The organism is Mesorhizobium sp. YM1C-6-2, assembly GCF_003666685.1.
Classification (GTDB): Bacteria; Pseudomonadota; Alphaproteobacteria; order Rhizobiales; family Rhizobiaceae; genus Mesorhizobium_K.
Map to the genome: position 1 here is coordinate 1 of NZ_RCIZ01000002.1, position 56,663 is coordinate 56,663.

Below are 56,663 nucleotides of genomic sequence, written 5' to 3' on the forward strand. Positions count from 1 at the left end.
CCCGCCGCCGCACGCGCCGGCCCGCCCGGCCGCGCATGCCCCGGCACATGCTCCGGCCTCGCGGTCGACGGGCAAGCGCGGCGTGCCGGGCATCGCATCGATCATCGCGGTCGCCTCCGGCAAGGGCGGCGTCGGCAAGTCGACCACCGCCGTCAACATCGCGCTCGGCCTGAAGGCGAATGGCCTGAAGGTCGGCGTGCTCGACGCCGACATATACGGCCCGTCCATGCCGAGGCTGCTCAAGATCCGCGGCAAGCCGCAGACGGTCGACGGCAAGGTGCTGCGGCCGATGGAGAATTACGGGCTGAAGGTGATGTCGATGGGTTTCCTCGTCGACGAGGAGACGCCGATGATCTGGCGCGGCCCGATGGTGATGTCGGCGCTGTCGCAGATGCTGCGCGAGGTCGAATGGGGCGAACTCGACGTCCTGGTGGTCGACATGCCGCCCGGCACCGGCGACGCGCAGCTGACCATGGCCCAGCAGGTGCCGCTCGCCGGCGCCATCATCGTCTCGACGCCGCAGGACCTGGCCCTGATCGATGCGCGCAAGGGGCTGAACATGTTCAGGAAGGTCGACGTGCCGCTGCTCGGCATCGTCGAGAACATGAGCTATTTTGTCGCACCCGACACCGGCAAGCGCTACGACATCTTCGGCCATGGCGGCGCCAGGCGCGAGGCCGAGCGGCTCGGCGTCACCTTCCTCGGCGAGGTGCCGCTCCAGATGCAGATCCGCGAGACTTCCGATTCCGGTGAGCCGGTGGTGATGTCCGATCCCGATGGCGCGGAGGCGAAGATCTACCGCGACATCGCCACCAAGGTCTGGCAGCGGGTCGGCGAGGAGCGCGCCAAGGCCGAAGGCGCTACCCCGGCGATCGTCTTCGAGTAGACATCAGGACGCGCTTACCGTCTGGTTGAAGGTCGAGAAGAACTCGCCGGCGAGCTTCTTGGACGTCGACTCGATCAGCCGGCTGCCGAGTTGCGCGATCTTGCCGCCGACATCGGCCTTGGCCGTGTATTTGAGCACGGTGGTGTCCGGGCCGTCCTCGGCAAGCGCCACGTCCGCCCCGCCCTTGGCGAAGCCGGCGACGCCGCCCTTGCCCTCGCCGGTGATCGTATAGCCGCTCGGCGGCGTCAGGTTGGAGAGCGTCACGGCGCCGTTGAAGGTCGCCTTGATCGGCCCGATCTTCAACACGACGGTGGCGGCGAGCTCGTTGTCGGAGGTCTTCTCCAGCGACTGGCAGCCGGGGATGCACTGCTTCAGCACGTCCGGATCGTTGAGCGCTTCCCACACTTTCTGGATCGGGGCCGCGATACGCTCCTCACCTTCCATATTCAAAGCCATGGGGGATCTCCTGCCAGCGGGTTGCAAAACCCGTAGCGCAGCCTCCGTCCCGTGTCCATCGGGGGCGCAGGTGGGGCTATTTGTCTGACAAAAGCTCTTGCCGGTATTCCGGCGTTGTCATATCGATGCTCTACCGCATTTCGGAGAGTTCCATGTCAGGCCCGACGACCAAGAAGAAATTCCGCTCGCAGGAATGGTTCAACAACCCCGACAATCCGGGCATGACGGCGCTCTACCTGGAGCGCTACCTGAATTTCGGCCTGACCCGCGAGGAGCTGCAGTCCGGCAAGCCGCTGATCGGCATCGCCCAGACCGGCTCCGACCTGTCGCCCTGCAACCGCCATCACCTCGAACTGGCGAAGCGGGTGCGCGCCGGCATCGAGGCGGCGGGCGGCGTGCCCTTCGAGTTCCCCTGCCATCCGATCCAGGAGACCGGCAAGCGCCCGACCGCGGCGCTGGACCGCAACCTCGCCTATCTCAGCCTGGTCGAGGTGCTCTACGGCTACCCGCTCGACGGCGTCGTGCTGACCATCGGCTGCGACAAGACCACGCCGGCGCTGCTGATGGCCGCCGCCACCGTCAACATCCCGGCGATCGCGCTGTCGGTCGGGCCGATGCTGAACGGCTGGCACCAGGGCCAGCGCACCGGCTCGGGCACCGTGGTGTGGGATTCGCGCCAGCGGCTGTCGGCCGGCGAGATCGGCTATGACGAGTTCATGGACATCGTGGCGTCGTCGGCGCCGTCGGTCGGCTACTGCAACACGATGGGCACCGCGACCACGATGAACAGCCTCGCCGAGGCGCTCGGCATGCAGCTTCCGGGCTCGGCGGCGATCCCCGCGCCTTACCGCGAGCGCGGCCAGATCTCCTACGAGACGGGCAAGCGCATCGTCGAGATGGTGCATGAGGACCTGAAGCCGTCCGACATCATGACGCGCCAGGCATTCGAGAACGCCATCGTCGTCAATTCGGCGATCGGCGGCTCGACCAACGCCCCCATTCATCTCAACGCCGTCGCGCGCCACCTCGGCGTCAAGCTCGACAATGACGACTGGCAGGAGCTCGGCCACCACATTCCGCTGCTCGTCAACCTGCAGCCGGCCGGCGAATATCTCGGCGAGGACTACCATCACGCCGGCGGCGTGCCGGCCGTCGTCGCCGAGTTGATGAAGGCTAAGCTGCTGCCGAACCCGGACGCCATGACCGTGAACGGCAAGACGATGGGCGAGAACTGCGCCAAGGCCGAAAATCTCGACCAGAAGGTGATCCGCACAGTCGCCGATCCGCTGAAGAAGGAAGCCGGCTTCATCAACCTGAAGGGCAACCTCTTCGACTCGGCGATCATGAAGACGAGCGTGATCTCCAAGGAGTTCCGCGATCGCTATCTGTCCAACCCGAACGACCCCGAAGCCTTCGAGGGCAAGGCGGCGGTGTTCGACGGGCCGGAGGACTATCACGCCCGCATCGACGATCCTGCCGAGGGGATCGACGAATTCACCATCCTGTTCATGCGCGGCGCGGGGCCGGTCGGCTATCCCGGCGGCGCCGAGGTCGTGAACATGCAGCCGCCGGCCTATCTCATCAAGAAGGGCGTGCACTCGCTGCCCTGCGTCGGTGATGGCCGCCAGTCGGGCACGTCGGGCACGCCGTCGATCCTCAACGCCTCGCCGGAAGCGGCGGCCGGCGGCGGGCTGGCGCTGGTGAGGACCGGCGACCGGGTGCGCATAGACCTCAAGAAAGGCACCGCCGACATCCTCATCTCCGACGAGGAACTGGCGGCCCGCAAGGCGGCGATGAACGGCAATGGCGGCTATCACTACCCCAAGCACCAGACGCCGTGGCAGGAGATCCAGCGCGGCATGGTCGACCAGTTCGACCAGGGCATGGTGCTGAAGCCGGCGATCAAGTACCAGCACATCGCGCAGACCAAGGGCGTCCCGCGCGACAACCACTGATCCGACGCCAGGACAAGCAGGGGCACGGAAGTCCGTGCCCTCAGTCCGCCAGGTGCGCTACAGGTAACTGGTGATATCAGGCGGATCGAGCTGGCGGTCGTGCTTGCCGTCCTCATAGACGATGGGCGCGGCGCCGAGTTCTTCTTCCGTCGCGTCGTCCAGGCAGGCGACGTTCACCGCCCAGAAATTGCCGCCCATGAAGTCGAGATAGCCGCGCGAGAAAGTGTGCGCGCCGCAATGCGGGCACATGTAGTGGTTGATGTCGCCCTCCGGCCAGTTAGACGGCACCGGCTTGTAGTCGCGCATCGCGTCCTTGCCGCCGCTGACGCGTAGGGCTTCGTAGCCGGCGAAGGATTTCTTGTAGCCGAGCTTCAGGCAGAAGCTGCAATTGCACTTGCGGATGCCTTCGGCGAGGTCGAGCTCGGCCTCGAACCGGATCGCTCCGCAATGGCATGAGCCGCGATAGGTCTTCTTCATGCCCGTTCTCCCTGCCGTGCGATCTCGGCGACCAGCTTGTCGAGGCATTCGCCCCAGCCGCTCTCGTGCGAATCGCGCGACGCAGCGTCGGCGAAGGGCTCCTGCCGGAATGTCAGCCTTGTGCCGTCGCCTTCGGGCCTGATCGTCACCGTGACCAGGGTCTCGGGTTCGTCGTCCCAGGCGAAGGTGAACACGAGGCGCTCGGGCTCGACGATCTCGCGATAGACTCCGGACATGCCGTAGCTGTTGCCGTCAGGCCCGTGGATCGCGTGGCGATAGCTGCCGCCTTCGCGAAATTCGAGCCTTTGCGAGGTGGCGGTGAAATCCTTCGGGCCCCACCAGCGCAGCAGATGTTCCTTGCTGGTCCAGGCCTTGAAGACCAAAGCCGGCGGCGCGTCGAAGCTCCGCGATATCTCCAGCGCGTATCCGGCCTTGGCGGGATCAGTGCGTGCCATCGGAATCTCCCTTGCTCTGCAGTTCGGTCAGATAGTCGTCCAGCCTGTCGAAGCTGCCCTCCCAGAAGACGCGGTATCGTTCGACCCAGTCGGCGACATCCTTCATCGGGCCGGCCGCCAGCCGGCAAGGCCGCCACTGGGCATCCTGTCCGCGACTGATGAGGCCGGCGCGCTCCAGCACCTTGAGATGCTTCGAGACTGCCGGGAGGCTGATGTCGAAAGGGGCGGCCAGTTCCTTGACGGTGGTCTCGCCGAGCGCCAGCCGGGCGAGGATGGCGCGACGCGTGGGATCGGCGAGGGCGGAGAGGGTGGTGCTGAGCGGGTCCATGAAATTAACCGGTGAGTTAATTAACTTATCGGTTAATTAGCGCGCAGCCGACAGGCGGTCAAGCCCGGTTCCGGGCGAAAATGCGCGAGTCGGCGATCGCCCAAAGCAGGCAGGTCCGTGGCGCTTGGCCAGCGGACCGGAATCGGGGTGCCACGATTGCCGGATCAGTTGACGCCGGGCCGCGTCTCAAGTAGTCGGCAAGCCGTTCAGGTCCGCGAAGGGCCTTGGCCCCTGTGGCGGAATTGGTAGACGCGCTCGACTCAAAATCGAGTTCCGCAAGGAGTGCTGGTTCGATCCCGGCCAGGGGCACCAATGACCACCGCGAAAGCGCGGAAAGCCCGCCTTTCAACGGTTCTGGACCTTCCTCCGGTACACCGCTATGTACACCGGAGGCACACTTGAGCATCACATTGAAGCGCGTTCAGACCACCGCAACAGGAGCCATCCACTACCGCCGCAAGCTGCCGAAAGACGTTCGGGAGGCTATCGGGCAGCGGGAGTTCAAGCGGCTTATCGGGCATAACCAGAAAGAGGCGGTGCGGAACTATGCCGCCGCTGACGCAGAGTGCGAGCGCCTGATCGAGAAAGCGCGGCGCAAGGGCGGGGCAGGGGCGGCCGAAGCGACACCGCTGGACCACCTAAGGGAGGCTCGCGCCGAAATCGCTGCACTCCGCCGCGACCAGCCCGATGCGCTCTTTGATCGGCGGACGGCCGATACATGGGCCGACAGTATGTTGTCCAAGTTCCCGCAGGACGCGGCAGGAGATTACATCGGCGTTCCGGAAGTGACCCGCCTCATTGCCAATGCGTTGCGGCAGGGCGGCGAGGTGACGGAGAAGGCTACGCCCACACTGGAGGACGCAAAGCGCCTTTACCTTCAGGAAAAGGTCAAGGGGCACGCCGACGAGAAGCGGGGCCGGCAGCGGGTTGACCGCGCCGTGGGGCACGTCCTGAAGGCGCTGGACGTGAAGGCAGCTAAGGACTTGGCGCTGTTATCTGTAGACCGCAATCAGGCACGGGACGTTCGGGACTACCTTAGCCGCGATCTAGGCATGGCTCCGGCCACTGTGCGCCGCACCCTCAACGACATTCGAGCGGTCTTCCGCTTTGGCCTGATTGAGTTCGGGCTTGCGGACGGGAGCCCATTCGACCGCATCACGGGGATGGTGCCGGCTGCGTCGGGCACGGTATCTTCTGCCGCCGCCATCCGCGAGCGGGACCCCTTTCCGGAGAAGCTCCTTCCTGTGATGGCGGAGAGGCTGAAGGAACGGGGCCGCACTCCGGAGCTAGCCAACATATGGGCGCTCTTGGCGGGCACCGGGTGCCGCTTGGCGGAGGTCACGGGCCTGCCTGTCAGCGACGTTCATCTGGACGCGCCTATCCCGTATATCGACGTTGCTCCGCGCCCCAATAGGCGACTGAAGAACGCCGGTTCGGCACGGTGGGTGCCACTGGTAGGGGAGGCCCTTGTGGCGGCTAAAGCGGCCATAGAGGCGGCCGAGGGGCAAGAGTTCCTTTTCCCTACCTATGCCACGGGCCGAGGCAACACGTCCGCGTCGGCCGCGCTCATGAAGCATGTGAAGGCGCTGAAGGCCGGCCCCAAGGTGGTCGTCCACTCGCTGCGACACACGATGGAGGATCGGCTGATAAAGGCACAGGTTCCTAAGGACGTTCGGGACATGGTGCTCGGCCACTCGTCGGGCAGCATGGGTGAGCGGTATGGCGGCCAAGAGGCAAGGCTCAAGGCGGCGTATGGGGCAGTGAAGGCGGCCGTGCGGGGGCAGCGGCTACAGTAAGATACTGTCCATAGGCAAAAGAGCGCTGGTAGGTTGGTCCGATGTATAACGACAAGCTGTTTTGGGCGGGCGTCTGTAGCATTGCATTCAACGTGATTTTGCTGGCTTGGCTGATTGTCGGCTAGCCCATACTCGAAACGGGAGCCGCATTTGCGCGGCCCCGTCTCTCGTTGATCGTCACCTAGTCGGCCTGTCCTCCACGAGGTGCGAGAACAGCGCCGCGAACGACAGGAAGTTGGCGAGCGACACGAAGGCCCGATAGCCCGCCGATAGCTCCCCACTCGGCATTTCTTCGCCACTCACCGGCGCACCCACGAACGTCTTCGAGCGATATCATTTGACGAGCCGGACTACTTACCGCCATTTTAACAACGCATGGCTGCGATCATAGATTTGTGGAATCAAGAGACGTATGACGGTGACATGGTGGAGCTTCTCCAAAAGTCCACGGATATCGTTCGCGGATTTTATCAGAGGGAAGCAGAGGTCGATGCCCGGCTGGCGGCAAAACCACTAGATAGCCCTTGGGAGCCCATCGCCCCCAATCCCTTCACCGACGGAAAGACCGAACTACGCGACTCCTTGGATGCACTACTTGCTGATCGCACGATCCGCACCTTCCATTACACGCGGCTGGCTGACGACGAGGTGGAACGGCTAATGGAGGTCGGCATCGAGCTATCGGACACGGCTCCAATGCGTCGGCGCCTCAACGCACGCGTGGCGGCCGGAGATTTCTCGCCCGAACAGGCCGACGAGATTTTCCAAGCCAGCGCACTCCACTCCGAAGCCTACGGTAAGCGGTGTGGTATGTTCTGGACCTGTGGCTTGCCCTATCCTTCCGACTGTCCGGGAGTAGCCCGGCTTATCGCCATGTGGGGCGGCGAGGCGGCGTACTGGACCTTGCAAGACCACAAGGTATATGGCCCCTTGCTGCGGGGAGTCGGTGCCGCAAGGATTGTGGAGGTTGCAGTGCCGCTCGATTCCGCAACCCATTTCGGCGGCGCATCCGGGGTCGTGGTGGACGCTTACGCTAAATCGCTCGGCTTCGAACGGGAGATTTCAGGCCTGGATGTGTGCTGCAAAGACCCAATGCCGCCCTCGTCAATCTTGGCAATCCATACCAAAGGTGATGGCACGTTCGAGCTGGTTGGCCGTGGCTATCCTTGAGTTGGGCTTGGAAGGAACGGAGCCGCATTCGCGGCCCCGCCCCCACACTGCCTTACCGGCTGTGCTGATTGCGTGCGGCTTCGGCTTGATCCTGAAGCATCTTGCGCCGCCTCTCGGACTGAGCCTGCTTCCTGGCCGCAGCCGCCTTGTCCTGTAGCGCCTGGGCTCGCTGCTCCGCCTCGCGCTTTTCGCGGCGCTCGTCGGCACGCTTCTTAAGCTCCTCGTCGGACGGCCCGGAGCCCCCGCGCTGTGCGTTGGTCGGGAATCGGCCAACAGGCTTAGGCGGGTCAACGGTTGGGTTGGTCCATTCGCGCAACATTTCCTCATAGTGCTCGCGCTTCTTCGTCGCGATCCAGCGCGGGATAGTCCGCCCGGTCTTGGCTGCGCGGGCCTCGGCCCTTCTCCGCCGCCACACGATAGGCTTCAAGTATCTCCCATGTCCGCAACCTTGAGGCGCTGTCCTTCTGCCGCGCGGCTTCGCGAAGGTCTTGTACCTTCCGCGCCTCCCGACCACGGATGCGGGCAAGGTCTTCAAGGCTGATACGGGAGCCAAAGTTCAGTGGCGCGTTGCCCTTCGTCTTGCTCATGACGATCCACTGGCCGCTGGCGAACTTGTCAATGTAGAGGTCTTCCACGTCCGGAATCCCTTCCTCCTTTCCAAACACCTCAAAGGCGTCCTGAAGGGCGAATTCGAAAAGCTCGGGGGCGTCCTTTGGAAGGCCGTCCTCGTCAATGATGAGCACCCCGTTTATCTCGAAACTGCTCTCCTTCAGCTTATCGGCCACGCGCTGCTTCGCCCGCTCCAGCGACATTCCGCGATCAACCATGTAATGCGTGAGCGTGTCCTGTACCCATGCGCGATTGTCTAGGTTCGGTTCGGCGCCGTAGTCGAGGTCCCCTAGGAGGTCCTTCACGGCCTTCTCCAGGTCTTTCGGTGCGGGCGTAACCAACGCCCGTTGCATGGTGGAGCGGTTCGACTGCTGCGCCGCGAAAATCAGCGCATCGTCATGCCCCATGCGGTCCTTCCGAGCGTCGGCGTAGTTCTGGAGGAAGACGGCGGCCTTGTTGTCGGTCAGCATCTTATCGGCGTAGGCGGGATTTACGTTGGCAAGCTCCCGATAGTCCTCCGCGATACCGGAGAGGTAATCGGAAACTTCTCCCTTCTCCAACACGCGGCTGATGGACGACACGACGTTGAGCGAGTTGAAGCGGCCCTGCATGTCTTCATCGACAATGCCGTTGCCGTCGAACCACGCCACGCGGCGCTTGAGCACCTCACGGCGGGCGGCTTCGAGGGCAACGCCTTTGCCGGTCAGCGTCTCATATTCATCCTCGAACTCGGATAGCTTGCGCTTGACGGCCGCTTCCTGCTGCTGCTTCGCGGTGAGCGTGCGAGGCGTACCGTCAGGACCGTCATACTCCACGTCCTTCAACCTGTGAGCACCCTGTAGGGTCTCCATTTCGGCAAAGGCTGCGGCCTCGATCTGCGTCCGCTGATAGGTGGAGTTCGCCGCCGCCCGCCGCTTTGCTTCCTCACGCTGTTGCGCCTCCAGAAGGTTCGCCTTGTTGCGCTTGGACGTCTCTAGGTACTGCGCGGCCATAGGGTCGGTAAGCCACTCATTACCTTTCTGGCGCCGCGCCGCTTCAAGCTGCTCTTGCGTGAGCCGCCCGTACATGGCGTCTTCGTCCAGCTTGGCGCGGGACCGGAAGCTGCTCGCGTTCGCCGCGTCGGCCTCAATCCCTTCGGCCCGCTTGACGAGTTCAAGGCCCCTGTCGGTGTAACCGGTGACTTCGATAAGCGGCCCAACGCCGTTGCGTCGGTTGTGAAGGAGAGCCTTCACAAGCTCCGGCTGACCTTTGGCCGCGTACTCCTCCGCGAGGCGGTACAGCGTGTCATTCTGCGACTTGCCATCAAGGCCCCTAAAGGTCCGGTTCTGGCTCGACTGATTGATAATGTCCTGGGCGATCTTCTCCGGGCTGTCGAGGCGGCCAAGGCCGTCCTCCGCGATCATGCGGAACTCGTCAACGACAGCCGTGTCGCGCTCCTGAAGGGTCGTCTCCAGCTTGCGTTTAAGGTCCGCCTCTCCGAACTGTTGTACCCAATTGTCGGTCCCCCGGAAGAACGCGGCCTGCATGGCTGGATCGCGAAGCCCCTGCGCATACTCTTGGCGCTGCGTCTCTACCCACGCATTGAAGTCGCCGGAGTTCTGGTCGAACTCGCCGCTGTTGTATTTTTCGGTGACGTGCTGGCGGAACTCGTAGGCTGCTTTCGACCCGACCAGCGTTAGAACGCCGTCCTTCTGGATACGATTGCGGGCCTCCGGGTACTTCTCCATAGCTTCTTCAAGCGACATGCCGGCGATGCTGTCGGCAAACGCGCGGTTGGCCTCGCTGTCGGGGTCCTTCGCGTCCCCTGCGGCCACCGAGCCGAAGGATTGAAGGGCAGCGTTGAAGCCGCCAAGGGCGTCCGCGAGGGCGGCGAGGTTCTTGCCCGTTTCGCGCTGTTGCGGGCGAACGAAAGTGCTTCCGGCGGTGCCGGTGGGTTGGATCGCGATAGGCTTGATGCCGGCCGCGTTTATGCTTGTGCCAAAGAGGCCATTACCTGTTTTCATTCTGTCTCCAAAAAGAGGAGACCCCGGTGGTTAGCCGGGGCCTTGTTGGTGCATTCGTGGAGGGGCGGGCGTCAGTGTCTCGCCGTGTAGTCCGGAACCCGCTCGGTTCCGGCCTGCGCCGACGCCACCATGCGCTGCACCTCCTCCACATGCTTGCGCGACTTGATGGCACTCATCATGTCCGCGATCTGCGGAAAGGTCGAAATGTCGAGGGCTTCCAGAGCCTTCCGAATTGCCGCCAAGACTTCTGCCTGTGCGGCGGCCTCGGCTGCTTGTGTGTTGATCTGCTTCTTTGTCATTCTGGTTCCTTGTGTCTGTGTTGGAGTTAGCCGACGCGGACTAGGCCGGCCCTGACAGCTTCACCGAACGTCATGGCGCGGCCCCGAATGGTGACGATCCATTCTCCGGCCGAGTTCTTTGAAAGGGCCTTACGCTCCTCGGCGGGCATGTCGGCTATGAGGTCAGCGAACGCCTCCGCGTCCTGATAAGGCAACGTCTCCATGCGTTGGACAGCTAGGTTGCCGAAGTGAGCGAGCTTCTCCTTGTCATTGTGGATCGTCGCCAGTCTGGCTTCGCGCAACTCGGCGTCGGTGAGGGTCTCGGTGAGCATGGGAACGGACGCGGAGCCGGCTGACTTCAGGATGGCGTTGGCCTGCTGGACGAAGCCCTCCACGAGGGCCTCAACGTCTGCTTCCTCCACGCCGGGAGGAATGGCGCTATCAAAGTCGCCCGTCTCCGCCGCTAGGAATATGCCATCGCTGACAGTCTCGCCTCCGAGCTTGCCGACAAGCGAACCTATAACCCGTTCGGCAACATCGGTGGCGTCCGGAGCGCCCTTCGGAGCCTCTTGGTCGCCGCTTGGCTGCTGCTGCTGCGCCTGAAGCTCTACCTGATGGTTGCCGGCCGGTGCGGCGAGGGTCTTACCGGCTTCCTGAAAACCCGGAGGGAGAAGCCCTGCGGCGCGGGCGGCTTCGATGGTGGTCTCGCCAAGGCCGGGAATGATTACGTGGCCTTCGCGGAGGGGCTGCGCGGTGGCGGCTTCGCGGCGGCCGTTGTCGCGGACGATCTGTCGGCCGTCTGGCGAAACATCCACCTGTACGGGACGGCCCTTCGGGTGCGCTTGGGGCGTGCCGGGGCTGTTGCGGTACAAGCCACGTTCACGCGCGGCTGTGTCGAGGGCGTCTTGGATGGTGTCGCCGGTGGTCTGGTACTGTGCGAAATTACCCATTCGGGAATGTCTCTTTTCTTGTTGGGGGTTGATGGCTGGAGAAGGTTTGGCAGAGTGGAGGCAGTCGGGAGCCTCGGGAGGCCCGACGCCACTCCAGCCACGGTTTATTTGCGAATGCGGGTAGGTCAGGGGTGCTTGGCAGGCAGAGCTTTGATGGCTGTCTCCGCCTCACGGGAGAGGGTTAGCTCTGGCCGGGCCTTGAGGCGGGACAGCATGGGGTCCCTCCACCTCCAGAAGCCATCTGGACGCCACCTGCCCCCGCGCCGCGTCTGGACGATCCATTGGAGGCCGTCCTTACAGTTGATGATGCGGGTTTCGGGGCCGATTGCGATGGCTATGTCTCGATAGTCGTTGTCTGCTTCTCTTGTGCTGCTCATTGACGGGGTTCTTTGGCCGCGTGGCGGCTCGGGAAGGATGGCTGGAGACGAGTTGGACGACTGGAGGTAGCTCGGGGAGCCTTGGACTGCTCACGCCACTCCAGCCACGGCCCCTATCGGAGATAAGGGTCGGTGAGGTCCGCGCGGTTGGTATGGTCGCGGAGGTCGTGTCGAGTTTTGTATGAGGGGGCGAGAGGTGGCCGGCGCGGCTCGGGGAACATGGCGGATGGGGAGAAGCGGTATATCTCCGGAAGGTCCGACAGGGCGGCCAGGATCGTCTCATCGGTGATGCCGTTGTCCGCTGCGTAGCTCCCGCGCACGGCGGAAGACACGACAGACGCCACGGCATGGCGGTGAATGAACGGTCCAGCGATGCGGAACCAACGTCCGGTGTTGGAACGGCGCTTCTGGACGGACCATCCGAGACCGCTCCGGTCGGCAATGGCGCGGTAACGGGGGCCGAAGGTGGCGAGAACGGCGCTGTAGTCGTCGGACGTTTCGATTGTGTTGTGGATGCTCATGCGCTCGATATCGCGTTGACGGTGGCGAGGCTGTCTTTCTTGGCACGGCGGCCCAGCGCTCCGCGACGGAAGCGGAGATTGGTGGTTCGTAGGTCCAGGCGGTTGCCATTGATGATCTGGACGCACTCTCCCGGTTTTGCCTTCATGATGAGGCGGGAGACGGTGACCTGATTGCCGGCGTTGCCGACGCGGACGGTAAAGCGATTTGGATCGTCCGGCTTGGCCCCGCTGTCTTTGACGAGGCACCACGCTCTGTGTCGGACCCATTCGGGCAAACTGTCGAAGGACGTTTGCTCGACTTTCGCGAATACGGTGCGGCCCCGCTTGGGGTCTCGGATCGGCACGAGGACAATTTCTCTGGAAGCGCCCCAGCGACGATGATCGTTCGGGGCCGTCTGGTAGGTTTCGGGGTGACCCGGTACGGGCGTGTTTTCGGGGTTCATGATTGCGCTACGACTGGCAAAAACAAATGGCCTTCGTTGGGGTTGAGGACGAGGTGAGGAAAAAGGTGCGCGAATGGTGCACCGCTCGGCATGGAGACGGGGACCTAACGGGAACCATTCGCGCTTGAAGGTGGTGGAGAGCGCTCACCAGCGAGCGCATGAGACATTTCCCTTCCGGTGCAGCACACACACAGAGAGAGAAAGAGAGGCGGGACGAACCTACGACCCGTTCAAAATTGATAGAGACACACACAGGCCCGTAAGGGCTGGAACAATGCCACGAGCGGGGGCCGAGCGTGAACCTGATGCTGGATGGGGTTTTAAGGGGGAGTAGGGAGTGCCTACCGGCGTGGAGCACCCACGGGAACATGGCTAGACCTAACGCCCTATAACCATTATCGAACCGGAGGGCTGCTCCTAGGGTGGGCTGCAATCACCCTGCCCCCGACGCCCCTCAATAAACATGTATGAGAAATCGTTCGGGCGGGGTGCTCCTAGGGGTGGGTGTAATTGGCGCTGCGCCACCGACGCGGCTAACGCCCGAGACGCGGGATGCACATAACCATTAGAACCATGACCGGGGCGGGCATTCCTAGGGTAGGCTGCAATCACCCTCTCCACGACGCCCCTCAATAAACATGTTTGAGAAATCGTTCGGCGGAGTGCTCCTAAGGCGTGGGGTTATTGCGGTCGGGTCGCCCACACCGTGGCTACAGCGGCGTTGGGCCGGAGGGGCTCCCCAATTACCTCCGCCCTGCCAACCCTTCTCCAGCCACGGTTTATTTGTGAATGCTGGCACAGGCCGCGTCCTTCGTCGCCGTCAAAGCGGTGAGCGGTCCCCCTCTTGCTCCACGCAAAAGCTCCGCCTCCCCACGAGGTCCCGAAGGGCCAAGGTGAGCGACACGCAGCCCACGACATGTCCGACGCGCGGGCGCCGGTCCCGTATGCCGAGACTACAGCCGCCATATGGTTCGGTCGGGGTTCATCGTCTTGCCCCGTAACGGTCCCGCTGCGGCTCCCTTTCGGGCACCACAGGTGCGGCAACAATCGACCGGGCTATCACACGGACAGCCACGTTAGCTGAAAGGGAAGTGCCAGGGTGTGGGATGGACGCCACGGGGCAGTACCCGGCGCGGATATGATGGATGCAGCCGGCGCCGTCAATAGCGAGAAGATAATAAAAATCAGTGGTTTAGCGGCGCGTGGAACAAGGTTCCAGAGCGAGGCCTTCTCACGTAAGGCGCAGCGGCGAGCCTGTGCCCGGACTGTGCCTGAAAAAAGTTGACGGCCGCCACATGGGCGACCGCCGAAAGGTGAGCGAATGGGGCCGAGGGTGGCCTAGCGTATCCGGACGGGCATTTCCTCGCGGCCCCATAGCGCCCGTAAGGTCGTCTTGAACTCGTCGTCGGATGGGATGCGGAGCGCCTCTGTCAGGTGCGCGTCCGCTTGGATCATCGCGCCGACCACTTCGCGGGAACTGGCGGCATGTCCTGCCGCTATGCACTCAAGCGCCGTGACGAGCGCTTCCGCGACATAGGAAAGCTGTGCGATGGCGGCGCGGGCAAGGCCGTCCCCGGTGGGCTCCTCGCTGCTAGGCTCCTCCGCTTGGGCCTCTGCCAAGGCCAGAAGGTCGTAAGCGGCTAGGCCGTCCCGGCTCCACTGGAGCGGCTCTGTAGTGAATGCTTCGTCCAGCCGGCGTTGGGAGGCGATTGCCCGCGTAGCCGTCGCTAGGCCCGCGATAGAGCCCGCTAAGTGGCCGATAGCCTTCGCCTCGTGGGTGGCAAGTGGTGCGTGTGAAAGTCGAGTCATGTCCCCGTGTCTCCTCGTGGGTGTGTGTCGATGACGAGGAGATTTCACAGCCTAGGCCAAGGAACAATTGTGGGAGAAATGCCACTATTATTTACGTTGCCGGAAGCATTCCGTATACGGCACTAATGCCTATGGAGGCGTAAGCTGTAGACACGGCGCGGTGGCAAGTTTAGTTCCGTATCCGGCACCAACTAATACAATGAAGTTTCCCGACTGGACCAACGCTAGGCGTCCTCCGCCGTGGCCTCCAGCACCTTCTGGACGGCTGACTTGCTGAAGCCGACTTCGGCCGCGATCTTGCGGACGCTCATGTCCTTGCCCTTCAGGGCCACAATACGGGCCTTCACGTCGTCGGTAATGAGCGCCGGCCGGCCGCCTGTGCGGCCCTCCGCCTTGGCTTTCGCGATGCCCTCCAGTTGCCGCTCCCGACGCAAGGCCGTCTCAAACTCTGCGATGCTGGCGAGGATGCCAAAGACGAGCTTGCCGGTTCGCGTGGTAGTGTCGAGCGACGGATCATCCAGCACGCGGAAGCCGACGCCCTTCTCGTTCAGCGCCTCCACGATCTGGTGGAGGTGGGCGGCGGAGCGGGCGAGCCGGTCCAGCTTGGTGACTATCAGCACGTCACCTTCGCGAACGAAGCCAAGACACCTATCCAGCGCCTTACGTTCCCTGTCGAGCCCCGATTGCTTCTCGCTGAAGACCTTCTCGGCTCCGGCCGCCTTCAGCCGGTCCACCTGTCCCCCGTGATCCTGGCCCACCGAACTTACACGCGCATATCCGACTATCATGGTTGTCCCCTTAGCTCTAAGAGATTGGTGAACACATAGATAGTGGACGCTAAATGGACGGTCAAGCGGAATTGTCCACGAAGTGTACTTTTGTGGACAAGAGAGGCCTTGCTCTGCCCGCAGGCTGTGGCAGAATGAAACGGATAGGGGAGGCGTTCAATGAACAGACTTATGATTGCGTCGCTCGCTGCGGCGCTGGCGGCAAGCGGGTGTGCAATGACGCTGCCTGTAAAGGGGCAGGCAAGCGACGGCTCTGAAACATTCACAGGCTCCGCAACTGGGTACGCAGACGGAGGCGGAACCCTAACAATCACGAGTAGTCGCGGCAGGAAGTGCACGGGCGACTTTGTTTACGTGACCCGGCGCGAGGGCAGCGGGACCTTCTCCTGCACTGACGGGGCGAGCGGCCCCTTCAGCTTCGTATCGACTGGCACTCGCGGCACAGGCACCGGGAACCTGGGGGGCAAGGCGTTCACCTTCACGTTTGGCTAGCGGCCGCCGCACGGTGGCGGAAGGGGCACCGGGGGGTGTCGCGCGGCCTCAACTGTCGAGTTCGACCCCTCGGATTTTTGGGCCATTTTAGGCGGCGTCGGAAGTCCCCAATATCATCTCGGGTTTCAAGATCGCGCGTCTGATCGATCGATAGTCGTCCTTCGGGACTTCGATAAGTTCTTCCTTCTCTCCGTCTGTCTCTGTGGCCGAGAACAGCGCCAGCGGGGCTTTAGCCGTGTTGATCATGTCAACGTAGCATCCATAGTCGATCTTGTAGACGTCGTAGCGAACTCCGGGGTCGTCGTGGGATGACACATTTTTCTTGAGAATGTGGAGGATGCGCGCATCAAACAGTTGGTCGATGAGTGCGACCCGTTCATTGCTAGGAAACAGGAAAGCTCTGGCCCGGCGTTCACCAATTACCTCGGCAATCACTGTATTGAGAAGGGCGTCCAGTGGTGCATTGTTCCGAATTACGGCGTGCTTGTCTTGCTGATACCAGTCTCTGGCTGCGGACCTGACATGCGCTACGGAAATTTGCAGACCGAACGCCTTGGTGGCGACTTTAGTGGCTAGGTTTAGTGCGTCACGGGGGACGCCTTCAACCGCACGAGCAAACTCGTCAAACACATTGACTTGAGTGAAGGCAGTTTGGATCAGCTTCTCTGGCGTATTGATGTCGGGGGAGTGCTGATCGGTGCTCTTATAGTGCCGGAAAAGAAGGGCTCGAAAAAACTCCGTGGACTTGTCTTGGTTGTTGTCGAAGACGAGGAAGTCATCCAGGTTCAGATCGGCAGTAATATCCGCCCCAAGCTCTAGTCCAAGGTATTCTCCTTTATCTCTATGAAGGATGAAGTTCGACCTGTGGTCAATTGCGGCAATCTTAACTGTAATCGAACCAATGGGGAGAACCGTGCGTCGGAGCAAGTCAGCCAAATACGGCTGAAGGTCTACCGGAATTTCGCTCCACTCGTCTATAAGAACCCACAGACGCTTAAGTCCAAGCACTGCTACAAGTCCGCCAAGGGCTGCGCCTATGCCACCGAAGTTCAAGTGAACCTTTTCGATGCCACTATAGGTGCGACGCGCGGTCGAACTTGTCTTCGCTTCCCCTGCAGCCTTCAAGCCCGCCGACATTCCCCCGGAATTTGCCGCCGCTTCGGCCGACGCGCTTTTGGTGCTTACCGTCCCTTGCTCAAGGGTGTTTTCAGTTTCACCAACCACCTTCACTTGCGAGATTGCGGTGGCTAAATCATCCACTCTCAAAGTTATCTGGGCCGGATCGGGTGCTGTTTCTAGCGCCCCCACAGCAAGCGCATATAGCTCGTCCTGAAGTCCGTTCAGAACGTCCACTATTAACGTGTAGGAACGCTCGGAAATAGGACGGTTGTCGTCCCCGTATATAGAGCCGTTCGAACCAACCAATCGTAGGTCGAGATAGACCGAGGCTTCGTCCTGCTTCGGTAAGCGTCTGCGCAGATATTTCAGAACGTGTGTTTTTCCGGTGCCCCGCCGGCCATACATCACTTGGTTGTTGGCGCTTGAGATCAAATCAAAGAGGGGGCCTGTGTCGACAAAAGTCGCCTCAAGAATTTCGTCAGATGCCCGCTCTGCACGTTTGTCAAAGCCCATGAAAGCTTTATGGATGCCCAGAAGCAAATCTTCAGTTGCCATGTAGAGACCCTCCGCCGGGCCACCTTTACATCGGGTCGTCGCCGACACAAAGAGCTTCCTAACCAGAAGTACACCTCGAAGACATTTTCCGGTACACCGGATATAGGGGGTTCGGTTCGGCGGAATCTAGCCAACCACTTGACTTTGCAAGGAAATCTCGGCACTCTGTGAGAGTTAGACAAACCATCTGGCGTACCGGCCAGGGGCACCACTGCCACGGCGCGCCGCCCTTCCGGATGCGCGGCAACGCTGTGGGTTTTGAGGCTGCGCGGAGGAGCGGAGACAACTGTCCATGCTCGAACGGCGCGACGACCATGCGTCCCTCTATAGCGATTTTCGCTGGACCATCCCCGGGCGCTTCAACATTGGCGTCGCCGTCGCCGACCGCTGGGCGGCGAAGGACCCGGACAGGACGGCGCTCCTTGAATACCGTCCGGAGGGCGCGCCAGGCAAGCTGAGCTTTTCCGAACTTGCGCGACAGTCGAACGCCTTCGCCAGCGCGCTGCGCATGCGGGGCATCCGCCGCGGCGACCGGGTGGCGCTTCTGCTGCCGCAGAGTTCTGCGACCGTCGTCGCGCATCTCGCCATCTACAAGCTCGGCGCGATCGCCGTGCCGCTGGCGCTGCTGTTCGGCGTCGAGGCGCTGGAATACCGCCTGCAGACGGCCGGCGTGAAGCTCGTGGTCACCAATGCCGCCGGCGCGGCCAAGCTTTCGCATATCAGCGGGCGCCTGCCCGGCCTTGACGGGATCGTCACCGTCGACGTCGGCGACGGCCCGGACGATTTCGGCCGGATGGTCGCCGAAGGCACGGTGGATTTCGCGGCCGAGGATACCGGTCCCGACGATCCGGCGCTGATGATCTTCACCTCGGGCACGACGGGGCCGCCCAAGGGCGCGCTGCTGCCGCACCGGGTGCTGCTAGGCCATCTGCCGGGCGTGCAGATGGCCTACGAATTCCTGCCGCAGCCCGGCGACCTGATGTGGACGCCGGCCGACTGGGCCTGGGCCGGGGGCCTGCTCAACGCGCTCCTGCCGTCGCTCTATTTCGGCATTCCGGTGGTGGCGGCGCGGTTCGAGAAGTTCGACCCGGAACTGGCGCTCGCGCTCGTCGAGAAGATGGGGGTGAAAAATGCCTTCATCCCGCCCACCGCGCTGCGCATGCTGAAATCGGTGCCGGACATAAGGCGCCGCTTCCGGCTGGAACTGCGGTCCGTCTGCTCGGCGGGCGAATCGCTTGGACGCGAGACCTATGAGTGGGCAAGGGCGGCGCTCGGCGTCACGCCCAACGAGTTCTACGGCCAGACCGAATGCAATCTCGTGCTCGGCTCCTGCGCCGGCATCGGCGTCAGCCGCGCCGGCACGATCGGCAAGGTGGTGCCCGGCCATCGCGTGGCGATCATCGACGGCGAAGGCCGGCCTGTGAAGTCGGGCGAGGTCGGCCAGATCGCGGTGGCACGGCCCGACCCCGTGATGTTCCTCGAATACTGGCAGAACCCGACCGAGACGGCGAAAAAATTCATCGGCGACTGGATGACGACGGGCGACCAGGGCGTCGAGGACGAGGACGGCTACTTCCAGTTCTTCGGCCGCGACGACGACGTCATCACCTCGGCGGGCTTCCGGATCGGACCGGGCGAGATCGAGGATTGCCTGACCGGCCATCCGGCGGTGGCGCTGGCCGCGGCGGTCGGCAAGCCGGATGTGCTGAGGACCGAGATCGTCAAGGCCTATGTGGTGCTGAAGGACGGCGTTCCGGGCAGCCCGGAGCTCGCCGCGGGGATCGGCCAGTGGGTGCGCGAGCGCCTGTCGGCGCATGAATATCCGCGCGAGGTCGAATTCGTCGATTCCATGCCGTTGACCACCACCGGCAAGGTCATCCGCCGCATTTTCCGCGACCGCGCGAGGCGCGAGGCCGCCGCCGTCACCGGTTCGGTCAGCGCTTGAGCAGGCCGCGGACCCGGTTGCGCACCAGCCGGGCGAAGTTGCGCGTCTCCTGATAGAGGTGGAGCTGCGAGGCGGCCTGCCGCGTGATGCGGTCGGCCGCCGGCGTCATGCCGACGACCAGCGTGCCGATCGGCTTTCGCTCGCTCCACAGGCGCGAGATCATCGGATGGTCGGGCACGGCGCAGGAATCGGTCAGGTCGATGTTGGGATCGTCGAGATGCTGCTTGGTCACCTCGATCATCAAGAGCACGCCCGGCGAGAAAGATGCGAAGTCCTCGTCATAGGCGGTCTTCCAGGTGTAGGCGACGCCCGCCTCGACGAAGACGATCAGGCTGGCGACCAGCCTGCCGCCCAGCGTCAGCGAATGGATGCGGCAGAGATCGTGCTCGGCAAGGCCGTGGACGGCCTCGCGCGCGAAGGCGGCGCGGTAGCGGTCGGTCGCCATGGCGGTGCGCCGGCGTCCCTTCCAGCCGGCCGCCTCTAGCGCCAGGAAACCTTCGATCGCCGGCCGGATCTCCTCCGGCCCCCGCGCCACCTCGTGGACGAGCTCTCCCTGTTCGGCGAGCTTGCGCTTGAGCCGGCGGAATTCGCGGTAGCGGTTGGAGGTGAGTGATGCCTTCAGATACGCATCGCCGTCGAGAGAGCTCTCAAGGAAGGCGCGCTCGACCTTGCTCATGGTGACCAGGGGCAGGCCGCGGGCTTCCGCGATCGACTTCACCAGCGACGCGACCGCGCCGTCGAGCCGCATGTCGGGCAGCACCAGCACCTTGGGCAGTTTCAGGTGCGGGCGCGACAGCATGGCGATGAAATCCTCGATCACCCCGCCAGGATCGTCGCGGTCGACGAGCGGCGTGCCGAGCGGGCCGAAGGGACTGGCCCAGGTCCGCATGATCGAGACGCCGAGCGGCATCGGCGGCCGCTCGATCGAGAAAGGCACCAGGAGCCGCAGCCGGTTCTTGTATTCGTCGCCGTCGCGGATGACGGCGAGACGGACCTCGCGGTCCTCCAGGCGCGGCATCGCCGGGGCCAGGAAATGCGGGTTGAAGAAGACGTTCGGCTCGATGGTGCGGGCGCAGAGATAGTCGAGCTCGTCGACCAGCTCGAAGCCGGCCGAGGCCGGATAGATCGCCAGCCGGCGCAGCGGGCGGTTGCCTTCGAGAAGCTCGATCTGGGCCGGGTCGACCGGCTTGCCGGACAGCCCGGCCAGTCCCGCGATGATGGTGCCGGAGGGGCCTCCGCTCGTCTCCTCGAGAAGCGGTACCGCAGCCATCAGCGCGGGCCTCCCGCCGGCACGAAGATCGCCATGACGATGCCGAGCCGCCGCCAGACGGTGAAGGAAAGGGCGGCCGCCTCGAAGGCCATCGACGCGGTGGTGGCGATCGCCGCGCCCCACAGCCCGAGGATGGGGATCAGGGCGACGCTGAGCGCGATGTTGAGCGCCAGCGTCAGGGCGTAGACGAAGGCGCAGACATTCTGGTTTCCGGTCATGGTGAGCAGGCTCTCGGCCGGCCCGACAGCCGAGCGCGCGACGACGCCGACGACGAGCAGGAAGAGCAGAGGATAGCCGGCGACGAAGGCGGGGCCGAAGAGCCACAGCATCGGTTGTCCGAGAGCCAGCACGACGACCGCCATCACCAGCGAGGGCCAGAAGGTCCACGAGACCGTCTCCCGCGCGAAGGCGGCGAGCTTTTCCGGCTCGCCATGCGTATAGGCCGCGTAGCGCTGCGCGACGCCCGCCTTGACGGCAAAATAGACGAAATGCACCAGCGCCAGCGTCTTCACCGTGGCGAAATAGATGGCGACGTCGTCTGGCTGCATGAAGAAGCCGACCATCAGCACGTCGGCATTGGTGAGCAGGAAGAAGAAGCTCTCGACGAGGAAGATCGGCAGCGACACGGCGAACCATGCGCGGAAATGCACCGCGCGCGGCCCGGACGGCAGTTTCCGGCGCAGCCGGCCGGTGACGCCGACGAGCTGCCAGATGGTGGTGATGTAGGTCGCCGCGATCGCCACGACCAGCGCGGTGCGGGCGTCGGGCAGGTAGCCGGCGGCGAGCGCGGCCCCCATCAGCGCCAGAATGAGGATCGGGCGCACGAGATAGGTCGGAGAGAGCGCGAAGACCGCCCATGAATTGGCGCGCGATATCCCCTGCAGCATGTCCGAGAGCGCGATCATCGGCAGGCAGACGAAGCCGAGCACGAAGGGCACTACGTAGTAGCTTTCGATCGCGGGCGCGAGCAGCACGACCGTCAGCACGCCGAGTGCGGCAATCGCGGAGGACGCGACCAGCACGAACAGCCGGCTGACGACGAGGATGCCGCGCAGCTCCGGCAGCAGGCCTTTTTCGCGGTATTCAGGGATGAAGCGGATGACGGATGTGTGGAAGCCGAGGCAGGAGACGTTGCCGGCGATCACCATGGTGGTCCAGACGAGCACGAAGATGCCGTATTCGAAGCTGCCCATCCAGCGGGCCAGGAAAACCTGGCTGACGAAGGCGATGACGGCGCTGACGATGCGGATGGCGAAGGCGATGACCGACATGCGGCCTGCCTCGCCGCGCTCGTCGGCGCTGAAGAGCACCGCATCCACGCGGCCGAGCAGCGGCCGTGCGCGCAGCGCCAGGCGCTCCGGCAGGAGCCTGTCAGCGGTCGTTGCCGCGGAAAAGCGCACGCACTCAACTCCGTCTCCGTCAGCGGCATCCCTATGCAAAAGTCTTTAAGAAACGGTTGGGCGCAGCCGCTGCCACCCCTCCGGGCGGAGGGGCGGCGAACGAAGCAGGCCGGATGAGCCTGGAGGCGGTGCTTTCAGGCGGCGTTCAAGCCGCGGCCATGGCCGGTTGCGGCTTGGGAAAGGGCTTGAAGGCCATCGCGATCAGGAAGGCGCCGAGGCCCATGCCCCAGGATCCGATGTAGAGCCAGCTATAGGTGGCGAAGCTGTCGTAGAGCAGGCCGCCGAGCAGCGGGCCGGTCGCCATGCCGAGGCTGCCGGCCATGGCGGTGCCGCCGATCACCGTTCCCATCATCTTCAGCGGGAAATTCTCGCGCGCGATCACCGCGTAGAGCGGCATGACGCCGGCGTAGATGAAGCCGACGATCACCGCGACCGTGTAGAAGCCGGCCAGCTGGCTGACGAACACATAGCCGAGAACGCCGAAGGCCTGCAGGAAAAGCCCGGTGACAAGCACGTTCTTGGCGCCGAACCGGTCGCCGAGGAAGCCGAAGGCGATCCGGCCGCCCATGCCCGCCAGTCCCTCGACGCTGTAGATCGTCACCGCCGCGATCATCGGGATGCCGCAGGTGATGGCATAGCTCACCGTGTGGAAGATCGGGCCGGAATGCGTCGCGCAGCAGAAGAAGTTGGTCAGCAGCAGGATGACGAATTGCGGCGTCCTCACCGCCTGCCTCACCGACATTTCGGGCTCCGCCTGCGGGGAGGGCGCGGCATTCGCGGATTGCAGGGCAGGCGGGCTGCGCACCAGGAAGGACGCCGGGATCATGATCGCCGCGGCGATCACGGCCAGGATAAGCATCGTCGTGCGCCAGTCGTAGTCTGTGACCAGCCAGGCGGCGAGCGGCGACATGGTCATCGGCGCCATGCCCATGCCTGCCGAGACCAGCGACACGGCGAGGCTGCGCTGGGTTTCGAACCAGCCGGTCACGCAGGCCATCATCGGCGCGAAGATCGCGGCGGTGGCGGCGCCCACGACCAGCCCGAAGACGAGCTGGAACTCGATCAGCGAGGTGGCGCGGCTCGCCGCAGCCATGCTTGCCGCCAGCAGCACCGAGCCGGCGAGAACCACGATGCGCGGACCGAAACGGTCGGACAGCCCGCCCCAGATCATGCTTGCGAAGGCGAGCGCAAGAAAGCCGATGGTCATGGCGGTGGAAACGCCGGTCGTCGACCAGCCGGTATCCTCGGCGATGGGCCTGAGCAGGACAGGCAGCGAAAACATGACGCCGATGGCGACGCAGCCGAGCAGTCCGCCGGCGGCGACGATGACCCAGCGATAGGGGTTCTGGCTTTCGATGGCGGCTTGCGACATGACGATCTCCCGAGCGGCTCCGCAATTGGAAGACGAGCGAGCTTCGCGAAAAGCGACAGAAGCTCAAAGATTTTCCTGCCGGCCGTCAAGACTGGTGCCACATGCTGACAGAAGCAGATCGGCGCCTCGATCGCTCCCATGCGGCCACTTCGCTGATTTTTCTTGCCGATTCGGTTGACGCTGGGTCAATCTTGCCGAATCGGCGGGAACGGAGCGGAGAAGCGTTCCATGAGCGAACAAGACGATATCGCGGGCCTGGTTCGCGCGGTCCGGGCGCGCGTGCCCATGGATGCGGCGCAGTTGCTGTCCAGGGAGCCGCCCGAACGAATTGCCGAGGTGTTCGCGGAACTGCCGCAGATCCTGGCCGGCCACATCAAGGCCTATCTGCCGCCGGAACTGCGGTCGCATGTCTCCCACTCCTATGCGGATGTGATCGAACACACGGTCGGCGAAATCATGGAGCCGGCGCTGGCCGTGCTGCCGCAGGACGCGACGGTGCAGCAAGCGATCGACTTCCTGCGGAGCCACGAGACGCCCAGGCAGATCACCTACATGTACGTGACCGATGCGCAGAGCAGGCTCGTCGGGCTGGTCGTCATCCGCGATCTTCTGCTGGCCGGGCCGGACGAGACGCTGAAACACGTGATGCTGCCCGAGCCCTTCGCGCTGACCCCGGAGATGGACCTCGCCGAGGCCGACAAGGCCGCCATTCACCGGCACTATCCCGTCTACCCGGTCGTCGATACCGACATGCACGTGATCGGCATCGTGCGCGGCTGGCGCCTATTCGAACGCCAGGCGATCGAGATCAGCGCGCAATCGGGCCAGATGGTCGGTGTCGACAAGGAGGAGCGGCTCTATACGGCGATCTGGCCGGCCTTCAAGATGCGGCATCCCTGGCTGCAGGTGAACCTCCTGACCGCCTTCATCGCCGGCTTCGTGGTCAGCCTGTTCGAGGGCACCATCACGCAGATCGTGGCGCTGGCGGCCTTCCTGCCGATCCTCGCGGGCCAGAGCGGCAATACCGGATGCCAGGCGCTGGCGATCACGCTGCGCGGCATGACGCTCGGCGACCTCAATCACTTCCCGGTGCGAAAACTGATCACGAAGGAACTGATCCTGGGCGCGATGAACGGCGTGCTGACCGGCATCGTCGCAGGCCTGGCGATGTACTGGACCGCCGGCGGCAACCCACAGGAAGCGGTGATGCTCGGCATCGTCATCCTGCTGGCGATGACCGGCGCCTGCATGGCGTCGGGACTGTTCGGTGTGCTGGTCCCGCTGACGCTGAAGCGATTCGGCGCTGATCCCTGCACCGCGTCGAGCATCTTCCTCACCACCGGAACCGACATCGCCGGCATGGGGCTGATGCTGGCGCTGGCAACGATGCTGGTGCTTTAGAGCAGGGCTATTCGCCTAGCCGATATCGGCTGCCCTCGAGACAGGACAGCCGGGCCGGCGCGTCGCCGGGCGAGAACCTGATGCCGCCCGGCGTGAGGGGAGCCGGCGCTAGCCGAACGCGCCGTGGCAGTGCTTGTATTTCTTGCCGGAGCCGCACGGGCATGCCTCGTTGCGGCCGACCTTGCCCCAGGTGGCGGGGTTGGCGGGATCGCGCTGTTCCGGCGCTACCGTGCGGTTGTCGGCGAGCACCGAGACGGAGGCGCCGCCGAAGTCGGCCTCGGCGAAATCGTCCTCTCCGGTGGTGCCGTCGATGTGATGGCCGAAGGTCTCCGGCGCTTCCGGCGGCGGGGCTTCGGCGGCCTCGCGCACCAGCTCGACGCGCATAAGCTGCGCGGTGACGGCCTGGCGCAGGTTCGTCAGCATCGTCTGGAACAGCTCGAAGCTTTCCTGCTTGTACTCCTGCAGCGGGTCGCGCTGGGCGTAGCCGCGGAAGCCGACCACCGAGCGCAGGTGGTCCAGATTGACGAGATGCTCGCGCCACAGATGGTCGAGCGTCTGCAGCATGATCGAGCGCTCGACATAGGCCATGACCTCGGGGCCGAAGCGGCCGGCGCGGTCCGTCGCGGCTTCGTCGGCGGCCTTGGTGATGCGCTCGCTGATTTCCTCTTCCGCGATGCCTTCCTCCTTGACCCAGTCCTCGACGGGCAGGTCGAGGTTGAGGCTCTGGAGGACGCCTTCCTTGAGGCCGGCGGCGTCCCACTGCTCGGCATAGGCGTTTTCGGGGATGTGCTTGGCGACGAGGTCGGTGATGACGTCCTGGCGCATCTCGGCGACGGTTTCGCTGAGGTTCTCGCCGTCCATCAGCTCGATGCGCTGATCGAACACCACCTTGCGCTGGTCGTTGGCGACGTCGTCGTATTTCAGCAGGTTCTTGCGGATGTCGAAGTTGCGCGCCTCGACCTTCTTCTGGGCCTTCTCCAGCGCCTTGTTGATCCAGGGATGGATGATCGCCTCGTCTTCCTTGAGGCCGAGCTTCTGCAGCATGCCGTCCATGCGCTCGGAGCCGAAGATGCGCATCAGGTCGTCCTGCAGCGACAGGAAGAATTTCGAGCGGCCGGGGTCGCCCTGGCGGCCGGAACGGCCGCGGAGCTGGTTGTCGATGCGGCGGCTCTCGTGGCGCTCGGTGGCGAGCACGTAGAGGCCGCCGGCGGCGATCGCCTGCTCCTTGAGGCGCTGGATGTCCTCGCGGATGGCTTTTTCCTTCGCCTCGCGCTCGGGACCCTCAGGCATGTCGCCGAGCTCCTGCGCGATGCGCATGTCGGCGTTGCCGCCGAGCTGGATGTCGGTGCCGCGGCCGGCCATGTTGGTGGCGATGGTGATGGCGCCGGGCTTGCCGGCCTGCGCGACGATAGCCGCTTCCTGCTCGTGGTGGCGGGCGTTCAGCACCGCGAAATCCTTGAAGCCGTCCTTGCGGAGCCGTTCGGCGAGCTGCTCGGACTTCTCGATCGAGGTGGTGCCGACGAGGATCGGCTGGCCCTTCTCGCGGGCTTCCTTGATGTCGCGGACAATCGCCTTGTACTTCTCCTCGACGGTCCGGTAGACCTCGTCGTCCTCGTCGATGCGCTTGACCGGCAGGTTGGTCGGCACCTCGGTCACTTCGAGGCCGTAGATGTTGCCGAATTCCTCGGCTTCCGTCAGCGCCGTGCCGGTCATGCCGGCAAGCTTCTTGTACATGCGGAAGTAGTTCTGGAACGTCACCGAGGCGAGCGTCTGGTTCTCCGGCTGGATCGCCACATGCTCCTTGGCCTCGAGGGCTTGGTGCAGGCCTTCCGAATAGCGGCGGCCGGGCATCATGCGGCCGGTGAACTCGTCGATGATGACGATCTCGTTGTTACGGACGATGTAGTCCTTGTCGCGCTGGAACAGGCGGTGCGCCTTCAGCGCGTTGTTGACGTGGTGGACGATGGCGACGTTCTCGACGTCGTAGAGCGACTCGCCCTTGAGGTGCCCGGCATCGCGCAGCAGGTTCTCGAGCTTCTCGGTGCCTTCCTCGGTGAAGATGGCGGTGCGCTGCTTCTCGTCGACCTCGTAGTCGGGCGCGTCGAGCTTCAGGATGAAGGTGTCGATCGTGTTGTACATTTCCGACCTGTCCTCGAGCGGACCGGAAATGATGAGCGGCGTACGGGCTTCGTCGACCAGGATCGAATCGACCTCGTCGACGATCGCATAGTGATGGCCGCGCTGCACCATCGACTGGCGATCGTACTTCATGTTGTCGCGCAGATAGTCGAAGCCGAGCTCGTTGTTGGTGGCGTAGGTGACGTCGGCAGCGTAGGCGGCGCGGCGCTCGTCGTCGGACAGGCCGTGCACGATGATGCCGGTGGTCAGGCCGAGGAACTTGTAGATGCGGCCCATCCATTCGGCGTCGCGCCGGGCGAGGTAGTCGTTGACGGTGACGACGTGGACGCCCTTGCCGGCGAGCGCGTTGAGATAGACGGGAAGCGTGGCGACCAGCGTCTTGCCTTCGCCGGTGCGCATCTCGGCGATGCCGCCATTGTGGAGCACCATGCCGCCGACGAGCTGGACGTCGAAGGGACGCATGCCGAGCACGCGGCGCGCCGCCTCGCGGACAGTGGCGAATGCCGGGACGAGCAGGTCGTCGAGGCTGGCGCCATTAGCGAGATCGGCGCGGAACTGGACGGTGCGCGCGGCGAGCTGCTCGTCGGACAGCGCCCGCAGCTCGTTCTCCATGGCGTTTATCGCCTCGACCCGTGGCCGCGTCGACTTGATGCGGCGATCGTTGGACGAACCGAATATCTTGCGGGCGAGAACGCCGAGACTGACCATCAAATGGTCCTTTCAACCGTAGTTTTGCCGGCGGGGTACCGACGAAATCCGCGGGACCCGGCAGGCGAAGCGGATTCTGCAAACAGCGAAAAGCGCCCCGAAAACGGTTCTGGACGCAAAGACGCTGGACAGATAAGAGGGGCCTCAACCGATGTCAACGCGCGCATTTGCGCTATATAGCGCTGAAATCCGCCGCAATCCTGCGTGTTTTGAAGCGGCTTAGTTCCCGATCGGAGAGTTCCATGTCGATTTCGTCCCGTCGCGCCGCATTCACCAGACTGGCGCTTCCCTTCAGCCTGCTTGCCGCCCTGACTACGGCGGCCGTCGCCCAGGAGTCGGCGCCCGCCGAGCAGCCGGCCGCCGAGGCGGCCAAGCCGGCCGCGCCCGACCCGGCGAAAATCGTCGCCACCATCGACGGCAAGCCGGTCAGCGAGGCCGACCTCGCGCTGGCGCTGGCAAGCGTCGACCAGCAATATTCGCAGCTTCCGCCGGACCAGCGCCGCGCGGCGGCCTTCATGGCAATCATGGAGATCAGGCTGCTCGCCGACAAGGCGGTCGCGGAAGGGCTCGACAAGGACGCGGAATTCCAGCGCCGCATGGCGTTCCTGCAGCAGCGCGCGCTGCACAGCGAAGTGATCGAAAAGGATGTCGGGGCCAAGATCACCGACGAGGAGATCCGCGCCCGCTACGACAAGCAGCTCGCAGACACGCCGCCGGTGAACGAGGTCAAGGCGCGCCACATCCTGGTCAAGACCAAGGAAGAGGCCGAGGCGATCGTCAAGCAGCTCGACGGCGGCGCCAAGTTCGAGGACCTGGCCGCCCAGCACACGACCGACCCCAGCGGCAAGACCACTGGCGGCGACCTCGGCTATTTCGCGCCGGGCCAGATGGTGCCGGAGTTCGAGAAGGCGGCCTTCGCGCTCAATGTCGGCGAATACAGCAAGGAACCGGTGCAGAGCCAGTTCGGCTGGCACATCATCATGGTCGAGGACAAGCGGGCCCAGCAGCCGCCCGCCTTCGATTCGGTCAAGGACGAGGTCCGCAATCTGGTGTTCCGCGAGAAATACTTCGCGATGGTCGAGGACCTGCGCCAGGCGGCGAAGGTCGACGTCACCGACCCCGAGCTGAAGAAGGCGGTCGACGCCATGGAACAGACGGAAGACGAACAGGCGGAAGAGCCGCAGCAGTAAGACAGGCGTACCGGCGGCTCGCGGGCCGGCGGCGTACAGACTGGACGGCGCGGGTTGGCGGAGAGCCGGCTCGCGCCGTTTCGATTCCGGCGTTTTCGATTCCGGGCGTTGCGGCTTCTGGTTGCGGGCGGTTGCGGGATGTGACCAAACGTGATCGCCGACGCGCAATCGCGGGTTGAAATCATGCAAGCAATGGGTGAATTTTCGCGGCCCACGGAGCAAGCATGTCCGTCACGCCACGATCGACGTTGCGACAGCGTCTCTTCGCTTTCCTGGCCGCCGGTATAGGCGGCACACTCGCGGCTGCGATGTCCTTCGCGATGACCGTCTACGAGGCGGCCAACCCGAACGTGATACCGAATGTCGAGGCCGGCTCGCCGATCGACACCGGCCGCTGGATCGTCACCATCCGCGAGGCGCGCGCCGGCGACGTCCCGCCGACGGGCGTCAAACCCTACGAGCCGAAAAAATTCGTCATGGTCGAGTTCGACGCGGACAATCGTTCCGCGGCGACCGCCTTTGTCTCGCCGAGGCTGTTCACCTTCGACCCGCCCATGGAAAACCTGCGGGAGCCGACGTTCTACCTGGTGCGGGACAAGTGGATCGCCAGCGCCATCAATCCTGATATGCCGGAGCGGCTGGTCGTCGCCTGGGAATGGCCTGAGGAGCAGCCCCTGCCGCAGACCGTGCGCCTCAAGGTCGGCAGCGAGATCTACAAGCGCCGCGACAACCTCTACGGCCACTCGAGCTGGTTCGACCGCGATCCGATCGCCATCGTCGAACTGCCGGTGACGGCAGCCGAAAGCGAGGCGGAGCAGTGAGCGGCAGGCTCAAGGGGCTTGCCGCGGTGCTGTTCGCGGCGGTCGTGCTGTACGCGATGCAGCACACGACACCGTTCTACAGCGAGATCATCTCGCAGGTTCCCGTTTCCGGCAGGTTGGGCGAGAGGGTCGATGCCCGCGATTTCGCGCTGGTCGCCGGCAGGGTCAATCTGGCGCGTGCGCTGGAGACCGAAAGCTACGGCAGCACCAAGACCTACACGACCTCCGGGGTCTGGATACTGGTGGAGGCCGTGGCCGAGGCCAAACGCGAAAGCATGGCGCTGACCTCGGCCGAGTGGATCGGTCCGAGCGGCGTGCGCTACGGGCTCAGCCAGCGGTTGTCCAACGTGCCGGGAATGGTGCAGACCGCCAACTTCGAGCCGGGTCTCGCGATGCCCTTTCTGATGGCTTTCGAAGTGCCCGAAAACGAACTTTCCGGAGGAACGCTGCTCGTTTCGCGCAGCTTGCTCATGCCGCTCGCCGAGCAGGTGCGGATGCCGGTGCCGGATCTCCCCGCCGACCGGATCCGGTCGACGATCGCGATCGGCCCTGCCGGCGGTGAGTTGCCCTGGACGCTGGAGGCCAAGTGACCGTGCCGGAGCTGCAAGCGGGCGAACGCCGCCGCTACTGGCTGAGCCTGGCGGCGCTGGTCGTCGTCCTGCCGGCCGCCGTCCTGGCCCATACATGGGGCAGCCTGACGCAATGGTGGGCCAACAACGGTCGCGATCCGATCAACGTGGAGCGGGGAGCCGCGCAACGCTACGCCGGAGCCGAGTGGCGGATGACCGGGCTCTCGGTCCTGCCGATAGGGTCGACCGGCAGAAGCGTGGTGCTTGCCGAATTCGAGGCGAGGATCGAGGACCCGGCGGTACTGATGGAGAGCCCGTGCGTCGTCGCGCTCACCGACGCCGGCGGACGCCGCTGGCAGCCAAGGTTCACGGTCCACCGGATCGTGCGCGAGCAGCGCCCCGAAGCCGCCGAAAAGCCGAACTGCGGCGGCCTTACTCCGGAACAGGTGCAAGCGGGCGCCACAGTGAAGATGGCGGAAACCTTCGTGGTGCCGGCCGATGTCGACGGCCTGGCGCTCTCGCTGATCAAGCCGAACGCCTTACCCGGCAATCTGGTCCTCAGATAGCCGCGCGCGCCTTGGGCGTCACCTGCGAGGCGACGCAATATTCCAGCACCGCGGCCAGGAGCGCGATGCGCATGGCGTCGAGCAGAATGCCGCCGTCGAGGTCGCTGGGGCTGCCGATGAAAAGGCTGGCGACGCCGAAGACGACCTGCCAGGAATCGAGATCAGGGATGCCGAGCGTGCGCGACGCGCCATACCACAGCCACGCCCCGAGCCAGCCTATCAGGCGGTAGGCGATGACGAAGGTGATCAGCGTCGCCAGTCCCGCGCCGAGGGTGAGCTTGAGGCAGGTCCAGACGGGCTGGTAGCGCGAGCGATAGCCGCCGAAGAAGTGCGTGATGAAGTCCTGGAGCCACTTCCTCCAGGTCGAGTGGCGCGACGGCGGCGCGGCGACGGGAGCGGTCGCCGCCGACAGCTCGTAGCCGTTGATGATCGCCGCCATCACCAGCCAGACCATCGGCAGCAGCGCGTAGAAGAAGAGGCCTTGCGCCTGCTCCAGCAGAGCCGGTGATCGGAACTCCACCGGCGTGAAGCCCTCGGCGGCGTGGGCGACCATGGAGAAGGAGGTCAGCGCGCTCGTCTGGAGTTCGTCGAGCAGCGCTCCGGCGCCGATCCAGGTGATGAACTCGTCCTTCCAGACGTCGAGCGCGTAGAGGCCGATGAAGATCCAGCTTGCGTCCGCCGCGACGATGACCAGCCGCCAGTAGGGACCGTGCGCGCGGTCGTTCATGCGCTTGGCGAACCAGCGAATCAGCCAGCAGATGACGATGGACGCGATGAGGGCACGCGAGCGATGCATCCCGAAGATGTCGGCGCGTTCGCCGAAGGGAACGGCCTCGAGCGCCATCCGGGAATAGACGCGCACCGTGTCGCCGAGGAATCCCCACGCCGCGTAGAAGGCGAAGAAGGGCAGGATGACCACGGCGGTCACCGCCAGCATGTGGTCGGCGGACCTCGTCTCCGGCGCGTCGGGAGAACGCACCGCGGAGTTCTGGCGCAGCGAGGCGAGGGCCGGCAGGCCGGGACGCAGCACTGCGAACATCATGACGACCACCAGGAGCTTCGTCAGCACCACCAGCGAAAGCACCATGAGGCCGGCGAGCGGGCTATGCAAACCCGCCAGGACCGCCCCCCTGAGCAGAAGGTCGCTTGCGATATAACCAAGCGTGCAGATGAGCAGAAGCTGCGGCCAGAAGCGGGCGAGAAGACTGGCCGTCAGCGCGAGCGGCCGGACGATGTCGTCGATCGTCGTCATGGCGTCCTGCTTATTCGAGCCTGACGCGAGCTTCAATGCGCGACACGCCCAGGTTGCGCCGTTGCTCGTTCACATTGTGTGACAGCGTGCGTCGGTCCGGGGCGGCCGGTTGGCCGGGGAGTCGCCCGCAAGGAGGTGAAAAACGTTCGTTTTCCGGGCGGTTCTCGCGTCGATCGATCAGCAAACGTCTTGCGCACCCCAGCGCTATCGGGCAAACGGAGCCACTTCCGCGCGCCACCGACCGAGGCCCATATGTCCGCAACGATTTCGCCGCTCGCTCCGAAAAAATACCCGAAAATGCCTGAAATCGAGGGCGTGCGCATGGCGACCGCCGAGGCGGGCATCAAGTACAAGAACCGCACCGATGTGCTGGCCATGGTGTTCGACGAGGGGACGGAAGTCGCAGGCGTCTTCACGCGCTCCAAATGCCCTTCGGCGCCGGTCGACTGGTGCCGCCAGAACCTCGCGGGCGGAAAGGCGCGGCTGCTGATCGTCAATTCCGGCAACGCCAACGCCTTCACCGGCAGTAAGGGTCGCGAATCCACCGGCCTCACCGGCAAGGCCGGCGCAGCGGCGGCCGGCTGCTCCGAGAACGAAATCTTCCTCGCCTCGACCGGCGTGATCGGCGAGCCGCTCGACACGTCCCGCTTCTCGCATCTGCTCGCCGGCATGGTGAAGCAGGCCAAGCTCGAGTTCTGGCGCGAGGCGGCGAGCGCCATCATGACGACCGACACCTATCCGAAGGTGGCGACGGTGACGGTGAAGCTCGGCGACGCCGACGTCACCATCAACGGCATCGCCAAGGGCGCCGGCATGATCGCGCCCGACATGGCGACGATGCTCTCCTTCGTGGCGACCGACGCGCCGATCGCCGCGCCGGTGCTGCAGGCGCTGCTGTCGGGCGGGGTGGGCAAGACGTTCAACGCCATCACCGTCGACAGCGACACCTCGACCAGCGACACGCTGCTTCTTTTCGCGACGGGTGCGGCCGCCAGGCGCGGCGCGCCGCGGATCGACGATGCGAAGGACCCGCGGCTCTCCGCCTTCAAGCGCGGGCTTGGCAAGGTGCTGAAGTCGCTGGCGCTGCAGGTGGTGCGCGACGGCGAAGGCGCCCGCAAGCAGGTCGAGGTGACGGTCACCGGCGCGCGCTCGGCCCGCTCGGCGAAAAGAATAGCGCTGTCGATCGCCAATTCGCCGCTGGTCAAGACGGCGGTCGCCGGCGAGGACGCCAATTGGGGCCGCGTCGTCATGGCGGTCGGCAAAGCCGGCGAACCGGCCGACCGCGACCGCCTGTCGGTCTGGTTCGGCGACAACCGGCTGGCCTTCGAGGGCGAGCGCGACCCGGATTATTCGGAAGAGGCGACCTCGGCCTATATGAAGCGCGACGACATCCGCATCCGGGCCGATATCGGCATCGGCCGCGGCAAGGCGACGGTCTGGACCTGCGACCTGACCAAGGAATATGTCACCATCAACGGCGATTACAGAAGCTGATGGGCAAAGCGGTGCCAGGCAAGGAGCCAAAGGCTGCGCTTTCGACCGTTCGCCGCTTCGAGGCGGCGGGGTTCCGCGCCTGGCCGGCCTCCGCCGTGCATTATGACGGCACCTGGGTCGTGCGGCTGACTGCCGGCCATCCCGCCAAGCGGCTGAATTCGGTCAATCCGCTCGATCCCGGCGACGTGCAGGACCTGCCCGAGCGCATCATCCGGGCGGCGCGCCGCTTCGACGCCTACGGCCGGCCGCTGACCTTCCGCCTGTCGCCGCTCGCCGGGCGGAAACTGGTCGATCACCTCGAGACGGAGGGCTGGACAGGCTTCGACGAATCGCTGGTCATGCAACTCGACATCGACAACGATGCCGTGCATGGCGCCATGGACCAGATCCCGATGAAGGACATGGGGCGTTTCGTCAGCGCGGCGATGGAGACGCAGGGGGCGGATCCCGCATTGCGCCCCGGGCTTTCCGAAATCATAGGCGCGATCCAGCCGGAGGCCGGCCTTTTCGTGCTGGAGCAGGATGAAAAGCCGGTGGCCACCGCGATCTGCGTGCATGACGGCGATCTTGCCGGGTTGTTCGAGGTTGCGACGGCGGAGAGCGAACGCGGCAAGGGCTACAGCAGGCGCCTGCTACTCTCGGCGCTGAAATGGGCGAGGCTGCGCGGCGCGCGGCATGCCTGGCTGCAGGTCGGCGCCGACAATTTCGCGGCGCGGCGGCTCTACGGCACGCTCGGCTTTGCCGAGCTCTATCGCTATCACTATCGCCGCCGGCCGGAAGCCTGAGCATGGACGCGGGCATGAAGAAGCTTCTCCTGGTCGCCGCCGTCGCCCTGGTCGACGGGGACGGACGCGTGCTTCTGGCGCAGCGCCCGGAAGGCAAGATGCTGGCCGGCCTGTGGGAATTCCCGGGCGGCAAGGTGGAGCCCGGCGAGACGCCTGAAGAAACCATCGTACGCGAGGTGCAGGAGGAGATCGGCGTCGAGACCAAGGTGGCCTGCCTGGCGCCGCTGACCTTCGCCAGCCATTCCTACGACGATTTCCACCTGCTGATGCCGCTCTTCGTGTGCCGCCGGTTCTGGGGCATTCCGGAGCCGAAGGAAGGGCAGACGCTGAAATGGGTGCGTCCCAGGCAGATGCGCGACTATCCGATGCCGCCTGCCGACCTGCCGCTGATCCCGCATCTGATCGACCTGCTCTGATCGGCAGCCGCCCTTTCCGGAGTCGGCCGCATTCCTTTGCCGCACCGTTAATGGACCGTTTAGGCAAGTGTGAAAAATTGCGCCCGGCAGCCGGTTCGCAACGACCGCGCTGTATGTCGCCGTGGCGCAGGGGATAGGCCGACATGACGCGTGAAGACGAGTGGGATGCGATCCGCAACCGACGCGGGCCGCTGTTCGGCGCTGCAGGGAGCAGCATGCTCCGCGCCGCCTTGCTGTTCGGATCGGCCGCCGTGGCGCTGGCGCTCATCCTGGCGCCGATGGCCGACAAATATTCGAAGACGCGGGTGGTCGGCGGGGAAGGCATCGACTTCATCTCCACCGGCTCGGTCGGGCAGCGCGAGGCCTACACGATACGCCGCAGCGTACTGCAGGCGCCGGGCGCCGTCTGCATCATAGATTCGGCCGGCCGTCGCAGCGGCGGTTGCTGAAGCAACGCGCTGTCGCCGCGCGCGCGCTTAATCCTCGCTTAACGCTGCGTCGTTAACCTTTCTTAACGGGTAGCCGCTAAGGTGCATGCCGAACAGGGAACAAGCGTCATGTGGGCGATGCGGCGATTTCTGGGGGACGAGAGCGGGGGCACCGCGATCGAGTACGGTCTCATCATTGCTCTGCTGTCGCTGGTGATCGTGGCGGGAATAGGCACGGTCGGCAATGCGGTCGAGGACATGTTCGCCAATCAGGACCGCGAGCTTCAGAAAGCCTTCAACCAATAGTCATTTCACGTTCTTCCGGCCGAGCGCTTCGGCCAGGGAAACCTGCGCCGAACCCGGCCGCAGCGGCTTCTGCTGCGAAGCGTCCGGCGCCCATCCGGACATCCAGATGAACGAGAACGTCGCCCTGACGCGTCCGTCGGGATCGGAGAAGCGGTCCGCGTAGATCGCGGCGGCCCGCGCGAAGAATTCTCGCGACGTCGGCTTGCGGGAGCGGCCCGAAAGCACGTTGGTCGCGCCCATGGCGCGCAGATCGCGGATCAGGTCGAACATGGTCGCGTAGCGCACCGTCACCGTCTCGACATCGGTGACGGGCAGCGCGAAACCGGCCCGCTGGAGCAGCGCGCCGACCTCGCGGACATCCGCGAAGGGCAGCACGCGCGGGCTCGCGCCGCCCGACAGTTCCGCCTCCGCCGCAAGCAGGCTTTCGCGCAGTTCCGCCAGCGTGCCGGCGCCCGCCATGGCGCCGAGGAAGAGCCCGTCGGGCTTCAGCGCCCGGCGTATCTGCACCAGCATGCCGGGAATGTCGTTTTCGTCCTGCAGCGAGAGCAGCGACACCGCAAGGCCGATGCTCGCGGGGGCGAGCGGCACGTGGCCGGGTGTGGCGACGATGCCCTCGCCACCGCCCAAGAACGCGGCGTCGGCCTCGATCCTCACCGCCTCGTCCGCCTTGCCCGAGGCGAGAACGGCGTCGCGCGCCGCCGCCGTCACGCAAAACAGCGCCGCGGCCTTTTCGAAGCGCCGGCCGACCGTCGCCAGGCGTTCGGCGAGGTCCTCGGCGGCGCGCTCCATCAGGAAGTCGGCGCCCGCCACGGCCCGCGCGACCGCGCGGCGCTTGCGATCGACCAGCAGGCCGGTGTCGATGATCTCGTGCGGGTCGTCTGCCACTCTGGCTCTCCGGGCGAAAAAATGCCGCCGCTTGCCCGGGGTTCTGCTATTCTCGGCCACGGATCGCAAGGGGCATGGGGGAGAATGCCTGAACTGACGAGCCTTGCCTTGAACGCGCTGGCGCTGCCGGTGCGGCTCCTGTTTCCGCCCGTCTGCGCGGGCTGCCGCCGACAGGTTTCGCAGCCCGGCGCGCTCTGCGGCCAATGCTGGCCGAAGCTGCGCTTCCTCGAAAAGCCCTGGTGCGCGGTGATGGGCACGCCTTTCCAGTACGAGATGGGCGAGGGGTTCCTCTCCGCCGAGGCGATCGCCAATCCGCCGCCTTTCGAACGTGCGCGGGCGGCGGTCGCCTATACGGGCGTCGCCCGGCGCATGGTCCAGGCGCTGAAATATGGCGACCGCACCGACCTCGCGCCGTGGATGGCGCGCTGGATGCTGCGCGCCGGGGCCGAGTTCGTCGCCGATGCCGATGTCGTCGTGCCGGTGCCGCTCCACTGGCGGCGCTTCTTTTCCCGCCGTTTCAACCAGTCGGCGGAACTGGCGCGAACGATCGCCGCCTTGTCGGGCAAGCCGTTCGAGCCGATGGCGATCCGGCGCGTCAAGGTCACCCGCCAGCAGGTCGGGCTCGGCCTTTCCGAGCGACAGGACAATGTCCGCGCCGCCTTCAAGGTACCACCGGAGCACGACATTTCAGTGCGCGGCCGGCGCGTGCTGGTGGTCGACGACGTCTACACGACCGGGGCAACCGTCGCGTCGGTCACCAAGGCGCTGAAACGGAGCGGTGCTGCCGCGGTCGACGTCCTGACCTTCGCGCGCGTGCTGCCGGGCGACCTGGATAGGGGCGATCCGTGGAACGAGTGACATATCTGGGTCAAGTGACGGGGCGGCGAGGGCCTTCCTGCCCGGCGATCCGGACACTATATAGTCGACAAAGAGACAGTCAGGCTGACGGAACGGAATGGTCGACGTGACGATCTATACGCGGGTGATGTGCGGCTATTGCGCCGCTGCCAAGCGTTTGCTCGACCGCAAGGGCGTCGCCTATACCGAGCATGACGCCAGCTTCTCGCCGGATTTGCGCCAGGAAATGATCGCGCGCGCCAATGGCCGCAGCACCTTTCCGCAGATATTCATCGGCGGCTATCATGTCGGCGGCTCCGACGACCTCCATGAACTGGAGCGTCAGGGCCGGCTCGACGGGCTGCTTGCCAACGGACAACTGAACTAGGGTCTTCTGCATGGGTAAGTTCAAGGCCGCCGCCGTCCAGATGCGCTCCGGCAGGGAGCCGGAACGCAATGTCGTCGACTTCGAGGCGCTGGTGCGCGAAGCGGCGGCCAGGGGCGCGACCTATGTGCAGACGCCGGAGATGACCGGCGCCATCATCCGCGACAAGGCCGACCGCGCGATGGCCTTCAGGCAGGAGAAGGACGACGTGATCGTTGCCGCGGCCGGCCGGCTTTCGGCCGAACTCCGCATTTTCCTGCATGTCGGCTCGACCGGCATCCTCAGGGAAGACGGCAAGATCGCCAACCGCGCCTTCCTGTTCGCGCCGGACGGCTCGCTCGCCGCCCGCTACGACAAGATCCACATGTTCGACGTCGACCTCGACAATGGCGAGAGCTGGCGCGAATCGGCGACCTACGAGCCTGGAGCCGAGGCGCTGGTGGCCGATATCGGTGCTGCGAAGGTCGGCTTCGGCATCTGCTACGACGTGCGTTTCCCGCAACTTTTCCGCGCCGAGGCGCTGGCCGGAGCCGAGGTGCTGACTGCGCCCGCCGCCTTCACCCGCCAGACCGGCCAGGGGCATTGGCACATCCTGCAGCGGGCCCGCGCCATCGAGAACGGCGCCTTCATGATTTCCGCGGCTCAGGGCGGGCAGCACGAGGACGGCCGCGAGACGTTCGGCCATTCGATGATCGTCGACCCATGGGGCAGGATTCTCGCCGAGGCCGACCATGACGCATCAGGCGTGATCGTCGCCGAGATCGATACGGCGCTGTCGGCAGAGGCGCGCCAGAAAATCCCCAACCTCAAGAACGCACGCGAATTCCGCGTGGCGAGCGTTGCCGCCCAGCCCGTCATGCTCCGGGGGGCTGCGTCTTGATCCGCTTTTCCCTGATCTGCGACCAGGATCACGAGTTCGAGGCCTGGTTCCGCAACAATGACGACTTCGACAAGCAGAAGAAGCGCGGCTTCGTCGAATGCCCGGCCTGCGGCTCGAAGAAGGTCGGCAAGGCGCTGATGGCGCCGGCCGTCTCGACCGGCCGCAGACAAGAAAAAATCGCTCTCGCCATGAACGAGATGCAGAAGAAGGCGATGGCCGAGATCAAGGCGCTGTCGGAGAAGATCCGCGAAAACGCCGACTATGTCGGCGACAAGTTCGCCGAGGAAGCGCGCAAGATCCATTTCGGCGAGGCCGACGCGCGCGGCATCTATGGCGAGGCGACACTGGAGGAGGCGAAAAGCCTGGCCGAGGACGGCGTCGGCTTCATGCCCATCCCCGTCTTCCCCGAGGATCGCAACTGAGTGGAGGCGAGCGCATCAGTTTGGCTGCCCGCATGGTCGAGTGGGGGCTGCGGAACGTATTCGAGAGCCGTGAAATAGACGGCCTACTACTCTTCGCAAGGGAAGAGGCGATGTTGGACAGGGTCGAAGCGGCGCTCTCGCTTATCCGAGAGTTCGATCCATATCGCTACAGACGGATTCTCAAAGATGTGGATCGGATACTGGTGACGTGGCTTCCGGGATCGATCGGACAATTTTCAACGATAAACTGGACTTGCACGATCGACAGGCGCTTTCTCATGCGCGAGAGCACTTCACCGGAATTGATAGCATCGGTGATCGTCCACGAAGCAACGCATGCACGTCTGCATCGGATAGGCATGGGCTATCCAGAAGCCCTACGCGAGCGCATCGAGGACATTTGTTTTCGTCAGGAATGGCTGTTCGGCAGTAAACTGCCAAACGGTTACGAGGTTCGAACACAAGCCGAGAGATATCTCAACGCGCCGCCGCTCGACTTCAGCGACGTCGCCATGAAAGCTCGGAGAGACCAAATTGCAAAATTGGCTCTTCAGGACGTCGGTTTGTCCGAAAAGTGGGCTCGTCGCTCGATGGCCCTGATAAACTGGTTGGTGCACATAACGCGCAGCATCCGGTCTGCCTGACGCTATAGAGTAGTGAGTGGCCTGACTCACTCGACCAACCCCTCGTGTCCCTATGGCCGAAAGTGCCGGGCGGCTAGTCATCCTCCATGAACGCGCTCTGGAATTCCGCCATCGGCCTGCTCGTGGTGACCGGCGGCCTGCTTGGGTTGACGCTGCCTTTCGGCAAGATCGCCACCGACGCCGGCGTTCCGGCGCTGGTCTGGGCCCTGGTGGTCTCGCTCGGCGCGGGTGGCGTGCTTCTCGTCGCGCTGCTGCTGCGCGGCGAGCGCATCCGCCTCAACGCCCACAAGCTGCGCTATTTCTTCGTCACCGCGGCGATCTCCTACGCCATGCCCAATTTCCTGATGTTCTCGGTCATGCCGCATGTCGGCGCCGGCTACACCGGCATCATGTTCACCCTGTCGCCGGTCATCACGCTGGTGCTCTCGATCCTGCTCGGGGTGAGAAGGCCGAACCTTCTCGGCGTCGCCGGCATCGCGGTCGGCTTCGTCGGCGCCGTGATGGTGGCGGTGACGCGCGGCGAGGCGGGCCAGCCGGCGGCCTTCGTCTGGGTGGCGGCCGCCCTGCTCATCCCGCTCTTCCTGGCGCTGGGCAACATCTACCGCACCATGGACTGGCCGGGAAAAACCGGCCCGATCGAGCTTGCCGTCGGCAGCCACCTGGCCTCGGCCATCATGCTGCTCGCGGGCATCCTCGTGCTCGACGGCGGCGGCGCGTTCGGCACGCTGGCCGGCGTGCCTGTCACGACCATCGCGCAGATGGCGTCGGCGGCGGCGATGTTTGCCTTTTTCTTTCGGCTGCAGCACGTCGGCGGGCCGGTCTATCTCAGCCAGATCGGCTATGTCGCCGCGGCGGTCGGTCTGTTCTCCGGCACGCTCTTCCTCGGCGAGCGCTACGGCCTGCTCACCTGGCTCGGCGCGGTCATCATCGTGGCGGGCGTGTTTTTGACCACGAAGGCGCAAAGTCAGAAGGGGTGAAGGCTCCTCAGGCCCTCTCCGCCAGCAGCATGTAGTTGACGTCCATGTCCTTCGACTGCGCCCAGCGGTCGGCAAGCGGATTGTAGGTCACGCCGGTGCGGTCGGCGATCGTCATGCCGGCCTCGGCGAGCGCCTTTTCCAGTTCCTCCGGACGCACCAGCTTCTCGTATTGGTGGGTGCCCTTGGGCAGCCAGCGCAGCACATATTCGGCGCCGAAGATCGCCAGTCCGAGCGCCTTCAGCGTGCGGTTGATGGTGGCGACGAACATGACGCCGCCGGGCTTCACCATCTCGGCGCAGCGCGCCACGAAGAGGTCGACATCGGCGACGTGCTCGACCACCTCCATGTTCAGCACCACGTCGAATTTTTCGCCGGCGTCGGCGAGTTCCTCGGCGGTCGCGGCTCGATAGTCGATGGAGACGCGGGACTCGGCCGCGTGCAGTTTCGCCACCTCGATGTTCGTCTCGGACGGATCGACGCCGACCACCTCGGCGCCCAGCCGCGCCATCGGCTCGCACAGGAGCCCGCCGCCGCAGCCGATGTCGAGGAAGCGCAGTCCCTCGAACGGCTTGGCCGCATGCGGGTCGCGGCCGAAGCGTGCCGCCACCTGGTCGCGTATATAGGCGAGGCGGACCGGGTTGAACTTGTGCAGCGGCCGGAATTTCCCTGTCGGGTTCCACCATTCGGCGGCCATAGCCGAGAAACGCTCCACTTCGGCTTGGTCGATCGTCGTTCGTCCGTCTTCGGCCATGGCGATGCTCCTTCGCGACGATGAAGTCGGGCGCTGGGGGCGCAAAGTCAAGCCGGGAGGCGGCTTTTCGCCAACTGCCATCCCTGTGGCAGGAGCCTTCGCCGGGCGATGGCAGCGGGGCCGACGAAGGTATAATATCGGCATCGGCATTGCGGGTGGGCGCTCTCTTCGGGAGAGAAGATCATGAGCGAGACCAGGGACCTGTTCACGCTTCTCGGCCAATCGGCGGACGCCGGCGCGGTCGCCGCCATGGAGCGGCTGATCACCGACGCGCCAGACCATCGGCTGTGCCGCATCAATCCGCTCGCTTTCGCCGTGGCCAACGGCCTCGACGAGGAGGCGACGATCGCCGCCTTCCTGCATGCGACCCGCATCGGCATGTTCGACATCGCCTGGAACGTGCTCTGCCCGGGCTGCGGCGGCGTGCTCGACAGCAACGCCACGCTGAAGACCATGCAGAAGGACGAATATGTCTGCTCTCTCTGCGCCTCGGCCTATTCGCCGACGCTGGACGAGATGGTCGACGTGACCTTCACGGTCAGCCCGCGCGTGCGCCGCATCGCCGCACACAACCCGGACGACCTGCCGGTCGATGAATATTACCGGCAGATGTACTGGGGATCTGGCGTCGACGTGCCGGACGAGGGCTACCAGCAACTGTTCGACGAATTCGTGCTCGATCACGTCGAACTCGGCGCCGGCGAGAAAGGCGTGCTGTCGATCCAGCAGCCGGCCGAATTCCTGATCATCTTCGAGCCGGTCACCCATTCGGCGCAGTTCATCGACGTGAAGGGCGAGCCGTCCCGTGAGCGGCAGACCCTGTCGCTGTCCTTCGACCGCGAGCACGGCCAGCACCAGACGCTGGAGATGCGGCCGGGGCCGCTGCGCATCACATTGGAGAACCGCACGGAGGGCCGCGTCCTGCCGACGGTGTTCATCGCCGGCGAGACCCTGCACTGCCTGCTCGGACGGCGGCGCCCCTTCCTCACCGCCAAGCGGCTGCTCTCCAACCAGACTTTCCGCGACCTCTACCGGACCGACACGCTCGACGTCGACCAGCGGCTGAAGATCACCAGCCTGACCTTCCTGTTCACCGACCTCCGCGGCTCGACCGAGCTTTATGAGCGCGTCGGCGACCTCGCCGCCTTCGACCTCGTCAAGGCGCATTTCCAGGTCCTGCACGAGATCGTGGCGTCAGAGGCCGGCGCCGTGGTCAAGACGATCGGCGATGCCGTCATGGCGACCTTCCCGACACCCGACCGCGCGGTCGCGGCGGCGCTGCGCATGCGCGACGCTATGTGCGATCTCAACAACCGCAACGGCCGCGAGGACCTGCTGCTCAAGATCGGCGTGCACGAAGGCCCGTGCATCGCGGTCACCCTCAACGAGCGGCAGGACTATTTCGGCTCGACCGTGAACATAGCCTCGCGCGTGCAGGGATTGGCCAATTCGCAGTCCATCTTCGCCACCGCCGCCGTGATCGACGACGGCAAGACGATGGACCTCCTGAAAAGCAAGGCCCTGACGCCGAAATCGCACATCGCTTCGCTCAGGGGCATCGACCGCGAAGTGCCGATCTACGCTATTCCGTGAGGGGCATGTCCCTGCGCGGGCGGCGCTCTGCGATGTCGTTCCGCCCGCGACGAGGTGTTCGGACCGGCAGGATCAGGCGGCCTGCGACCTTACATAGGCGATGTAGCCGCGCACGTCGGCGGCCGGTTCGGAATAGGCCTTGCCGAGCTTCTTCTCCATCGCCGCCATGTAGTCGCGGGCCCATTTCGGCAGCTTGTAGTCGACGACCTCGAGGAATTCGAGCGTTGCCGCCAGCCTTATGTCGGCGATCGACGGCTGCGCCCCGCCGATGAACGGCTTGTCGCTCAGGTAGAAGCTGCGGAACACGTCTAGCGGCTCGGCGATGGCGTCCATCGCGGCCTTCTGGGCAGCCGACTTGTGATGGGCTTCGAGCTCGGCATGGCCGACCTCGCCGGGATATTGCGGGAAACGCAGGGCCGGATAGGTCGCGCGGGCGACATAGGGATAGAGCGTGCCGATGAGATAGAACATGGCGCTGTCGATCATCGCCCGCCGCGCCGGGTTCTTCGGGTAGAATTTCTCCAGCCCGTGCTTGTTGGAGAGATATTGCATGATCGCGCAGCTCTCCCACAGGGCGCCGCGCGGCAGGCCTTTCTCCTCCAGCATCGGGGTGAGATGGGCGGGGTTGCGCTTCAGGAAGTCGGCTGACCTGGTCGCGCCGTAGACGTCCTTCTCCTCGACATCGAGCTTCGCCGCGCGCGCGAAGATGCGCACCGACAGGTTGTTCACGCTCGGCTTGATGACGTTGAGCTGCATCGCAGGCTTTTTTGCAGGCTTCTTTGCGGGCTTGGCCGCGGCCTTCGTCGCGGTCCTGCCCGCCTGTTTGGCGGCGCTCGGCTTGCTGGCCGTCTTCGTCGCGCTCTTGGCTGCGCTCTTTACAGTTTTCGCGGTCGTCTTCCTCTTGGCAATCATCTGCTCCTCCCACTCGTTGGCAAATCTCAGTAAGGGTTCCTGGCGCCGCGGTCCGGCGACAGTGTCGCGCGCGACCGTTCGACAAGCGCCTGGATGGCGTCGGCCAGATGCGGCTCGGCGATATTGTAGTCGCCGCGCGCCACGCGGATGTTGTGCGCCTCCATCAGAACGTCGGCATGGGTGAAGCCTGCCGGCGGCTCGAAACGGTAGGAAGCGAGTTCGACCAGCAGGCCGAGCGGATCCTGGAAATAGATCGAATCCATGAAACCGCGATCCTTGACGCCGCTGTGCTTGATGCCGCGCTCGTCGAGCCGCGCCACCGCCTGCAGGAACGTCACCCGCGATACCGAGAACGCGATGTGATGCACCGCGCCGATGTCGGTCGAGGTGCGAGAGGGATCGGGCTTGCGCGTCTCGTCGGTGAAGACGGTGATGAGGCGGCCGTCGCCGGGGTCGAAATAGAGATGGCTCTCGCTCGCCTTGTCGAGGTTCGGCTGGTCGAAGATGAAGGGCATGCCGAGCACGCCCTCCCAAAAGTCGATCGATGTCTGACGGTCGGCGCCGACGAGGGTGATGTGATGGACGCCCTGGCTCTGAAGCTTCTGCATCTCCTTCGCCTTTCCTAGTGCTGGACGAGCTTGGACTTGTATTCGCTGCGCTGTATCGAACCGAACGGGACAAGCTCGACGCTGGCGGTGAAGACGAGCGCTTCGCGGATGCGCCGGGCGATTGCCCCCGCCAGGTCGCCGGATGGCTCGCCGTCGCGTTCGAGTTCGACCTGGATGGGCAGCGGCGGCTCCTGCTTGACGCCCTGGCTTTTCGGCGCAACCAGGATCAGCCCGCTGACGGCCGGCCGGAACTCGGCGACGATCTCGCGGATGGCGGTCGGGAAGACGTTGACGCCGCGCACGATCAGCATGTCGTCGGTGCGGCCGATGCAGCGGATACGCGGCGCGGTGCGGCCGCAGGGGCAGGGTGAGGTCCAGACCTGCACATGATCGCGGCTGCGGAAGCGCAGCAGGGGCGCGGCCCGGTGCCGCAGATGCGTGAGCACCAGCTCGCCACGCGCGCCGTCTTCCATCTCGATCACGGTTCCCGTGTCAGGATCGACGAGCTCGGCATGCACGATGCCCCGGCCACCCAGATGCATCCCGTCCTGGTGCTCGCACTCGCCCCACAGGGAGACGCCGATGTCGCCGATGCCCATCGCCTCGGTGACCCTGGCGCCCCAGCCTTCCTCGAGCCGGGCGCGCATGGCAGGTTCGCCGCCGCCGGGTTCCCCGCCGACGATCACGCGCGTGACCGAAGAGCCCTTGAGGTCGAAATTCCTCTCCGCCGCCCATTCGATCAGATGCGAGGCGTAGGAGGGCGTCAGCACCGCGGCGGTGGGCCGCAGCAGCCGGATTGCCATCATCAGCCGGTCGGTGTTGCCGGTGCCGACTGGCACATGGCAGACGCCCAGCCGGTCGAAGGCGCCGAGTACCGCACCCGCCACGAACGGGCCGGCATTGTAGGTCGACACGACGGTGTCGCCCGGCCGCAGTCCGGCCGTCGAATAGGAACGCGCCGAAGTCGTTTCCCAATTGTCGAGATCGCCGCGGGTGAGTGGGATATAGCTCGGCGTGCCCGTGGTGCCGCTGGTGGAGAAGATGCGCACCAGTTCGGAGCGCTCGACGCACAGATGCGCGCCGATCGGATTTTCGGCGGTGCACGAAGCGCGGATCTCGCTTTTCTCGGTGAAGGGGAGGGAGGCGATGGCCGCCAGACCGTCGATCGAGCCGGCATCGGGGAAGCCGGCACGGGCCAGCTTTTCGCGATAGAAGGCGGAGCGTTCGAAAAGATAGGCGATCTGGCCGCGGAAACTGGCGTCGTCGGCCGCCTGCTGCTCGGTCCAGGGCAATGTCTCGGTCGCCCGGTCGAACATGTCTACCGATCTCCCTGCCGGCGATAGGCGACGGCCGCCTCGGCGTTTGCCGCCATGGTGAAGCCGATCGGTGTTTCGCGTTCCTCGGCGAGGTGGGCAAGCAAGCTGGCGGTGCGGCCGAGCAATGGGATCGCCTTGACCATGGAAGGCGCGAAATCGAGGTCGAGCAGCACGGCGGCGATCGGCATCGACACGTTCATGACCAGCGGCTTCCCCCAGACTTCCGGGGCGATGGCGCCGATATCGAGCGCCAGCCGCACGTGCCGGCCGGCGACACCCCGCTCGGACGCCAATGCGAGGATGCGCTCGGCGCGCGGGTCGACCGGCTTGTGGATGGGGTGGCCGAAGCCCGGCAGCTTGCCGCCCGATGCGTGGATCTCGGCAAGCGTCTCGCGGATCACTGTGCGCGGATCGCCTTCCTTCTCCCGCAACTCGACCAGCAGCCTAGCGCACAATTCCGAGGTGCCGAGGATGACCGGCCCGGCGCCCAGAATGCCGGCGGCAAGGGCGCCCTGAAGCGAGCCGGGATCTGCGGCAAGCGTCATGCGCGCCGCCTGGACGGTGGGCACCAGGCCGTGCTCGGCGATGGCCACCAGCAGGAGGTCGAGGAAGAAGCGCTGGTTTTCGGTCGGCTCGCGGCCGGTGAGCAGCAAATGGAAGTAGTCGGTGAAGCCGACCCGGCCCATGAGGTCGCGCGTAAGATCGCGGCCGCGCACCTCGATACGGTCCGCATGAGCCTCGCAAATGGAGGTGACGGCCGGCCCTGCTTTGCCGATCTGCATTTTTCCTCCCTCGCCGGGCAGTCTGGCGCTGCGTCTTATCCGGCTGCGGGAGATGCTATTTCAACTGGGCTTCCGGCGCCAGCGGCGTCGAGGACGATAAAAACGGGCCTTCTTGCGGATCGCGGGGGATTTGGCTATGAGGCCACCGCACCCCAGCGTTCCGCCAAAAACGGAACGCACAGGGCCAATCCTCCAAGGCTTCCGCGAGCCCGGAACGTTCGACACGGGGCACACGCTTTCCATGGCGCGCATCGTTATGAAATTCGGCGGTACGTCCGTGGCCGACATCGGCCGCATCCGCAACGTAGCGCGCCACGTCAAACGCGAGGTCGATGCCGGCCACGAGGTCGCCGTGGTGGTCTCTGCGATGGCCGGCAAGACCAACGAGCTGGTCGGCTGGGTGCAGGAAGCCTCGAAGGCCGAAGGCTCCAATCTCAACATCTACGACGCCCGCGAATATGACGCGGTGGTGGCGTCCGGCGAGCAGGTGACGTCGGGGCTCCTGGCGCTGGTGCTGCAGTCGATGGGCGTCCATGCCCGCTCCTGGCAGGGCTGGCAGATCCCGATCCGAACCGACAATGCCCATGGCGCGGCGCGCATCGAGGAGATCGACGGCTCGCTGATGATGCAGCGCTTCGGCGAAGGCCAGGTCGCGGTCATCGCCGGCTTCCAGGGCATTGCGCCGGACAACCGCATCGCGACGCTCGGCCGCGGTGGTTCGGACACCAGCGCCGTCGCCATCGCGGCCGCCGTCAGGGCCGACCGCTGCGACATCTATACCGACGTGGACGGGGTCTACACGACCGACCCGCGCATCGAGCCCAAGGCGCGGCGCCTGCCTAAGATATCCTTCGAGGAAATGCTCGAAATGGCCTCGCTCGGCGCCAAGGTGCTGCAGGTGCGCTCGGTCGAGCTTGCCATGGTGCACAAGGTGCGCACTTTCGTGCGATCCTCCTTCGAGGACCCGGATGCGCCGGGCATGGGCGATTTCCTGAACCCGCCCGGAACGCTTATTTGCGACGAGGATGAAATCGTGGAACAGCAGGTCGTCACCGGTATCGCCTATGCCAAGGACGAAGCCCAGATATCGCTCAGGCGCGTGGCCGACCGGCCGGGCGTGGCGGGCGGCATCTTCGGGCCGCTGGCCGAGGCCAACATCAATGTCGACATGATCGTCCAGAACATCTCCGAGGACGGCAAATCGACCGACATGACCTTCACCGTGCCCTCCGGCGACGTCGTCAAGGCGCTCGCCGTGCTCGACAAGGTCAAGCAGACCGTGGGATTCGACGTCGTCCAGCACGACGAGGGCATGTCCAAGGTGTCGGTCATCGGCATCGGCATGCGAAGCCATGCCGGCGTCGCCGCCACCGCCTTCAAGGCGCTTGCCGAGAAGGGGATCAACATCCGGGCGATCACAACGTCCGAGATCAAGATCTCGATCCTGATCGACGGGCCGTACACGGAATTGGCGGTGCGGACTTTACATTCCGTCTATGGGCTGGATAAGCAGTAACAGACCCTAGGATCGTGATTTCGAAGCTCGTTTGATTTCGATACTGCGCCCCGGGCGAATTTCGAAATCGAACGGCACTGGCGTACTCTGGTGTCCGCCGGATTTTTCCGGCAGTAGTGGGGTGTTCGGGCGCGGAACCCTCTGCGCCCAGGGAGAGCCGCTTTATGCGTGACATGGCCGCAGGCCCGCGCGTCCTGTTGAAACGGCTCCGCGAGCTGATGGCGGAGGCGCTCGCGCCGCAGGAGCGGCTCGATCGCATCGTGCATGACATCGCCCAGAACATGGTGGCCGAGGTCTGCTCGCTCTATGTCCTGCGCGCCGATTCGGTGCTCGAACTCTATGCCACCGAAGGCCTGAAGCGCGAATCGGTGCACCTTGCCCAGTTGCGTCTGGGCCAGGGCCTGGTTGGAACGATCGCGGCCAGCGCCCGCGCGCTGAACCTCTCCGAAGCCCAGCAGCATCCGGCCTTCGCCTACCTGCCCGAGACAGGCGAGGAGATCTACAGTTCCTTCCTCGGCGTGCCGGTGCTCAGGGCAGGGCGCACGCTCGGCGTGCTGGTGGTGCAGAACCGCACCAAGCGCCAGTATCGCGACGACGAGGTCGAGGCGCTGGAAACCGCCGCCATGGTCATCGCCGAGATGATCGCGGCCGGCGAGCTTGCCCACCTGACCCGGCCGGGGCTGGAGCTCGATCTTCGCCGCCCGGCAAGCTTCACCGGCATCTCGTTCAACGACGGCATCGGGCTTGGCCATGTCGTGCTGCACGAGCCGCGCATCGTCGTCACCAACCTCTTCAACGAGGATAGCGACGAGGAGATGCGGCGGCTGGAGCAGGCGCTGGGGTCGCTGCGCCTGTCGATCGACGACATGCTGTCGCGCCGCGACGTCGCCTTCGAGGGCGAGCATCGCGCGGTGCTCGAAGCCTACCGCATGTTCGCCAACGACCAGGGCTGGGTGCGCAGGCTGGAGGAAGCGGTGCGCAACGGCCTCACCGCCGAGGCGGCGGTCGAGAAGGTGCAGAGCGACATGCGCGCGCGCATGCTGCACATGACCGACCCCTATCTGCGCGAGCGGATGAGCGATTTCGACGATCTCGCCAACCGGCTGCTGCGCATGCTGATGGGCCGCGGCCCGGACGACGTCGCGGCGGCGCTGCCCAAGGACGCCATCATCGTGGCGCGCTCGATGGGCGCGGCCGAGCTGCTCGACTATCCGCGCGAGAAGCTGCGCGGGCTGGTGCTGGAGGACGGCACCGTCACCAGTCACGTCGTCATCGTGGCGCGCGCGGTGGGCATTCCCGTCGCCGGCCAGGTCAAGGGCGCCGTCTCCATGTCGGAAAACGGCGACGCGATCATCGTCGACGGCGACGAGGGCACGATCCATCTCAGGCCGCAATCCGACCTCGAAGCCGCCTATGCCGAGAAGGTGCGGTTCCGGGCGCGCCGGCAGGAACTCTACCGCGAACTGCGCAACAAGCCTTCGGTCAGCAGGGACGGCGTCGGCATCGACCTGATGATGAATGCCGGGCTTGCCGTCGACCTGCCGCAACTCGCCGAATCGGGCGCGGCGGGCATCGGCCTCTTCCGCACCGAGCTGCAGTTCATGGTCGCCTCGACCTTCCCGCGCGCCGAGGCGCAGGAAGGGCTCTACCGCGACGTGCTCGACGCCGCGAAGGGCAAGCCGGTGACCTTCCGCACCATCGACATCGGCGGCGACAAGATCCTGCCCTACTTCAAGAACCTGGCGCATGAGGAAAACCCGGCGCTCGGCTGGCGCGCGATCCGCCTTACCCTCGACCGGCCCGGCCTCCTGCGCACCCAGATCCGGGCGCTGCTGAAAGCCGCGGGCGGGCGCGAGCTACGCCTGATGCTGCCCATGGTCACCGTGCTGTCCGAGGTCGCTCAGGCGCGCGAGATCATCGACAAGGAAGTGCGGCATTTGTCGCGCTTCGCCCATCACCTGCCGACCAGCCTGAAGCTCGGCGCCATGCTCGAGGTGCCGGCGCTGCTGTGGCAGCTCGACGAGCTGATGAAGGCGGTCGACTTCGTCTCGGTCGGCTCCAACGACCTGTTCCAGTTCGTGATGGCGGCCGATCGCGGCAACACGCAGCTTGCCGACCGCTTCGACACGCTGTCGGTGCCGTTCCTCAGGGTGCTGAAGCAGGTTGCCGACGCCGGTATCCGCAACCACACGCCCGTCACGCTCTGCGGCGAGCTTGCCGGCAGGCCGATCTCGGCGATGGCGCTGATCGGGCTCGGCTACCGGTCCATCTCGATGTCGCCGGCCTCGATCGGCCCGGTCAAGGCGATGCTCGCCGAACTGCCGGTCGGCGAACTGACGAAATTCTTCGAGGAAAATCTCGCCGGCCACGCCGCCAACCTGCCGATGCGGGCACTCTTGCAGGCCTTCGCCGACGATCGCGGGATTCCGCTTTAAAATCGTCGACTGCCCTGATTGCCGAGGTGAGTGGGACGCTCCGCGATGTCTTGCCGGGAGCTCCCAAAGTGCGCTTGGCACAGCCGTTCTGCAACAAGTGGTTGCAACGGTATCGGGCGTGTGTAAGCCTGCCAAAAGCGTCGATTTCGACCGCGCCGAATGCTTGGGGGCAAGAGTAAAGAATGACTGGCAGACTTGGTGCGTTGCTCGCGAGCGCCTTACTGGTGCTGTTCACGGCTTCTCCCCTGCAGGCTCAGAGTTCCCCATCGGGTGCGGTGGTCTTCGACAACGTGCGCATCTTTGACGGCGCTGCCTTGACCGAGCCGATGAACGTGCTCGTCGAAGGGAACAAGATCGCAAGGATTTCGGCCGAACCGATCAGTACGGATGCAGCGGCGACACGAATCGCGGGCGACGGCCGAACGCTGATGCCCGGACTTATCGATGCGCATTGGCATACGTTCATGGTCCGGCCTTCGATGATGATGGCGTCGACTGCGCCGTTCCCCTTCATAACGTTGCTGGCGGGAGCCGAAGCCGAGTCGACGCTCATGCGCGGTTTCACCAGTGTTCGCGATCTGGGTGGGCCGGCATTCGGCCTCAAGATGGCGATTGACAGGGGCGTGATGCCCGGGCCGCGCATCTGGCCGTCAGGGGCGATGATCTCGCAGACCGGAGGTCACGGGGATTTCCGGATGCTGTCCGACTTGCCGGCGACGCCTAGCGTCCTGAGCTACCCGGAGCGTATGGGCATGTCGGCAATCGTCGATTCGCCGGACGAGGTTCGCAAGCGCACCCGGGAGCAATTGCTGCAAGGGGCCAGCCAGATCAAGCTGACCGTCAGCGGCGGGGTATCGTCGCCCTATGGACCGATCGACACGTTCCAGTTGAGCGTCGACGAAATCCGGGCGGCCGTCGAAGCGGCGGCAAACTGGGGCACCTATGTGACGGTGCATGCCTATACGCCGGAAGCGATACGCAACGCGATCGAAGCCGGCGCAAAGGTCATCGACCATGGCCAGCTCGCCGATGAAGACGCCGTCAAGCTGATGGCGGAAAAAGGCACATGGTGGAGCCTCCAGCCATTCGTCGGCGATGAGAACGCGAACCAACATGCGGATCCCGAGCGACAGGCAAGCGCGGCCGAGATCCATGCCGGTACCGACAGGGCATACGAGCTGGCGCGAAAGCATGGTGTGAAGGTCGCGTTCGGCACCGACATTCTGTTCGATGCCGCGCGGGCCGCACGGCAGGGGTCGCAGCTCGAAACAATGACACGGTGGTACACGCCGGCGGAGGTGCTGAAGATGGCGACCGCGGACAATGCCGAGCTGCTGGCGCTGTCCGATCGGCGCAATCCCTATCCGGGCAGGCTTGGCGTCGTCGAAGTCGGTGCACTCGCGGACCTGCTTCTGGTCGACGGTGATCCGATCGCCCAGATCGGGCTGCTTGCGGACCCCGCGAAGAACCTGCTGGTCATCATGAAGGACGGCCGTATCGTCAAGAACACCGTCGTGAAGGATTGAGGATACCCGTCGAGGAATTCGCCGGCCGGTCCGTGCTCTGCATGGGACGTCGCGACCAGTCGACGAGTTACCAAGCCTGTTTTCAGAACTTGTTTCAACGTTTGCAGCAGCCCGTCGAAACCCTGGTGGCCGAGGCGGGTGCGCCAAGATTGAGTGCTGAAGAAACATGAAAATCCGTTTCGGTTGTGCGACCGCCCTTGCTCTCGGCTGCCTCTATCCGGGCGTCGATCTCCATGCAGCGGAAGGTGGCGCTGGCGTCTACGTGCTCGGGCTGCGCAGCAGCGGCGCCGGTCTCACCCCGCCTCCGGGGGTGTTTTTCTCGGATCAGCTTTTCATCTACGACGGATCCTTGGCCGGCCTCGTCGAGCTTGACGGTGGTGTGCTCGCTGCCGGCGTTGATGCCAGCGTCATCGTCAACATTCCAACGGTGGTTTGGGTGACAGAAGCCGAGGTGATGGGCGCCAGGCTCGGCTTTTCCGCGACGACTCCGTTTGGCCGTACCGCCGTCGAAGGGTTCGTGAACCCGTTCGTGGAAGCCAGCGACAGCGTGACGACGTTCGGCGACCCTGCCCTGGCCGCCTTCCTTGGCTGGAACAGCGGCAATTTCCACATACAATCCGGCGTCACGGGCTATTTTCCGGTTGGCGACTACACGGAGGGTGCGCTTGCCAACGTCGCTCGTCACAGGCTTGCCGCGGACTTCTAAATGGCCGTCACCTGGCTCAATCCCGAATGGGGGATCGATGTCTCGAACACTATCGGGTTCACCTTCAACGCAGAGAACCAGGCGACCAACTACAGGACCGGAAATGAATTCCACTGGGAAGGCGCGATCACCAAGCAACTGACCGAAAGTTTTTCGGCAGGGCTCGTTGGCTACTACTACAAGCAGCTGACGGCGGATGAGGCGCCGCCGGCGATCGCCGCGATCCTCGGCGATTTCAAGGGGGAGATAGCGGGCATAGGCGCGCAGATAGGCTACAATTTCCACATCGGCGAAGCGCCAGTCTCGACCCGGTTGAGATATTATCACCAGTTCAATGCCACAAATCACCTGGAGGGCGATTCCGTCTTCCTGTCCCTGAGCCTTCCGCTGGCGGTAAACCGATAGAGCGAAAGTTCCTCGGCCCGATCTGAGTCCCCAGGCGATCTGGAGCGATTTGGATCGCCGCGAGCAGGAAAAACGGGTTGCGAGGAAGGTCGTGCTTTCGTGGCTCGATGTTGACGCGGTATTCCAATGCGGCGAAGAAGTTCTTGGCTGACGCGATGGTTGTTCTGCCTGACTGCGAACGAGGATGCCGTTGAGCTTTCCCGCGATCTTCGATAAGGCGCGTCGATGATCTCACTCCCCCGCGACCGAATGAACCAGCTCGTCAAGCGTTTCGACATGCTCGAAGCGCAGATGGCGGCGGGGCCGGACGCCGACGCCTATGTGAAGCTGGCGTCTGAATATTCCGAATTGCAGGATATTGCCGGCAGGATCAGGGAGCTTTTCAAGGCGGAAGGCGAGCTTGCCGACCTGGAGGCCATGCTCGCCGACAAGGGCACCGACGCTGAGATGCGGGCGCTTGCCGAGGCCGATCTTCCCGGCGTCGAGGAACGCATCGACAGCCTGCGCCACGAGATCCAGATCCTGCTCCTGCCGAAGGACGCGGCTGACCAGAAGAACGCCATTCTCGAAATCCGCGCCGGCACCGGCGGCGATGAGGCGGCGCTCTTCGCCGGCGACCTCTTCCGCATGTACGAGCGCTACGCGGCCGATCAGGGATGGCGCATGGAGGTGGTCTCGGCGAGCGACGGCGACGCCGGCGGCTTCAAGGAAATCATCGCCAGCGTCTCGGGCAAGGGCGTCTTCGCCAAGCTGAAGTTCGAGTCGGGCGTGCATCGCGTGCAGCGCGTGCCGGCGACCGAAGCCAGCGGCCGCATCCACACGTCGGCGGCGACGGTGGCGGTGCTGCCCGAGGCGGAGGAGGTGGACATCGAGATACGCCCCGAGGATATCCGCGTCGACACGATGCGCGCTTCGGGCTCCGGCGGACAGCACGTCAACACGACCGACTCGGCGGTGCGCATCACCCATCTGCCGACCGGCATCATGGTCGTGCAGGCGGAGAAATCGCAGCATCAGAACCGGGCGCGGGCCATGCAGATCCTGCGCGCGCGGCTGTTCGACATGGAGCGCAGCCGCGCCAATGACGAGCGCTCGGAATCGCGCAAGCTGCAGGTCGGCTCGGGCGACCGTTCCGAGCGCATCCGCACCTATAATTTCCCGCAGGGGCGGCTTACCGACCACCGCATCAACCTGACGCTCTACAAGCTCGACCGGGTGATGATGGGCGAGCTCGACGAGGTGATCGACGCGCTGATCACCGACCACCAGTCGAAGCTCCTGGCGGCCGAGAGCGAGTGACCGGCGCGGACGATGGACCTTCCGTGACCCTCGCCGATCTCCATGGAGAGGCGCGCGCCGCTCTTGCCCGGGCGGACATCGCCGATGCGAAGCTCGACGCGCGTCTCATCGTCGAGCATTTTTCGGGGACGAGCCGCGCCGACGCGGTCAGCAGACCGGACATGCCGGTCGATCCGGAAAAGGCCGACGCCGTCCGGCAGGCCATTGCGCGGCGCGCGGCGGGTGAGCCCGTTCACCGCATCCTTGGCTTTCGCGAGTTCTACGGGCTCAAGTTCTTTCTCACCCCGGAAACTCTGGAGCCGCGGCCGGACACTGAGACGCTGGTCGACGCGGTCCTGCCATTCCTGCGTCAGCGTGCCGCTAGGGAAGGTGGCTGCCGCATCCTCGACCTCGGCACCGGGACGGGCGCGATAGCCCTGGCCCTGCTCGCGGAAGTCCCTCAGGCTGCCGCCGTCGGCGTCGACATCTCGGCCGATGCGCTGGCCACCGCGGCGCGCAACGCCTTGGAAAACGGCCTTTCCGGACGCTTCGAACCGGTCCGGTCCGACTGGTTCGAAAAAATTTCGGGGCCCTTCCATGTAATTGTCGCAAACCCCCCCTATATATCGTCGAAAGAGCTAGAGACCTTGCAGCGCGAGGTCAGGAATTTCGATCCGGCGAGAGCCCTTGATGGCGGCGCCGATGGGCTCGATGCTTACAGAACGATTGCAGCGCAGGCGAATGCATATCTCGAACCAGCCGGAAGGGTGGCCGTCGAGATCGGATACACGCAAAAGGAAGCGGTAACCCGCCTGTTCGAGGCGGCCGGTTTTCGGACTCTGGAGGCGAGAAAGGATCTCGCCGGACACGACCGGGTGCTGGTTTTCGAACCTAGATAACTGGCGTGGATAACGGGATTTCGGCGCTGCAAAAACCGCTTGGCAAGTATGGCGAATGCAGGTAGGGTCCCGGCACCGGATGAGACGAAGCAGGCAGTGCTGTTACCAACCGGATTTCCAGATCGACAGGCTGCCTTCTTGCGGAAACGACGCTTTAGCTTCGTACGGGGATCGTTCGGCAGTTAATACGTAACCGGAACGGGATGAACGTGGCGCCGACGCAAACGCGGGCGAGCACCGTTAGAACAACATGGAACGGCGGGCTGCACCTGCGCCCCGTATCCAGAGCTTTTTAAAACCCAAGAGAGTCTAATGAGGCCACAACAGCAGAACAGGCGCATGCGCGGCCGCAATGGTGGCGGCAACAACAACCAGAACCGCAAGGGGCCGAACCCCCTGACGCGCAACTATGAGAGCAACGGTCCGGATGTGAAGATCCGCGGCTCCGCGCAGCAGATTGCGGAAAAATACGCGCAGCTTGCACGCGATGCGCAAAGCTCCGGCGACCGCGTGATGGCCGAGAACTACCTGCAGCACGCCGAGCACTACAACCGCATCATCGCGGCCGCCCAGGCGCAGATGCCGATCCAGAACATGCAGAACCAGCGCGACGCGTCGGACGACGATCTCGACGATGAGCGCGACGAGTTCGAGGGCGTCGGCAATGTCCCCCAGCAGGGCAGCGCCTCGCAGGGCAATGTCGATCAGCCCAATCCGGGCCAGGGCGGCCAGGGCAATCCCGGCCAGAGCAATGGCAACGGCGACTATTCGCGGCCGCAGCAGGCCGAGGCTCCCGCCGAACTCGGCTCGGGGCCGCAGCCGGAGATCGAAGGCATGCCGGCCGAGGTTGCGCTCAACCCCGAGGCAGCCGAGGGCAATCCCGGACGCGCCGCCAACGGTCACACCGAGGGCCGCCGCAACCGGCGTCCGCGCCGCGGCGAACGCGCCCGCCCCGCCGAAGCCAACACTGACGAGGAGCCGGCGTCCGACGGTCTCGCGGCGACGCTTTCGCGCGGCGCCTCCGCTGCCAAGGAGCCGGCCGCGGAAGACAAGCAGGGCGACGGCGGCCCGACGCTGGTCGACGCCGACAGCTGAACATCCGATTTTCCGATGACGATCCGGCGGCGGGGATTGAGAAATCCCCGCCGTTTTTTTGTTTAGGGTCGGGACCGATGCGTCTTGAGCAAAATCGGAGGAGTACCCATATCCATTTCCATTAGGACCCGGCTCTCCAGGAGGGGGTCCGTCAACTTTGCCTGACCGGTGCCGCGAAGCGGGCCGCAGACGGATTGGAGACAAGATATGGATATCGAGAAGTACTCGGAGAGGGTGCGCGGGTTCATACAGTCGGCGCAGACCATGGCGCTCTCCCGCAAC

The 56,663-nt window shown here is 64.8% G+C and carries 52 protein-coding genes, 1 tRNA gene and 1 pseudogene (1 of these 54 running past the window's edge); 31 read left to right on the forward strand and 23 right to left on the reverse strand.

The features are described from left to right. On the forward strand, positions 1–886 hold an 886-nt coding region (locus D8676_RS04925; protein WP_147448153.1), incomplete at its 5' end, for an Mrp/NBP35 family ATP-binding protein. Between the two features lie 3 nt (positions 887–889). Here D8676_RS04925 and D8676_RS04930 read toward each other — a convergent pair. Beyond that, positions 890–1,342 (reverse strand): carbon monoxide dehydrogenase subunit G, encoded by a 453-nt coding sequence (locus D8676_RS04930; protein ID WP_121579761.1) that lies wholly within the window; start codon positions 1,340–1,342, stop codon positions 890–892. Between the two features lie 152 nt (positions 1,343–1,494). Between D8676_RS04930 and D8676_RS04935 the strand changes: the two genes are divergently transcribed. After that, entirely contained in the window at positions 1,495–3,297 is a 1,803-nt protein-coding gene (locus D8676_RS04935; RefSeq protein ID WP_121579762.1) for an IlvD/Edd family dehydratase, read from the forward strand. Between the two features lie 57 nt (positions 3,298–3,354). Here the strand turns inward: D8676_RS04935 and D8676_RS04940 are convergent, their stop codons facing one another. From D8676_RS04940 to D8676_RS04950, 3 genes are read right to left on the reverse strand one after another with little or no spacing between them, the layout of a single operon-like run. Further along, on the reverse strand, positions 3,355–3,774 hold the full coding sequence (locus D8676_RS04940; protein WP_121579763.1) for a GFA family protein: 420 nt from the start codon (positions 3,772–3,774) through the stop codon (positions 3,355–3,357). Next, the gene (locus D8676_RS04945; protein WP_121579764.1) at positions 3,771–4,229 is read right to left on the reverse strand and encodes an SRPBCC domain-containing protein; all 459 of its coding nucleotides are present in this window, start codon (positions 4,227–4,229) and stop codon (positions 3,771–3,773) included. Before D8676_RS04945 ends, D8676_RS04940 begins: the two co-directional genes overlap by 4 nt. Then, positions 4,216–4,557: a metalloregulator ArsR/SmtB family transcription factor gene (locus D8676_RS04950; RefSeq protein WP_121579765.1), complete on the reverse strand. Its 342-nt coding sequence runs from the start codon at positions 4,555–4,557 to the stop codon at positions 4,216–4,218. The genes D8676_RS04945 and D8676_RS04950 overlap by 14 nt, the downstream gene beginning before the upstream one ends. A 227-nt stretch (positions 4,558–4,784) precedes the next feature. Between D8676_RS04950 and D8676_RS04955 the strand changes: the two genes are divergently transcribed. The 3 genes from D8676_RS04955 to D8676_RS04965 all read left to right on the forward strand — a co-directional run bounded on the left by D8676_RS04955 (position 4,785) and on the right by D8676_RS04965 (position 7,523). After that, positions 4,785–4,869 (forward strand) — tRNA-Leu (locus D8676_RS04955). 86 nt (positions 4,870–4,955) lie between these two features. After that, positions 4,956–6,353 carry a site-specific integrase gene (locus D8676_RS04960; RefSeq protein WP_121579766.1) on the forward strand — a complete coding sequence of 466 codons (1,398 nt, stop codon included), beginning with the start codon at positions 4,956–4,958 and terminating at the stop codon, positions 6,351–6,353. Between the two features lie 423 nt (positions 6,354–6,776). Further along, positions 6,777–7,523, forward strand: coding sequence for a hypothetical protein (locus D8676_RS04965; protein WP_147448154.1), 747 nt, complete (start codon positions 6,777–6,779; stop codon positions 7,521–7,523). A 323-nt stretch (positions 7,524–7,846) separates the two neighbouring features. Here the strand turns inward: D8676_RS04965 and D8676_RS04975 are convergent, their stop codons facing one another. From D8676_RS04975 to D8676_RS05020, 8 genes are all read right to left on the reverse strand, one after another. Beyond that, complete coding sequence (locus D8676_RS04975) at positions 7,847–10,135, reverse strand: hypothetical protein (RefSeq protein WP_121579769.1); 2,289 nt, start codon at positions 10,133–10,135, stop codon at positions 7,847–7,849. A 71-nt stretch (positions 10,136–10,206) separates the two neighbouring features. Beyond that, positions 10,207–10,434: a hypothetical protein gene (locus D8676_RS04980; protein WP_121579770.1), complete on the reverse strand. Its 228-nt coding sequence runs from the start codon at positions 10,432–10,434 to the stop codon at positions 10,207–10,209. A 26-nt stretch (positions 10,435–10,460) separates the two neighbouring features. Next, positions 10,461–11,363 (reverse strand): hypothetical protein, encoded by a 903-nt coding sequence (locus D8676_RS04985; protein WP_121579771.1) that lies wholly within the window; start codon positions 11,361–11,363, stop codon positions 10,461–10,463. A 490-nt stretch (positions 11,364–11,853) separates the two neighbouring features. After that, positions 11,854–12,261, reverse strand: coding sequence for a hypothetical protein (locus D8676_RS04995; RefSeq protein WP_121579773.1), 408 nt, complete (start codon positions 12,259–12,261; stop codon positions 11,854–11,856). After that, entirely contained in the window at positions 12,258–12,704 is a 447-nt protein-coding gene (locus D8676_RS05000) for a hypothetical protein (protein WP_121579774.1), read from the reverse strand. The genes D8676_RS04995 and D8676_RS05000 overlap by 4 nt, the downstream gene beginning before the upstream one ends. Before the next feature lie 1,338 nt (positions 12,705–14,042). Next, complete coding sequence (locus tag D8676_RS26990; protein WP_147448155.1) at positions 14,043–14,324, reverse strand: hypothetical protein; 282 nt, start codon at positions 14,322–14,324, stop codon at positions 14,043–14,045. A gap of 413 nt (positions 14,325–14,737) precedes the next feature. Next, positions 14,738–15,301 carry a recombinase family protein gene (locus tag D8676_RS05010; RefSeq protein WP_121579776.1) on the reverse strand — a complete coding sequence of 188 codons (564 nt, stop codon included), beginning with the start codon at positions 15,299–15,301 and terminating at the stop codon, positions 14,738–14,740. Between the two features lie 579 nt (positions 15,302–15,880). After that, the gene (locus D8676_RS05020; RefSeq protein WP_121579778.1) at positions 15,881–17,467 is read right to left on the reverse strand and encodes a hypothetical protein; all 1,587 of its coding nucleotides are present in this window, start codon (positions 17,465–17,467) and stop codon (positions 15,881–15,883) included. A 292-nt stretch (positions 17,468–17,759) separates the two neighbouring features. Between D8676_RS05020 and D8676_RS05025 the strand changes: the two genes are divergently transcribed. Then, positions 17,760–19,412 carry an AMP-binding protein gene (locus D8676_RS05025; RefSeq protein WP_121579779.1) on the forward strand — a complete coding sequence of 551 codons (1,653 nt, stop codon included), beginning with the start codon at positions 17,760–17,762 and terminating at the stop codon, positions 19,410–19,412. Here D8676_RS05025 and D8676_RS05030 read toward each other — a convergent pair. From D8676_RS05030 to D8676_RS05040, 3 genes are all read right to left on the reverse strand, one after another. Then, positions 19,402–20,682 (reverse strand): GNAT family N-acetyltransferase, encoded by a 1,281-nt coding sequence (locus D8676_RS05030; RefSeq protein WP_121579780.1) that lies wholly within the window; start codon positions 20,680–20,682, stop codon positions 19,402–19,404. The genes D8676_RS05025 and D8676_RS05030 overlap by 11 nt on opposite strands. After that, positions 20,682–22,082, reverse strand: a complete 1,401-nt coding sequence (locus D8676_RS05035; RefSeq protein ID WP_121579781.1) for a lipopolysaccharide biosynthesis protein — start codon at positions 22,080–22,082, stop codon at positions 20,682–20,684. The genes D8676_RS05030 and D8676_RS05035 overlap by 1 nt, the downstream gene beginning before the upstream one ends. A 145-nt stretch (positions 22,083–22,227) precedes the next feature. Beyond that, positions 22,228–23,454, reverse strand: a complete 1,227-nt coding sequence (locus tag D8676_RS05040) for an MFS transporter (protein WP_121579782.1) — start codon at positions 23,452–23,454, stop codon at positions 22,228–22,230. 228 nt (positions 23,455–23,682) lie between these two features. Here D8676_RS05040 and D8676_RS05045 point away from each other — a divergent pair, with 228 nt between their 5' ends. After that, the gene (locus D8676_RS05045) at positions 23,683–24,855 is read left to right on the forward strand and encodes a magnesium transporter (RefSeq protein ID WP_121579783.1); all 1,173 of its coding nucleotides are present in this window, start codon (positions 23,683–23,685) and stop codon (positions 24,853–24,855) included. A gap of 108 nt (positions 24,856–24,963) precedes the next feature. On the opposite strand, the gene secA is transcribed toward D8676_RS05045, so the two are convergent. Then, complete coding sequence (secA, locus tag D8676_RS05050) at positions 24,964–27,702, reverse strand: preprotein translocase subunit SecA (protein WP_121579784.1); 2,739 nt, start codon at positions 27,700–27,702, stop codon at positions 24,964–24,966. A 242-nt stretch (positions 27,703–27,944) separates the two neighbouring features. On the opposite strand from secA, the gene D8676_RS05055 reads away from it, so the two are divergent. From D8676_RS05055 to D8676_RS05070, 4 genes are all read left to right on the forward strand, one after another. After that, a complete protein-coding gene (locus D8676_RS05055) occupies positions 27,945–28,892 on the forward strand; it encodes a peptidylprolyl isomerase (protein WP_121579785.1) in 948 nt (315 codons plus the stop codon). A 224-nt stretch (positions 28,893–29,116) separates the two neighbouring features. Then, a complete protein-coding gene (locus tag D8676_RS05060) occupies positions 29,117–29,713 on the forward strand; it encodes a hypothetical protein (protein ID WP_121579786.1) in 597 nt (198 codons plus the stop codon). Next, on the forward strand, positions 29,710–30,303 hold the full coding sequence (locus tag D8676_RS05065) for a hypothetical protein (protein WP_121579787.1): 594 nt from the start codon (positions 29,710–29,712) through the stop codon (positions 30,301–30,303). Before D8676_RS05060 ends, D8676_RS05065 begins: the two co-directional genes overlap by 4 nt. Before the next feature lie 2 nt (positions 30,304–30,305). After that, the gene (locus D8676_RS05070; RefSeq protein ID WP_147448156.1) at positions 30,306–30,848 is read left to right on the forward strand and encodes a hypothetical protein; all 543 of its coding nucleotides are present in this window, start codon (positions 30,306–30,308) and stop codon (positions 30,846–30,848) included. Here D8676_RS05070 and D8676_RS05075 read toward each other — a convergent pair. Beyond that, positions 30,841–32,100, reverse strand: a complete 1,260-nt coding sequence (locus D8676_RS05075; protein WP_121579789.1) for a hypothetical protein — start codon at positions 32,098–32,100, stop codon at positions 30,841–30,843. The two genes, D8676_RS05070 and D8676_RS05075, sit on opposite strands and share 8 nt — an antisense overlap. Before the next feature lie 252 nt (positions 32,101–32,352). On the opposite strand from D8676_RS05075, the gene argJ reads away from it, so the two are divergent. The 5 genes from argJ (at position 32,353) to D8676_RS05100 (ending at position 35,529) form a co-directional block, all read left to right on the forward strand. Further along, positions 32,353–33,594, forward strand: coding sequence for a bifunctional glutamate N-acetyltransferase/amino-acid acetyltransferase ArgJ (gene argJ, locus D8676_RS05080; RefSeq protein ID WP_121579790.1), 1,242 nt, complete (start codon positions 32,353–32,355; stop codon positions 33,592–33,594). After that, a complete protein-coding gene (locus D8676_RS05085; protein WP_121579791.1) occupies positions 33,594–34,379 on the forward strand; it encodes a GNAT family N-acetyltransferase in 786 nt (261 codons plus the stop codon). The genes argJ and D8676_RS05085 overlap by 1 nt, the downstream gene beginning before the upstream one ends. A gap of 2 nt (positions 34,380–34,381) precedes the next feature. Beyond that, positions 34,382–34,795 (forward strand): 8-oxo-dGTP diphosphatase MutT, encoded by a 414-nt coding sequence (gene mutT / locus D8676_RS05090; protein WP_121579792.1) that lies wholly within the window; start codon positions 34,382–34,384, stop codon positions 34,793–34,795. Positions 34,796–34,938: 143 nt separating this feature from the next. After that, positions 34,939–35,244, forward strand: coding sequence for a hypothetical protein (locus D8676_RS05095; protein ID WP_121579793.1), 306 nt, complete (start codon positions 34,939–34,941; stop codon positions 35,242–35,244). Between the two features lie 108 nt (positions 35,245–35,352). Then, on the forward strand, positions 35,353–35,529 hold the full coding sequence (locus D8676_RS05100; protein ID WP_121579794.1) for a Flp family type IVb pilin: 177 nt from the start codon (positions 35,353–35,355) through the stop codon (positions 35,527–35,529). On the opposite strand, the gene D8676_RS05105 is transcribed toward D8676_RS05100, so the two are convergent. Next, positions 35,530–36,414, reverse strand: a complete 885-nt coding sequence (locus D8676_RS05105) for an SAM-dependent methyltransferase (protein WP_245426597.1) — start codon at positions 36,412–36,414, stop codon at positions 35,530–35,532. It abuts the gene before it with no gap. A gap of 84 nt (positions 36,415–36,498) precedes the next feature. Between D8676_RS05105 and D8676_RS05110 the strand changes: the two genes are divergently transcribed. The 6 genes from D8676_RS05110 (at position 36,499) to D8676_RS05135 (ending at position 40,559) form a co-directional block, all read left to right on the forward strand. After that, positions 36,499–37,272: a ComF family protein gene (locus D8676_RS05110; RefSeq protein ID WP_121579795.1), complete on the forward strand. Its 774-nt coding sequence runs from the start codon at positions 36,499–36,501 to the stop codon at positions 37,270–37,272. Between the two features lie 97 nt (positions 37,273–37,369). After that, entirely contained in the window at positions 37,370–37,639 is a 270-nt protein-coding gene (gene grxC / locus D8676_RS05115) for a glutaredoxin 3 (RefSeq protein ID WP_121579796.1), read from the forward strand. A gap of 10 nt (positions 37,640–37,649) precedes the next feature. Next, entirely contained in the window at positions 37,650–38,516 is an 867-nt protein-coding gene (locus D8676_RS05120) for a carbon-nitrogen hydrolase family protein (protein WP_121579797.1), read from the forward strand. Then, on the forward strand, positions 38,513–38,938 hold the full coding sequence (locus D8676_RS05125; RefSeq protein WP_121579798.1) for a DUF1178 family protein: 426 nt from the start codon (positions 38,513–38,515) through the stop codon (positions 38,936–38,938). Before D8676_RS05120 ends, D8676_RS05125 begins: the two co-directional genes overlap by 4 nt. A gap of 110 nt (positions 38,939–39,048) precedes the next feature. After that, entirely contained in the window at positions 39,049–39,582 is a 534-nt protein-coding gene (locus D8676_RS05130) for a hypothetical protein (protein ID WP_147448157.1), read from the forward strand. An 86-nt stretch (positions 39,583–39,668) separates the two neighbouring features. Continuing rightward, positions 39,669–40,559: a DMT family transporter gene (locus D8676_RS05135; protein ID WP_121579800.1), complete on the forward strand. Its 891-nt coding sequence runs from the start codon at positions 39,669–39,671 to the stop codon at positions 40,557–40,559. A 7-nt stretch (positions 40,560–40,566) separates the two neighbouring features. Here D8676_RS05135 and ubiG read toward each other — a convergent pair whose 3' ends face one another. After that, the gene (gene ubiG, locus D8676_RS05140; protein ID WP_121579801.1) at positions 40,567–41,310 is read right to left on the reverse strand and encodes a bifunctional 2-polyprenyl-6-hydroxyphenol methylase/3-demethylubiquinol 3-O-methyltransferase UbiG; all 744 of its coding nucleotides are present in this window, start codon (positions 41,308–41,310) and stop codon (positions 40,567–40,569) included. Positions 41,311–41,493: 183 nt separating this feature from the next. On the opposite strand from ubiG, the gene D8676_RS05145 reads away from it, so the two are divergent. Then, the gene (locus tag D8676_RS05145; RefSeq protein ID WP_121579802.1) at positions 41,494–42,903 is read left to right on the forward strand and encodes an adenylate/guanylate cyclase domain-containing protein; all 1,410 of its coding nucleotides are present in this window, start codon (positions 41,494–41,496) and stop codon (positions 42,901–42,903) included. A gap of 72 nt (positions 42,904–42,975) precedes the next feature. Here D8676_RS05145 and D8676_RS05150 read toward each other — a convergent pair whose 3' ends face one another. The 4 genes from D8676_RS05150 to D8676_RS05165 are packed head-to-tail and all read right to left on the reverse strand — an operon-like array spanning position 42,976 to position 46,521. Then, positions 42,976–43,815 (reverse strand): glutathione S-transferase family protein, encoded by an 840-nt coding sequence (locus tag D8676_RS05150; RefSeq protein ID WP_121579803.1) that lies wholly within the window; start codon positions 43,813–43,815, stop codon positions 42,976–42,978. Positions 43,816–43,841: 26 nt separating this feature from the next. Next, positions 43,842–44,423 carry a VOC family protein gene (locus D8676_RS05155; protein WP_121579804.1) on the reverse strand — a complete coding sequence of 194 codons (582 nt, stop codon included), beginning with the start codon at positions 44,421–44,423 and terminating at the stop codon, positions 43,842–43,844. Positions 44,424–44,437: 14 nt separating this feature from the next. Then, positions 44,438–45,739: an AMP-binding protein gene (locus D8676_RS05160; protein ID WP_121579805.1), complete on the reverse strand. Its 1,302-nt coding sequence runs from the start codon at positions 45,737–45,739 to the stop codon at positions 44,438–44,440. Positions 45,740–45,741: 2 nt separating this feature from the next. Beyond that, positions 45,742–46,521 (reverse strand): citryl-CoA lyase, encoded by a 780-nt coding sequence (locus D8676_RS05165; protein WP_121579806.1) that lies wholly within the window; start codon positions 46,519–46,521, stop codon positions 45,742–45,744. Positions 46,522–46,762: 241 nt separating this feature from the next. Between D8676_RS05165 and D8676_RS05170 the strand changes: the two genes are divergently transcribed. The 8 genes and pseudogenes from D8676_RS05170 to clpB form a co-directional block, all read left to right on the forward strand. Next, entirely contained in the window at positions 46,763–48,037 is a 1,275-nt protein-coding gene (locus D8676_RS05170; RefSeq protein ID WP_121579807.1) for an aspartate kinase, read from the forward strand. A gap of 164 nt (positions 48,038–48,201) precedes the next feature. Further along, the gene (gene ptsP, locus D8676_RS05175; protein WP_121579808.1) at positions 48,202–50,472 is read left to right on the forward strand and encodes a phosphoenolpyruvate--protein phosphotransferase; all 2,271 of its coding nucleotides are present in this window, start codon (positions 48,202–48,204) and stop codon (positions 50,470–50,472) included. A 182-nt stretch (positions 50,473–50,654) separates the two neighbouring features. Further along, positions 50,655–51,998, forward strand: coding sequence for an amidohydrolase family protein (locus D8676_RS05180; RefSeq protein WP_121579809.1), 1,344 nt, complete (start codon positions 50,655–50,657; stop codon positions 51,996–51,998). 166 nt (positions 51,999–52,164) lie between these two features. Continuing rightward, positions 52,165–53,109 (forward strand): annotated as a pseudogene (locus D8676_RS27625) (transporter). Positions 53,110–53,334: 225 nt separating this feature from the next. Continuing rightward, positions 53,335–54,408 carry a peptide chain release factor 1 gene (prfA, locus tag D8676_RS05195; RefSeq protein WP_121579812.1) on the forward strand — a complete coding sequence of 358 codons (1,074 nt, stop codon included), beginning with the start codon at positions 53,335–53,337 and terminating at the stop codon, positions 54,406–54,408. 23 nt (positions 54,409–54,431) lie between these two features. Then, entirely contained in the window at positions 54,432–55,286 is an 855-nt protein-coding gene (gene prmC, locus D8676_RS05200; RefSeq protein WP_121580416.1) for a peptide chain release factor N(5)-glutamine methyltransferase, read from the forward strand. Between the two features lie 312 nt (positions 55,287–55,598). Beyond that, positions 55,599–56,381, forward strand: a complete 783-nt coding sequence (locus D8676_RS05205; protein ID WP_121579813.1) for a DUF4167 domain-containing protein — start codon at positions 55,599–55,601, stop codon at positions 56,379–56,381. 207 nt (positions 56,382–56,588) lie between these two features. Further along, positions 56,589–56,663 carry the start of an ATP-dependent chaperone ClpB gene (gene clpB, locus D8676_RS05210; protein WP_121579814.1) on the forward strand. Its footprint extends 2,535 nt past the window's final position, so only the first 75 of its 2,610 coding nucleotides appear in the window; it begins with the start codon at positions 56,589–56,591; the stop codon falls past the right edge of the window.

Coding starts and splice junctions, on each gene's coding strand:
- D8676_RS04930 (WP_121579761.1), bottom strand. CDS start 1,342: ATGGCTTTGAATATGGAAGGTGAGGAGCGTATCGCGGCCCCGATCCAG.
- D8676_RS04935 (WP_121579762.1), top strand. CDS start 1,495: ATGTCAGGCCCGACGACCAAGAAGAAATTCCGCTCGCAGGAATGGTTC.
- D8676_RS04940 (WP_121579763.1), bottom strand. CDS start 3,774: ATGAAGAAGACCTATCGCGGCTCATGCCATTGCGGAGCGATCCGGTTC.
- D8676_RS04945 (WP_121579764.1), bottom strand. CDS start 4,229: ATGGCACGCACTGATCCCGCCAAGGCCGGATACGCGCTGGAGATATCG.
- D8676_RS04950 (WP_121579765.1), bottom strand. CDS start 4,557: ATGGACCCGCTCAGCACCACCCTCTCCGCCCTCGCCGATCCCACGCGT.
- D8676_RS04965 (WP_147448154.1), top strand. CDS start 6,777: ATGGTGGAGCTTCTCCAAAAGTCCACGGATATCGTTCGCGGATTTTAT.
- D8676_RS04975 (WP_121579769.1), bottom strand. CDS start 10,135: ATGAAAACAGGTAATGGCCTCTTTGGCACAAGCATAAACGCGGCCGGC.
- D8676_RS04980 (WP_121579770.1), bottom strand. CDS start 10,434: ATGACAAAGAAGCAGATCAACACACAAGCAGCCGAGGCCGCCGCACAG.
- D8676_RS04985 (WP_121579771.1), bottom strand. CDS start 11,363: ATGGGTAATTTCGCACAGTACCAGACCACCGGCGACACCATCCAAGAC.
- D8676_RS04995 (WP_121579773.1), bottom strand. CDS start 12,261: ATGAGCATCCACAACACAATCGAAACGTCCGACGACTACAGCGCCGTT.
- D8676_RS05000 (WP_121579774.1), bottom strand. CDS start 12,704: ATGAACCCCGAAAACACGCCCGTACCGGGTCACCCCGAAACCTACCAG.
- D8676_RS05010 (WP_121579776.1), bottom strand. CDS start 15,301: ATGATAGTCGGATATGCGCGTGTAAGTTCGGTGGGCCAGGATCACGGG.
- D8676_RS05020 (WP_121579778.1), bottom strand. CDS start 17,467: ATGGCAACTGAAGATTTGCTTCTGGGCATCCATAAAGCTTTCATGGGC.
- D8676_RS05025 (WP_121579779.1), top strand. CDS start 17,760: ATGCTCGAACGGCGCGACGACCATGCGTCCCTCTATAGCGATTTTCGC.
- D8676_RS05030 (WP_121579780.1), bottom strand. CDS start 20,682: ATGGCTGCGGTACCGCTTCTCGAGGAGACGAGCGGAGGCCCCTCCGGC.
- D8676_RS05040 (WP_121579782.1), bottom strand. CDS start 23,454: ATGTCGCAAGCCGCCATCGAAAGCCAGAACCCCTATCGCTGGGTCATC.
- D8676_RS05045 (WP_121579783.1), top strand. CDS start 23,683: ATGAGCGAACAAGACGATATCGCGGGCCTGGTTCGCGCGGTCCGGGCG.
- secA (WP_121579784.1), bottom strand. CDS start 27,702: ATGGTCAGTCTCGGCGTTCTCGCCCGCAAGATATTCGGTTCGTCCAAC.
- D8676_RS05055 (WP_121579785.1), top strand. CDS start 27,945: ATGTCGATTTCGTCCCGTCGCGCCGCATTCACCAGACTGGCGCTTCCC.
- D8676_RS05060 (WP_121579786.1), top strand. CDS start 29,117: ATGTCCGTCACGCCACGATCGACGTTGCGACAGCGTCTCTTCGCTTTC.
- D8676_RS05075 (WP_121579789.1), bottom strand. CDS start 32,100: ATGACGACGATCGACGACATCGTCCGGCCGCTCGCGCTGACGGCCAGT.
- argJ (WP_121579790.1), top strand. CDS start 32,353: ATGTCCGCAACGATTTCGCCGCTCGCTCCGAAAAAATACCCGAAAATG.
- D8676_RS05085 (WP_121579791.1), top strand. CDS start 33,594: ATGGGCAAAGCGGTGCCAGGCAAGGAGCCAAAGGCTGCGCTTTCGACC.
- mutT (WP_121579792.1), top strand. CDS start 34,382: ATGGACGCGGGCATGAAGAAGCTTCTCCTGGTCGCCGCCGTCGCCCTG.
- D8676_RS05095 (WP_121579793.1), top strand. CDS start 34,939: ATGACGCGTGAAGACGAGTGGGATGCGATCCGCAACCGACGCGGGCCG.
- D8676_RS05100 (WP_121579794.1), top strand. CDS start 35,353: ATGTGGGCGATGCGGCGATTTCTGGGGGACGAGAGCGGGGGCACCGCG.
- D8676_RS05110 (WP_121579795.1), top strand. CDS start 36,499: ATGCCTGAACTGACGAGCCTTGCCTTGAACGCGCTGGCGCTGCCGGTG.
- grxC (WP_121579796.1), top strand. CDS start 37,370: ATGGTCGACGTGACGATCTATACGCGGGTGATGTGCGGCTATTGCGCC.
- D8676_RS05120 (WP_121579797.1), top strand. CDS start 37,650: ATGGGTAAGTTCAAGGCCGCCGCCGTCCAGATGCGCTCCGGCAGGGAG.
- D8676_RS05130 (WP_147448157.1), top strand. CDS start 39,049: ATGTTGGACAGGGTCGAAGCGGCGCTCTCGCTTATCCGAGAGTTCGAT.
- D8676_RS05135 (WP_121579800.1), top strand. CDS start 39,669: ATGAACGCGCTCTGGAATTCCGCCATCGGCCTGCTCGTGGTGACCGGC.
- ubiG (WP_121579801.1), bottom strand. CDS start 41,310: ATGGCCGAAGACGGACGAACGACGATCGACCAAGCCGAAGTGGAGCGT.
- D8676_RS05145 (WP_121579802.1), top strand. CDS start 41,494: ATGAGCGAGACCAGGGACCTGTTCACGCTTCTCGGCCAATCGGCGGAC.
- D8676_RS05150 (WP_121579803.1), bottom strand. CDS start 43,815: ATGATTGCCAAGAGGAAGACGACCGCGAAAACTGTAAAGAGCGCAGCC.
- D8676_RS05155 (WP_121579804.1), bottom strand. CDS start 44,423: ATGCAGAAGCTTCAGAGCCAGGGCGTCCATCACATCACCCTCGTCGGC.
- D8676_RS05160 (WP_121579805.1), bottom strand. CDS start 45,739: ATGTTCGACCGGGCGACCGAGACATTGCCCTGGACCGAGCAGCAGGCG.
- D8676_RS05165 (WP_121579806.1), bottom strand. CDS start 46,521: ATGCAGATCGGCAAAGCAGGGCCGGCCGTCACCTCCATTTGCGAGGCT.
- D8676_RS05170 (WP_121579807.1), top strand. CDS start 46,763: ATGGCGCGCATCGTTATGAAATTCGGCGGTACGTCCGTGGCCGACATC.
- ptsP (WP_121579808.1), top strand. CDS start 48,202: ATGCGTGACATGGCCGCAGGCCCGCGCGTCCTGTTGAAACGGCTCCGC.
- D8676_RS05180 (WP_121579809.1), top strand. CDS start 50,655: ATGACTGGCAGACTTGGTGCGTTGCTCGCGAGCGCCTTACTGGTGCTG.
- prfA (WP_121579812.1), top strand. CDS start 53,335: ATGATCTCACTCCCCCGCGACCGAATGAACCAGCTCGTCAAGCGTTTC.
- D8676_RS05205 (WP_121579813.1), top strand. CDS start 55,599: ATGAGGCCACAACAGCAGAACAGGCGCATGCGCGGCCGCAATGGTGGC.